58 protein-coding genes and 1 pseudogene (2 of these 59 running past the window's edge) are annotated in these 55,908 nt (G+C 69.0%); 29 read left to right on the top strand and 30 right to left on the bottom strand.

The window, feature by feature from the left end:
• Together EV192_RS36140 and EV192_RS55060 are read right to left on the bottom strand one after the other, a co-directional pair.
• Window positions 1-84, bottom strand: the beginning of a protein-coding gene (locus EV192_RS36140) for a response regulator transcription factor (protein WP_207926435.1). 519 nt of this gene lie to the left of the window's left edge; only the first 84 of its 603 coding nucleotides appear in the window; the start codon lies at window positions 82-84; the stop codon falls past the left edge of the window.
• Window positions 81-752: a sensor histidine kinase gene (locus EV192_RS55060; RefSeq protein WP_132123120.1), complete on the bottom strand. Its 672-nt coding sequence runs from the start codon at window positions 750-752 to the stop codon at window positions 81-83. Before EV192_RS55060 ends, EV192_RS36140 begins: the two co-directional genes overlap by 4 nt.
• A gap of 196 nt (window positions 753-948) precedes the next feature.
• Between EV192_RS55060 and EV192_RS36130 the strand changes: the two genes are divergently transcribed.
• A complete protein-coding gene (locus EV192_RS36130; protein ID WP_132123119.1) occupies window positions 949-2,154 on the top strand; it encodes a glycosyltransferase in 1,206 nt (401 codons plus the stop codon).
• A gap of 144 nt (window positions 2,155-2,298) precedes the next feature.
• Complete coding sequence (gene secY / locus EV192_RS36125) at window positions 2,299-3,603, top strand: preprotein translocase subunit SecY (RefSeq protein ID WP_132123380.1); 1,305 nt, start codon at window positions 2,299-2,301, stop codon at window positions 3,601-3,603.
• Window positions 3,604-3,649: 46 nt separating this feature from the next.
• On the opposite strand, the gene EV192_RS36120 is transcribed toward secY, so the two are convergent.
• Window positions 3,650-4,246 (bottom strand): TetR/AcrR family transcriptional regulator, encoded by a 597-nt coding sequence (locus EV192_RS36120; RefSeq protein ID WP_132123118.1) that lies wholly within the window; start codon window positions 4,244-4,246, stop codon window positions 3,650-3,652.
• A gap of 93 nt (window positions 4,247-4,339) precedes the next feature.
• Between EV192_RS36120 and EV192_RS36115 the strand changes: the two genes are divergently transcribed.
• Window positions 4,340-5,176, top strand: coding sequence for an alpha/beta fold hydrolase (locus EV192_RS36115; protein ID WP_165960812.1), 837 nt, complete (start codon window positions 4,340-4,342; stop codon window positions 5,174-5,176).
• Here EV192_RS36115 and EV192_RS36110 read toward each other — a convergent pair.
• Window positions 5,166-6,275 (bottom strand): mandelate racemase/muconate lactonizing enzyme family protein, encoded by a 1,110-nt coding sequence (locus tag EV192_RS36110; RefSeq protein WP_132123116.1) that lies wholly within the window; start codon window positions 6,273-6,275, stop codon window positions 5,166-5,168. The two genes, EV192_RS36115 and EV192_RS36110, sit on opposite strands and share 11 nt — an antisense overlap.
• Window positions 6,272-7,018, bottom strand: a complete 747-nt coding sequence (locus EV192_RS36105; RefSeq protein WP_207926433.1) for a creatininase family protein — start codon at window positions 7,016-7,018, stop codon at window positions 6,272-6,274. Before EV192_RS36105 ends, EV192_RS36110 begins: the two co-directional genes overlap by 4 nt.
• 118 nt (window positions 7,019-7,136) lie before the next feature.
• Here EV192_RS36105 and EV192_RS36100 point away from each other — a divergent pair, with 118 nt between their 5' ends.
• The gene (locus EV192_RS36100) at window positions 7,137-7,988 is read left to right on the top strand and encodes an ROK family protein (RefSeq protein ID WP_243727300.1); all 852 of its coding nucleotides are present in this window, start codon (window positions 7,137-7,139) and stop codon (window positions 7,986-7,988) included.
• 2 nt (window positions 7,989-7,990) lie between these two features.
• On the opposite strand, the gene EV192_RS36095 is transcribed toward EV192_RS36100, so the two are convergent.
• Genes EV192_RS36095 through EV192_RS36075 form a run of 5 tightly spaced genes read right to left on the bottom strand, consistent with a single transcriptional unit; the run spans window position 7,991 to window position 12,900 of the window.
• Complete coding sequence (locus tag EV192_RS36095; RefSeq protein WP_132123113.1) at window positions 7,991-8,791, bottom strand: ATP-binding cassette domain-containing protein; 801 nt, start codon at window positions 8,789-8,791, stop codon at window positions 7,991-7,993.
• Window positions 8,788-9,576, bottom strand: a complete 789-nt coding sequence (locus EV192_RS36090) for an ATP-binding cassette domain-containing protein (RefSeq protein ID WP_132123112.1) — start codon at window positions 9,574-9,576, stop codon at window positions 8,788-8,790. Before EV192_RS36090 ends, EV192_RS36095 begins: the two co-directional genes overlap by 4 nt.
• Window positions 9,573-10,415 carry an ABC transporter permease gene (locus EV192_RS36085; protein WP_132123111.1) on the bottom strand — a complete coding sequence of 281 codons (843 nt, stop codon included), beginning with the start codon at window positions 10,413-10,415 and terminating at the stop codon, window positions 9,573-9,575. The genes EV192_RS36090 and EV192_RS36085 overlap by 4 nt, the downstream gene beginning before the upstream one ends.
• Window positions 10,415-11,380 (bottom strand): ABC transporter permease, encoded by a 966-nt coding sequence (locus EV192_RS36080; protein WP_132123110.1) that lies wholly within the window; start codon window positions 11,378-11,380, stop codon window positions 10,415-10,417. Before EV192_RS36080 ends, EV192_RS36085 begins: the two co-directional genes overlap by 1 nt.
• Window positions 11,377-12,900 (bottom strand): ABC transporter substrate-binding protein, encoded by a 1,524-nt coding sequence (locus tag EV192_RS36075; protein ID WP_132123379.1) that lies wholly within the window; start codon window positions 12,898-12,900, stop codon window positions 11,377-11,379. Before EV192_RS36075 ends, EV192_RS36080 begins: the two co-directional genes overlap by 4 nt.
• An 89-nt stretch (window positions 12,901-12,989) precedes the next feature.
• Between EV192_RS36075 and EV192_RS36070 the strand changes: the two genes are divergently transcribed.
• From EV192_RS36070 to EV192_RS36055, 5 genes are all read left to right on the top strand, one after another.
• Entirely contained in the window at window positions 12,990-13,814 is an 825-nt protein-coding gene (locus tag EV192_RS36070; RefSeq protein WP_132123109.1) for an IclR family transcriptional regulator, read from the top strand.
• Complete coding sequence (locus EV192_RS36065; protein WP_132123108.1) at window positions 13,804-14,829, top strand: serine hydrolase domain-containing protein; 1,026 nt, start codon at window positions 13,804-13,806, stop codon at window positions 14,827-14,829. The genes EV192_RS36070 and EV192_RS36065 overlap by 11 nt, the downstream gene beginning before the upstream one ends.
• Window positions 14,830-14,911: 82 nt before the next feature.
• On the top strand, window positions 14,912-15,220 hold the full coding sequence (locus EV192_RS54295) for a hypothetical protein (RefSeq protein ID WP_165960811.1): 309 nt from the start codon (window positions 14,912-14,914) through the stop codon (window positions 15,218-15,220).
• Entirely contained in the window at window positions 15,213-16,418 is a 1,206-nt protein-coding gene (locus EV192_RS36060) for a putative T7SS-secreted protein (protein WP_165960810.1), read from the top strand. Before EV192_RS54295 ends, EV192_RS36060 begins: the two co-directional genes overlap by 8 nt.
• A 36-nt stretch (window positions 16,419-16,454) precedes the next feature.
• Complete coding sequence (locus EV192_RS36055; protein ID WP_132123106.1) at window positions 16,455-16,751, top strand: hypothetical protein; 297 nt, start codon at window positions 16,455-16,457, stop codon at window positions 16,749-16,751.
• A 5-nt stretch (window positions 16,752-16,756) separates the two neighbouring features.
• On the opposite strand, the gene EV192_RS36050 is transcribed toward EV192_RS36055, so the two are convergent.
• From EV192_RS36050 to EV192_RS36040, 3 genes are all read right to left on the bottom strand, one after another.
• On the bottom strand, window positions 16,757-17,674 hold the full coding sequence (locus tag EV192_RS36050) for a DMT family transporter (protein ID WP_132123105.1): 918 nt from the start codon (window positions 17,672-17,674) through the stop codon (window positions 16,757-16,759).
• Window positions 17,671-18,741 carry an aromatic ring-hydroxylating oxygenase subunit alpha gene (locus EV192_RS36045; RefSeq protein ID WP_165960809.1) on the bottom strand — a complete coding sequence of 357 codons (1,071 nt, stop codon included), beginning with the start codon at window positions 18,739-18,741 and terminating at the stop codon, window positions 17,671-17,673. Before EV192_RS36045 ends, EV192_RS36050 begins: the two co-directional genes overlap by 4 nt.
• 239 nt (window positions 18,742-18,980) lie before the next feature.
• A complete protein-coding gene (locus EV192_RS36040) occupies window positions 18,981-19,925 on the bottom strand; it encodes a GlxA family transcriptional regulator (protein ID WP_132123103.1) in 945 nt (314 codons plus the stop codon).
• Window positions 19,926-19,998: 73 nt separating this feature from the next.
• On the opposite strand from EV192_RS36040, the gene EV192_RS36035 reads away from it, so the two are divergent.
• Both EV192_RS36035 and EV192_RS36030 read left to right on the top strand, forming a co-directional pair.
• The gene (locus tag EV192_RS36035) at window positions 19,999-20,673 is read left to right on the top strand and encodes an HD domain-containing protein (protein ID WP_243727299.1); all 675 of its coding nucleotides are present in this window, start codon (window positions 19,999-20,001) and stop codon (window positions 20,671-20,673) included.
• A 72-nt stretch (window positions 20,674-20,745) separates the two neighbouring features.
• Window positions 20,746-21,975: a trans-sulfuration enzyme family protein gene (locus tag EV192_RS36030; protein WP_132123101.1), complete on the top strand. Its 1,230-nt coding sequence runs from the start codon at window positions 20,746-20,748 to the stop codon at window positions 21,973-21,975.
• On the opposite strand, the gene EV192_RS36025 is transcribed toward EV192_RS36030, so the two are convergent.
• From EV192_RS36025 to EV192_RS36010, 4 genes are all read right to left on the bottom strand, one after another.
• A complete protein-coding gene (locus EV192_RS36025) occupies window positions 21,945-22,973 on the bottom strand; it encodes a M35 family metallo-endopeptidase (protein WP_132123100.1) in 1,029 nt (342 codons plus the stop codon). The genes EV192_RS36030 and EV192_RS36025 overlap by 31 nt on opposite strands.
• Window positions 22,974-23,127: 154 nt before the next feature.
• Window positions 23,128-23,667: a GNAT family N-acetyltransferase gene (locus EV192_RS36020; RefSeq protein ID WP_132123099.1), complete on the bottom strand. Its 540-nt coding sequence runs from the start codon at window positions 23,665-23,667 to the stop codon at window positions 23,128-23,130.
• 96 nt (window positions 23,668-23,763) lie between these two features.
• The gene (locus tag EV192_RS36015; protein WP_132123098.1) at window positions 23,764-25,515 is read right to left on the bottom strand and encodes a M28 family peptidase; all 1,752 of its coding nucleotides are present in this window, start codon (window positions 25,513-25,515) and stop codon (window positions 23,764-23,766) included.
• A gap of 204 nt (window positions 25,516-25,719) precedes the next feature.
• Window positions 25,720-26,559, bottom strand: coding sequence for a helix-turn-helix domain-containing GNAT family N-acetyltransferase (locus EV192_RS36010; RefSeq protein ID WP_243727298.1), 840 nt, complete (start codon window positions 26,557-26,559; stop codon window positions 25,720-25,722).
• Window positions 26,560-26,642: 83 nt separating this feature from the next.
• Here EV192_RS36010 and EV192_RS36005 point away from each other — a divergent pair, with 83 nt between their 5' ends.
• Complete coding sequence (locus EV192_RS36005; RefSeq protein ID WP_132123096.1) at window positions 26,643-27,944, top strand: FAD-dependent oxidoreductase; 1,302 nt, start codon at window positions 26,643-26,645, stop codon at window positions 27,942-27,944.
• A gap of 257 nt (window positions 27,945-28,201) precedes the next feature.
• Here EV192_RS36005 and EV192_RS36000 read toward each other — a convergent pair.
• The 5 genes and pseudogenes from EV192_RS36000 to cmtR all read right to left on the bottom strand — a co-directional run.
• Window positions 28,202-28,684 (bottom strand): annotated as a pseudogene (locus tag EV192_RS36000) (aquaporin); the annotation flags it as partial.
• Window positions 28,685-28,694: 10 nt separating this feature from the next.
• Complete coding sequence (locus EV192_RS35995; protein WP_207926431.1) at window positions 28,695-29,141, bottom strand: arsenate reductase ArsC; 447 nt, start codon at window positions 29,139-29,141, stop codon at window positions 28,695-28,697.
• Window positions 29,134-29,823: an arsenate reductase/protein-tyrosine-phosphatase family protein gene (locus tag EV192_RS35990; protein ID WP_132123094.1), complete on the bottom strand. Its 690-nt coding sequence runs from the start codon at window positions 29,821-29,823 to the stop codon at window positions 29,134-29,136. Before EV192_RS35990 ends, EV192_RS35995 begins: the two co-directional genes overlap by 8 nt.
• A 51-nt stretch (window positions 29,824-29,874) precedes the next feature.
• A complete protein-coding gene (locus EV192_RS35985) occupies window positions 29,875-30,513 on the bottom strand; it encodes a cation efflux transmembrane domain-containing protein (protein WP_132123093.1) in 639 nt (212 codons plus the stop codon).
• Window positions 30,510-30,845 carry a Cd(II)/Pb(II)-sensing metalloregulatory transcriptional regulator CmtR gene (cmtR, locus tag EV192_RS35980; protein ID WP_132123092.1) on the bottom strand — a complete coding sequence of 112 codons (336 nt, stop codon included), beginning with the start codon at window positions 30,843-30,845 and terminating at the stop codon, window positions 30,510-30,512. The genes EV192_RS35985 and cmtR overlap by 4 nt, the downstream gene beginning before the upstream one ends.
• A 152-nt stretch (window positions 30,846-30,997) precedes the next feature.
• Here cmtR and EV192_RS55055 point away from each other — a divergent pair, with 152 nt between their 5' ends.
• Window positions 30,998-31,858, top strand: a complete 861-nt coding sequence (locus EV192_RS55055; RefSeq protein ID WP_132123091.1) for a carboxymuconolactone decarboxylase family protein — start codon at window positions 30,998-31,000, stop codon at window positions 31,856-31,858.
• An 11-nt stretch (window positions 31,859-31,869) separates the two neighbouring features.
• Here EV192_RS55055 and EV192_RS35970 read toward each other — a convergent pair whose 3' ends face one another.
• Complete coding sequence (locus EV192_RS35970; protein ID WP_132123090.1) at window positions 31,870-32,601, bottom strand: TioE family transcriptional regulator; 732 nt, start codon at window positions 32,599-32,601, stop codon at window positions 31,870-31,872.
• A gap of 196 nt (window positions 32,602-32,797) precedes the next feature.
• On the opposite strand from EV192_RS35970, the gene EV192_RS35965 reads away from it, so the two are divergent.
• The 14 genes from EV192_RS35965 to EV192_RS35900 all read left to right on the top strand — a co-directional run bounded on the left by EV192_RS35965 (window position 32,798) and on the right by EV192_RS35900 (window position 48,031).
• Window positions 32,798-33,694, top strand: a complete 897-nt coding sequence (locus EV192_RS35965) for a hypothetical protein (protein ID WP_132123089.1) — start codon at window positions 32,798-32,800, stop codon at window positions 33,692-33,694.
• 12 nt (window positions 33,695-33,706) lie between these two features.
• Window positions 33,707-34,069, top strand: coding sequence for a hypothetical protein (locus EV192_RS35960; protein ID WP_132123088.1), 363 nt, complete (start codon window positions 33,707-33,709; stop codon window positions 34,067-34,069).
• A gap of 181 nt (window positions 34,070-34,250) precedes the next feature.
• Complete coding sequence (locus EV192_RS35955) at window positions 34,251-35,795, top strand: AMP-binding protein (protein ID WP_132123087.1); 1,545 nt, start codon at window positions 34,251-34,253, stop codon at window positions 35,793-35,795.
• A 36-nt stretch (window positions 35,796-35,831) separates the two neighbouring features.
• Complete coding sequence (locus EV192_RS35950; RefSeq protein WP_243727296.1) at window positions 35,832-37,127, top strand: SidA/IucD/PvdA family monooxygenase; 1,296 nt, start codon at window positions 35,832-35,834, stop codon at window positions 37,125-37,127.
• Window positions 37,128-37,136: 9 nt separating this feature from the next.
• On the top strand, window positions 37,137-38,582 hold the full coding sequence (locus EV192_RS35945) for a PqqD family protein (protein WP_132123086.1): 1,446 nt from the start codon (window positions 37,137-37,139) through the stop codon (window positions 38,580-38,582).
• Window positions 38,583-38,584: 2 nt separating this feature from the next.
• A complete protein-coding gene (locus EV192_RS35940) occupies window positions 38,585-38,962 on the top strand; it encodes a cupin domain-containing protein (protein WP_132123085.1) in 378 nt (125 codons plus the stop codon).
• Window positions 38,959-40,548 (top strand): class I tRNA ligase family protein, encoded by a 1,590-nt coding sequence (locus EV192_RS35935; protein WP_132123084.1) that lies wholly within the window; start codon window positions 38,959-38,961, stop codon window positions 40,546-40,548. Before EV192_RS35940 ends, EV192_RS35935 begins: the two co-directional genes overlap by 4 nt.
• 7 nt (window positions 40,549-40,555) lie before the next feature.
• Window positions 40,556-41,620, top strand: coding sequence for an NAD(P)/FAD-dependent oxidoreductase (locus tag EV192_RS35930; protein WP_132123083.1), 1,065 nt, complete (start codon window positions 40,556-40,558; stop codon window positions 41,618-41,620).
• 2 nt (window positions 41,621-41,622) lie between these two features.
• Window positions 41,623-42,852 carry a cytochrome P450 family protein gene (locus EV192_RS35925; protein WP_132123082.1) on the top strand — a complete coding sequence of 410 codons (1,230 nt, stop codon included), beginning with the start codon at window positions 41,623-41,625 and terminating at the stop codon, window positions 42,850-42,852.
• 12 nt (window positions 42,853-42,864) lie between these two features.
• The gene (locus EV192_RS35920) at window positions 42,865-43,290 is read left to right on the top strand and encodes a cobalamin B12-binding domain-containing protein (protein ID WP_341770944.1); all 426 of its coding nucleotides are present in this window, start codon (window positions 42,865-42,867) and stop codon (window positions 43,288-43,290) included.
• The gene (locus EV192_RS35915; protein ID WP_243727295.1) at window positions 43,287-44,561 is read left to right on the top strand and encodes a methylaspartate mutase; all 1,275 of its coding nucleotides are present in this window, start codon (window positions 43,287-43,289) and stop codon (window positions 44,559-44,561) included. The genes EV192_RS35920 and EV192_RS35915 overlap by 4 nt, the downstream gene beginning before the upstream one ends.
• Window positions 44,558-45,547 carry an asparagine synthetase A gene (locus tag EV192_RS35910; protein ID WP_132123080.1) on the top strand — a complete coding sequence of 330 codons (990 nt, stop codon included), beginning with the start codon at window positions 44,558-44,560 and terminating at the stop codon, window positions 45,545-45,547. The genes EV192_RS35915 and EV192_RS35910 overlap by 4 nt, the downstream gene beginning before the upstream one ends.
• The gene (locus tag EV192_RS35905) at window positions 45,544-46,785 is read left to right on the top strand and encodes a glutamate synthase-related protein (RefSeq protein WP_132123079.1); all 1,242 of its coding nucleotides are present in this window, start codon (window positions 45,544-45,546) and stop codon (window positions 46,783-46,785) included. Before EV192_RS35910 ends, EV192_RS35905 begins: the two co-directional genes overlap by 4 nt.
• Window positions 46,772-48,031 carry a SidA/IucD/PvdA family monooxygenase gene (locus EV192_RS35900; RefSeq protein WP_132123078.1) on the top strand — a complete coding sequence of 420 codons (1,260 nt, stop codon included), beginning with the start codon at window positions 46,772-46,774 and terminating at the stop codon, window positions 48,029-48,031. The genes EV192_RS35905 and EV192_RS35900 overlap by 14 nt, the downstream gene beginning before the upstream one ends.
• Before the next feature lie 53 nt (window positions 48,032-48,084).
• Here EV192_RS35900 and EV192_RS35895 read toward each other — a convergent pair whose 3' ends face one another.
• Window positions 48,085-49,515 carry a M1 family metallopeptidase gene (locus EV192_RS35895; RefSeq protein WP_132123077.1) on the bottom strand — a complete coding sequence of 477 codons (1,431 nt, stop codon included), beginning with the start codon at window positions 49,513-49,515 and terminating at the stop codon, window positions 48,085-48,087.
• A gap of 332 nt (window positions 49,516-49,847) precedes the next feature.
• Between EV192_RS35895 and EV192_RS35890 the strand changes: the two genes are divergently transcribed.
• A complete protein-coding gene (locus EV192_RS35890) occupies window positions 49,848-50,102 on the top strand; it encodes a LysE family translocator (protein ID WP_132123076.1) in 255 nt (84 codons plus the stop codon).
• 12 nt (window positions 50,103-50,114) lie between these two features.
• Here EV192_RS35890 and yczE read toward each other — a convergent pair whose 3' ends face one another.
• The 6 genes from yczE to EV192_RS35860 form a co-directional block, all read right to left on the bottom strand.
• Window positions 50,115-50,714 carry a membrane protein YczE gene (gene yczE / locus EV192_RS35885; RefSeq protein WP_132123075.1) on the bottom strand — a complete coding sequence of 200 codons (600 nt, stop codon included), beginning with the start codon at window positions 50,712-50,714 and terminating at the stop codon, window positions 50,115-50,117.
• Window positions 50,711-51,436 carry a gamma-glutamyl-gamma-aminobutyrate hydrolase family protein gene (locus tag EV192_RS35880; RefSeq protein ID WP_132123074.1) on the bottom strand — a complete coding sequence of 242 codons (726 nt, stop codon included), beginning with the start codon at window positions 51,434-51,436 and terminating at the stop codon, window positions 50,711-50,713. The genes yczE and EV192_RS35880 overlap by 4 nt, the downstream gene beginning before the upstream one ends.
• Window positions 51,433-52,782: an O-acetylhomoserine aminocarboxypropyltransferase/cysteine synthase family protein gene (locus EV192_RS35875; protein ID WP_243727294.1), complete on the bottom strand. Its 1,350-nt coding sequence runs from the start codon at window positions 52,780-52,782 to the stop codon at window positions 51,433-51,435. The genes EV192_RS35880 and EV192_RS35875 overlap by 4 nt, the downstream gene beginning before the upstream one ends.
• A complete protein-coding gene (locus tag EV192_RS35870; RefSeq protein ID WP_132123073.1) occupies window positions 52,757-53,830 on the bottom strand; it encodes a fatty acid desaturase family protein in 1,074 nt (357 codons plus the stop codon). The genes EV192_RS35875 and EV192_RS35870 overlap by 26 nt, the downstream gene beginning before the upstream one ends.
• 141 nt (window positions 53,831-53,971) lie before the next feature.
• Window positions 53,972-54,889, bottom strand: coding sequence for a hypothetical protein (locus EV192_RS35865; protein ID WP_132123072.1), 918 nt, complete (start codon window positions 54,887-54,889; stop codon window positions 53,972-53,974).
• Between the two features lie 15 nt (window positions 54,890-54,904).
• A complete protein-coding gene (locus tag EV192_RS35860) occupies window positions 54,905-55,420 on the bottom strand; it encodes an RICIN domain-containing protein (protein ID WP_132123071.1) in 516 nt (171 codons plus the stop codon).
• A 157-nt stretch (window positions 55,421-55,577) separates the two neighbouring features.
• On the opposite strand from EV192_RS35860, the gene EV192_RS35855 reads away from it, so the two are divergent.
• Window positions 55,578-55,908: the 5' portion of a cupin domain-containing protein gene (locus EV192_RS35855; protein ID WP_132123070.1), read on the top strand. The gene runs 101 nt beyond the window's last position; 331 of the gene's 432 nt are visible here — the first part of the coding sequence; the start codon lies at window positions 55,578-55,580; its stop codon lies off the right edge, out of view.

The following is a 55,908-nucleotide window of genomic DNA, read 5'->3' as shown; positions in this document are numbered from 1 at the left end:
GGCCAGGTCGGGTTGCAGGTCGAGCAGCGCGGCGAGGGCGTCGCCGATCAGGCGCTCGTCGTCGGCCAGCACGATCCGGATCACGCCGGCCGCACGGTCCCGACCAGTTCGAACTGGTCGCCGGCCAGGACACCGGCCCGAACCTGACCGCCCAGGGCGCCGAACCGCTCGCGCAGTCCGGCGACTCCGGTGCCCTCGTCGCTTGCTGGGGGACGCACGCCGTCGTTGCGCATCCGTACCTCCACGGCCGGGCCGGCCATCGCCACGGTGATCGCGCATCGCGTGGCGTGGCTGTGCCGCAACACGTTCGTCGTCCCTTCCCGCACGAGTGCGCCGAACAACGGCTGCAACCGCTGCGGCACATCCAGATCGTCGCCGTCGATCTCGGTGTCGATGCCGGCCGCCCGCAGAACACCCACCGCGTTGGTCAACTCGATCCCCAGGCTCACCCGCCGGTACCCCTGCACCAACGCCCTGGTCTCGGCCAAGGCGTTGCGGGCCAGTTCGGCGATCTCCGCCGCGTGCGTGCGCGCGGCCTGGTCGTCACGGCCGATCAACTCCGCGACCAGCTCGCCCTTCAACGCGATCGCCTGCAGGCGGTGGCCCTGGATGTCATGCAGATCCGCGGCGAACCGGAGCCGTTCCTCGGCCACGGCCAGCGCCGCGTTGGTCGCCAACGCCCGTTCGGCCGTCAGCACGGCATGCCACAGCCGGACCAGAGCGAGCTCGACCAAACCTACGAACAGCACCATGCCCCGCTCCCACGGCTGCGTCCACACCTGAGACGTGTAACGCCGGTCCGGTGGCAACGGTTCCCCCGGGACGAAAAGGGCCCCACTCCTCTCCCCACTTCAACATATAGCGGACCCGGGGGCTTGCGGCAAGACCCCGGGCGTGCCGCAGAATGTCCCGGCCACAAGGCGTGACCTGGGGAAATGGAGATTCAGAGTGCGTGTGTTGTTGACGACATGGGGATCGCGCGGGGATGTCGAGCCGCTGGCCGCGTTGGCGGTGGCGGTGCGGGATCTGGGTGCGGAGGCGGTGGTGTGCGCGCCGCCGGACGAGGAATTCGTCAAGCTGCTGGCGCGGGCGGACGTGCCGCTGGTGCCGCTCGGCCCGTCGGTGCACTCGGTGGTCGCCGGGCCGAGGCCGCCGACCGGTCAGGACGCGTTCCAGCTCGCTCCCGCGCTGGTCGCCGCGCGGTTCGAGACGTTCGGCGAGGCGGCCAAGGGGTGTGACGTGCTGCTGGCGACCGGCCTGATGCCGGCCGGCGCCCGGGACGTGGCCGACAAACTGGGTATCCGTTACGTGCTCGCTTGCTTCCAACTGACCGGGCTGCCGTCACAGCATTTCCGTCCGGGCATGCGGCCGGGCACGCCGTCCTCGCCGGACGAGACCGACAAGCGGGTGTTGTGGCGGGAGGACGCCGAACGGGTGAACGCCCTGTACGGCCCGGCCCTCAACAAACACCGGGCGGCGATCGGCCTGCCGCCGGTGGACAACGTCCGCGACTACGTCTTCACCGACCAGCCGTGGCTGGCGGCGGACCCGACGCTGTGCCCGTCGGAAGGCATGACGGAGCTGGACCTGATCCAGACCGGGGCGTGGATCCTGCCCGACGACCGCCCGCTCCCGCCGGACCTGGCGGCGTTCCTGGACGCCGGTGAACCACCGGTGTACGTCGGATTCGGCAGCATCGCCTCGCACGTCTCGAAGGACATGGCCCAGGTGGCCGTCGGGGCGGTCCGCGCGCAGGGCCGCCGGGTCCTGCTCGCCAGCGGCTGGGCCGGCCTGACCCCGATCGACGACGCCGACGACTGCCTCGCCGTCGGCGAGGTCAACCAGCAGGCACTGTTCCGCAGGGTGGCCGCTGTCGTGCACCACGGCGGCGCGGGCACCACCACGACGACCGCCCGAGCCGGTGCGCCGCAGGTGATCGTGCCGCAGATCGCGGACCAGCCGTACTGGGCTTCCCGAGTGGCCGCGCTGGGGATCGGTGTGGCGCACGACGGCAAGACGCCGACGGCCGAGTCCCTGTCCGCCGCGCTCGCCAAGGCATTGGCCCCCGAGACCCGAGCGCGAGCCAGGGTCGTTGCCGGCACGATCCGGACCGACGGGGCCACAGTGGCCGCGAAGCTGCTCGTCGAGGCGTAACGGGGACGCCCGGGCTGGATCGCCACCACTGTGGACGATCCAGCCGGGCCCATGACATTGTCACCGACACCGTGTGACAACGCGCGGCCGACTGGTGACATCCATGACTACCGGCCGGCCGGCACGGTGATCAAGCTGTGGGACGTGCTCAGCGCCTTCCGTTCGGCCCTTGCGACACCGGATCTGCGCAAGAAGATCCTGTTCACCTTCGGAATCATTGTCGTGTACCGGATCGGCGCGTTGACGCCGTCGCCCGGAGTGTCCTATCGGACCGTGCAGAAGTGCGTCGACCAAGTCGAGACGCAGGGCATCTACTCCTTGCTGAACCTGCTCAGCGGGGGCGCGATCCTGCACCTTTCGGTGTTCGCGCTCGGCATCATGCCGTACATCACCGCGAGCATCATCGTCCAGCTGCTCACCGTGGTCATCCCGCGCTTCGAGCAGTTGAAGAAGGAGGGGCAGGCCGGTCAGGGCAAGCTGACCCAGTACACCCGGTATCTCACCATCGGGCTGGCCATCCTCGAAGGCACCAGCATGGTCGCGCTGGCCGACCGCGGGCAGCTGTTCCAGGACTGCCAGGACAAGATCATCCCGCACGACGGCGTGTTCGACCTTGCCGTCATCGTCGTCACGATGACCGCCGGCACCGCGGTCATCATGTGGCTCGGCGAGCTGATCACCGAGCGCGGTATCGGCAACGGTATGTCAGTGCTGATGTTCGTGAACATCGCCGCGCGCATTCCCGCTGAGGGCGCGAACATCTTCAACCGCCCGGACGGCGTCCTGGTGGGCGTCGTGGTCTGTGTGTTCGGGCTGGTGATCATCGCCAGTGTGGTCTTCATCGAGCAGGGCCAGCGCCGCATCCCGGTGCAGTACGCGAAACGCGTGATCGGCCGCCGGATGTACGGCGGCACGGCCACGTACCTGCCGCTGAAGGTGAACCAGGCCGGCGTCATCCCGGTGATCTTCGCGACGTCCCTGTTGTACCTGCCCGACCTGGTCTCCCGCCTGATCGGCACCGGCGACTCGTGGTGGCAGCGGTTCGTGTCCGGCTACCTGGTGAACCAGTCCAGCTGGGTGCACATCACCGTCTACTTCGTACTCATCATCTTCTTCGCGTACTTCTACGTCGCGATCTCGTTCAACGTGCACGAGCGCGCGGACGAGATGAAACGGTTCGGCGGGTTCGTCCCCGGCATCCGGCCCGGCCGGCCCACCGCGGAGTACCTGCGGCACATCCTCAACAGGATCACCCTGCCCGGCTCGCTGTACCTCGGGGTCGTCGCGATCCTGCCGAACTTCTTCCTCGGCGTCACCGGCTCCGGCCAGAACCAGAACTTCCCGTTCGGCGGCACGGCCGTGCTGATCATGGTCGGCGTCGGCCTGGACACGGTACGGCAGATCGAGAGCCAGCTGATGCAACGCAACTACGAAGGATTCCTCCGGTGACACGTGTCATCGCTGTCGGGCCTCGTGTGAGACGGCGGACTCCCGCTTAACCTGTGCCGCCGAACAGCCGGGTGAGCAGGGTGTCGACGGCCGCCCGGCCGTCCACCAGCGCCGCCTCCTGGTTGTCGGCCTGTGCGATCACCAGCGCGGCCTCGCTGACGGCGGCGAGCACCATGTGGGCGAGCGTCGTCACCTCGGCCTCGGCGACCCGGCCGCGAGCGGCGAGCGCCGCGATGCCCGCGCGCAGCCCGCCCAGCATGTGTTCTTCGTCCAGTTCGCGCCAGCGTTTCCAACCCACCACGGCCGGTGCGTCGAGCAGCAGGATGCGCTGGATCGCCGGATCGAGCGCGATCTGTAGCCAGGTCGCGCTGCCCGCGCGGAGCCCGCCGAGAGGATCGCGGGCGGTGCGTGCGGCACGGGCGGCGGCGTCGGCTATCTGGGCCACCTCACGGTCGAGTACGGCGTCGAACAGCTCTTCCTTGGTCGCGAAGTGGTGGTAGAGCGCGCCGCGCGCGACCCCGGCGGCGTCCAGCACCGCGCCCACGGAGGTGCCTTCGTACCCGCGCTCGCCGAACAGTTCGCGGGCGACGCGCACGAGGGTGTCGCGGGTCGCCTTGCCCTTCTCGACGCGGTTGTCCGGCATGCGGACAGTTTAGGGCGCGATGTTCACCGACCGACAGTCGGTCTGCTAGCGTGACCGACCGACAGTCGGTTTGTTTCTGGGGAGATGATCTACATGAGCGACAAGAGGACACCCGCCGTCCAGACGATCGAGGTCGACGGCCGCACGCTCGGCTACCGCGAACTCGGCTCGGGCCACCCCGTGCTGCTGCTGCACGGCTGGCCGACCTCGTCCTTCCTGTGGCGACGCGTGATGCCGCCGATCGCCCGCACCCACCGGGTGCTCGCGCTCGACCTGCCGGGGTTCGGCGCGTCCGACAAACCCGTCGACGGCCGCTACGACTTCGCGGACTTCGAGCGCGCGATCGACGCGTTTCTTGACCACCTGGGAATCGACCAGGTGGCGGTCGCCGGGCACGACCTCGGCGGCCCGATCGCCACGCACTGGGCGCTCACCCGGCCCGGCCGGGCAAGGGGCATCGCGCTGCTGAACACGTTGCTGTATCCCGAGTTCTCGCCGGCGGTCGTCGAGTTCGTGACCATGCTCCGCCGGCCCGACTCCCGGGAGAAGGCCACCAGCCCGGAGGGCCTGAGCGAGATCATGCGTCAGGGTGTCGCCGACCAGGCCAACCTGCCGGACGGTGTCCTCGCCGAAGTGGTGGCTCCCTTCGAGTCCCAGGACGCACGGCTCGCGCTGGCCCGTGCGGGCATCGGCCTGGCGCCGGCGGGCTTCGTCGAGATCGCTGCCCAGCTGCCGTCGCTGGACGTGCCGGTTCGCGTCGTCTACGGCGAACGGGACCGGGTGCTGCCCGACGTGGCCGAAACGTTCGCCCGGCTCCAGCGCGACCTGCCCGCCGCCCAGATCACCGGTTTGCCCGACTGCGGCCACTTCCTCCAAGAGGAGGACCCTGACACAGTCGGCACGCTGCTCGCCGAGTTCTTCAGCCGGTGAGGTCGCCGTCGCGGGCGTTGACCGCCGCGTAGTGGGCGAGTTTGTCCTCGTTCACGGTGACACCCAGGCCCGGCCCAGTGGGGACGCGGAGCCGGCCGCCAACGAGGGGCAGTGGATCGGTGATGTCGTCGCCGTGCAGGTAGTACATGCTGTCGATGGCGCGGGACAACACCGGGGTGCTCGCGACCACGGCCAGGTGCGCGGCGGTGGCGATGCCGAGTTCGCCGCCGCTGTGCAGGTTCATCCCGAGCCCGAACGTCTCGCAGTGCGCCGCGAGGGCCTTGGTCGCCGCGATACCGCCCCACTTGTAGACGTCCCCGTGCACGACGTCGACCGCGCCGAGCCGGACGGCGGGCGCGAAGTCCTCGAACCGGACCACACACATGTTGGTGCACAACGGTATCCGTACCTTTGCCCGCACCTGGCTCATCCCCTCGATGCCCGCGCACGGGTCCTCCAGGTACTCCAGGTCCAACTCTTCCAGCGCCAGCCCGGCCCGGATCGAGTCGGGTACGGACCAGGCCGCGTTCGGATCGACACGCAGCTCGACGTCCGGCAGCGCGGTTCGGATCTCCCGCAGGATCTCGACGTCGCCGCGGACGTCCGTGGTGCCCTTGAGCTTGACCGCGGTGAAACCGCCGTCCGCGACCACTTTCGCCGCGTACTCGGCCAGCCCCCGGGCGTCGGGCGCGTCGGCGCGGGTGATCAGGGCGGTGATCGGCACCTCGTCCCGGATTCGGCCGCCGAGCAGGTTGGTCACCGGCTGCCCGGTGATCCTGCCCATCAGGTCCCAGCACGCCACGTCCAGTCCGGCGAGGGCGGCGTACCCGAGGTAGCCGTGGAAGAACGGGACCATGTGATGCTTGCGGTGGAACGTCTCCAGCGCGAACGGGCTGGTCCCGACCAGCTCCATGGCCAGGCGCCGGGCGAGTTCGGCGACCGGACGGCCCCACATGGTCTCGCCCCAGCCCTCGGCGCCGTCGTCGGTACGCAGCCGGACGACTGTGCGGGTTTCCCCGGTCTTCGTCTCGAACGAGCTGGTGAACGGGTTGGTCAACGGCACGTTCACCACCCACACCTGGACGTCGGCGATCTTCATCGTTCTCCCTTGCCGTGGCTCTCGCGGGTCGCCTCGTCGAACGCGCGGATCGCGGCGACCAGGCCGTCGATCCGCGCCTCCAGCAGCCGTTGCCCGGTTTCGGCCGACGCGTCCGTCGGGTCGTCGGTGCCGCCGCCGGCTCTGGCCCACTCGCCGTGCCGTTCGACGGTCAGCCCGAGGTGTGGCGGCCGGTCGAACAGCGGGATCACCGGCGGGCGTGGCGTCGGTGAGCCGACCAACTCGGGATGGGCGGCGAGCATCAGCGACGTCTCGAACCAGCCCGCGTGCCCCGGTACGCCGGGCTCCGGGGGAGTGAGCGACCAGTACGAGCACGCCGCCAGCGCGACGTCGGCGCGCAGGGCGAACCGCTTGACGGCCAGCCGCATGACCTCGTCGTTGCCACCATGCCCGTTGACGATCAGAACTCGCCGGAAACCGCTCTGTGTCAACGAGTCGAGCACGTCCGTGAGCACCGCGAGCAACGTTTCGGCCGACAACGACACCGCGGCGGCGAACAGGTGGTGCGGGCTGTGGCCGAACGGCAGGCACGGCAGCCGGACGACCGACGGGTTCCCGTCCAGCCGCCGCAGCGCCGCGTCGGTGACGGTCTCGGCGAGCAGGGTGTCGGTGCCCATCGGCAGGTGCCCGGCGTGTTGTTCCTGCGAGCCGATCGGCAGCAGGGCGATTTCCGTCGCGCCGGCCGCACGCACCGCACGCCAGGTCATCGTGGCAAGATCGCGCACGGGCTCTCCCTTGTGGCATCGTGTTTCCATGAATGGCCGACGAAGACCTGCTTGCAGGGTCGAGCATCAGCACCGACCGGCGCTGCGGCTGGTTCCTGAGCCGGTCACCCTCGCGCCGGTGCTCGCTGCGGTCGAGCTGCTGCCAGGCAGGGTGCGGGCCGCGCTGCTGGATCTGTCCGGCACGGTCCTGCGCCGGGCCGAATCGGTCTTCGACCCGACCGCCCAGGACCGTACCGGGATCGACGCGGCGCTCACGGAGGTCACCCAAGGATGGCGCGACGCCGGTCCGGTCGGGGTCGGGGTCGCTGCCGTGGGCATCGTCGACGCGGACGTGGGTGTCGTGGTCGAAGTCAACGAAGTGCCGGCGCTGCGCGGCTATCCGCTCGCCGACACACTCGCCGGGCTCGTCCATGCCCCAGTGCACGTGGAGCATCGCGCCCGCCTGCAGGTCCTGGGCGACCGTTGGTTCGGTCCGGGACAGGGCCGCAGCACGTTCGCCTCGGTGTCGACCGGCGAGGTGCTGGGCGTCGGCATCCTGCACGACGGACGCGTGCTTGCCCCGCCCGGTGGCCGGAGCGGCGCGCACATGAAGGTCAGCGCCGGCGGCGAGGTGTGCACGTGCGGGGCCCTTGGCTGCTGGAAGACGATCGCGACCACGGCGTGGCTGCGGGCCGAGGCGCGGCGGCGCGGACTGACCGAAATGGACGGTGACATCATGGACGGCGAACTGCTGGACGACTATGCCGGCAACATCGCGCTCGGCTTGGTCAACATCCAACAGTTGTTCGCCCCCGGGCTGTTCGTGTTGCACGGCGAGGCGGCGGGGGAACGGTTCCGGACCCGGATCGAGGAGCGGCTGCGGGCGGATTCCCCGTCGGGCGCCGAACCACCGCGGGTACTGGTGAACGACAACCCGGTCGACGACATCGCGTTGCTCGGTGGAGCGGGCCTGGTGCTGTCCCGGCAATGACATCAGGCGCTCGCCCTTCGAAGCCGCGCTCGTCGCGGGTCAGGGTCGGGTACGGCGTCCAGCAGCGCCCGCGTGTACTCGTGAGCCGGTGTGGCGAACAGTTCCGCCGCGGGCGCGAGTTCCAGCAGCTTGCCCGAGCGCATCACGGCGACCCGGTCGGCGACCTGCTGCACCACCGCGAGGTTGTGCGACACGAACACATACGTCAGCCCGAGCCGGCTCTGGAGGTCGGCGAGCAGATCCAGCACCTGTGCCTGCACGGACACGTCGAGCGCGCTCGTCGGCTCGTCGAGGACGACCAGGCGCGGGTGGAGGGCCAGCGCGCGGGCGATCGAGATCCGTTGCCGTTGTCCGCCGGAGAACTCGTGCGGGTAACGGTCCTGCACATCCGGCCGCAGCCCGACGGCGTCCAGCAGTTCGCCGACCCGCTTGCGGATCGCCACACGGCCGCGTCGCCCGCGCAGCGCACGATCGTGGGTGACGAGGGGTTCGGCCACGATGTCGGTGACGCGCATCCGAGGGTTCATACTGGAGTACGGATCCTGCAGCACCACCTGCATCTCCCGGCGTACCCCGCGTAACTCGGCAGGCGGCAACGCGAACAGGTCCCGTCCGTCGAACAGGACCTGGCCCGAGGTGGGCTGCAGCAACCGCAGCAGCAGCCGGGTCAGCGTGGTCTTGCCGCTGCCCGATTCGCCGACCACGGCCAGGGTTTCGCCTTCCTCGACAGCGAGGCTGACGTCGTCCACCGCGACGAGGGACCCGTACTCCTTGCGTAGTCGGTGTAGCTCGACCAAGCTCATGCGCGCTCCAATCGGGGCGTCGCCCGCAGGAGTTCCCGGGTGTAGTCCTTTGCCGGCTGCTCGAACACGGACAGCACGTCGCCGCTCTCCACGACCTGGCCGTGCCGCACTACGACCACCCGGTCGGCCACTTCGGCGACGACGCCCAGGTCGTGCGTGATGAGCACGACTGCCATGCCGTGCCGTTGCCGAAGCTCCGCCAACAGGTTGAGGATCTGCGCCTGCACGGTCACGTCGAGCGCGGTCGTCGGCTCGTCCGCGATGAGCACCTGCGGCCGGCCGACGAGCGCCATCGCGATCATCACCCGCTGGCGCAGGCCGCCGGAGAGTTGGTGCGGGTAGTACCCGGCCCGCCGCTCGGCATCGTTGATCCCGGCCTCCCGTAGGGCGGGTATGACCGCGGCCCGTGCCTCCGCGCGCGAGGCGCCCCGGACGACCTCGGCGATCTGCGCGCCCACGCGTTTGAGCGGGTTCAGGCTCGTCATCGGGTCCTGGAAGATCATCGCGATGTCGTCGCCGCGCACCCGCCTAAGGTCCTTTTCGGACATTCGCAGCAGGTCCCGTCCGTCGAGCAGGATCCGTCCGCCGGGATACACGCACGGCGGGACCGGGTTGAGCCGCAGCACGGACAACGCGGTCGCGGTCTTCCCGCTGCCTGATTCACCCACCACGGCAAGGGTTTCGCCCGCCTCGACGTGCAGGCTCACGCCGTCCACAGCGGTGACCGTCCCGGTGTTCAACCGGAACTCGACGCGCAGGTCCTCGATTTCCAGCAGTGCGCTCATGACCGGTACGCCTTCGGGTCCGCGACGTCCCGCAGGACGTCGCCGGTGATGTTGACGGCCAGCGCGGTGATCGTCAACGCCAGCCCGGGAAAGACCGCGATCCACCACGACGTGCCGAGGTAGAGTTGGCCGTCGCTGAGCATCGCGCCCCACGTCACGGTCTGCTTCGGCACGCCGATGCCCAGGTAGCTCAGCGACGCCTCGGCCACGATCGCGGCGGCCACGTGCAGTGTGCCGATCGTGGCCAGCGGCGCCATCACGTTGGGCAGCAGGTGCCTGCGCATGATCGTCATGTCCCGTACCCCGATGGCCCGAGCCTCGGTGACGAACTCCCTGGTACGCAACGACAACACCTCGGACCGCACGACCCGGGCGTACGACACCCAGCCGGTGAAGCCCAACACCAGGATCACCAGCCACAGTCCCGAACCGAGGAACCCGACGATCGCCAGGGCCAGCAGGAAGGACGGGAACGCCAGCTGGATGTCGGCCAGCCGCATCAGGATCCGGTCGTACCAGCCGCCGAGGAACCCGGCCACCAGCCCGATCACCGCGCCCACCACACCCGCCAGCACCGCCGCGCTGGCGCCGACGAGCAGCGAGATCCGGGAGCCGTAGATCAACCGGGACAGGGTGTCCCGGCCGAGCTGGTCGGTGCCGAGCAAGTGGCCGCTGTCGCCACCGGACTCCCACGCAGGCGGCCGCAAGCGCGTCAGCAGGTCCTGGGCGTTCGGGTTGTACGGCGCGAGCAGTGGCGCGAACACGGCGACCAGCACCATCAGCGCCAGAACCGCGATGGCCACGACCGCGAGTTTGTTGCGCAGCACGGATTTGGTCATCACTTCACCCGCACTCTCGGGTCGAGCACCGTGTACGACAGGTCCACCAGCAGGTTCACCACGACGAACGTGGCGGCGAAAAGCAGCACCGCACCCTGCACGAGCGGGAAGTCACGGTTCTCGATCGCGTCGACGGTCAGCCGCCCGATGCCGGGCCAGGAGAACACCCGCTCGGTCAGGATCGCCCCGCCGAGCAGGCTGCCGACTTCGAGGCCGATCACCGTCACCACCGGCAGGGCGGCGTTGCGCAGCGCGTGCGAGACCACGATCCGGCCGGTGCCCAGCCCTTTCGCCCTGGCTGTGCGGATGTAGTCCGAGCCCAGCACGTCGATCAGCGACGAACGCAGCAGTCGAGCGATCACGGCAACCGAGTACACCGCCAGTGTGACGGCGGGCAGGATCAGGTGCGCGAAGCCGCCGTACCCGGACGCCGGCAGCCATTGCAGGCCGACGGCGAACACGAGGATGAGCAGAATCCCGACCCAGAAGGCCGGTGTGGACTGTCCGATTAGGACGCCTGTCATCACGCCGGTGTCCCCGGCCCGGCCCCGGCGCAACGCCGCGATCGTGCCCGCCGGGATGGCGATCACCAGCGCGACCACCATGGCCGCGACGGCGAGTTCGACCGTCGCCGGCACCCTGGCCAGCAGTACGTCGGTGACCGGCTGGTCGTAGACGAGCGAATTGCCGAAGTGCAGGCGCGGCAGTCCACCGAGGTAGTCGAGATACTGCGTGATCAATGGCCGGTCCAGGCCGAGGCTCGCGCGCAGGGTCGCCTCCTGCTGCGCGGTCGCGTCCGGCGGCAGGATCAGCTTCACCGGGTCGCCGGACAGGCGGACCAGGAAGAACGCCGCGGTCGCCACGAAGAACAACACCACGACCGCGGTGAGCACCTTGCTGACGACGGCTCGAAGCACGCCGGTGCCGGCGGGTGTCCGGGACAGGACGACGGTCGGGGCGGTCATGTCGGCACCGTCGCCGAGGCCATCGCCAGCGTGCCGACCACGCCGGGCCGCCACTGGGCCCGGGTGTTGACGGCGTAGATGTTGTCGATCTGGTAGAGGAACACGAACGGCGCTTCCTGTTTGAGCAGCTGCTGGAGCCGGGTGAACGCGCGTTGTCGTCCGTCGGGCGGGATGGTCAGCTCCTCGGCGTCGATGAGCTGGTCGGCCTCGGGACTCGTCCACCGGCTCTGCCGCCGGTCATGCCGGACGTTCGACTGCACGAGGCTCTGCCCGTCCAACGTCCAGCCGGTGCTCGCGGCGAGATAAATGGGCCCGAGCGCCTGCCGGTTGGTCGAGGTGAGCCGGCTGGTGAACGTGCCGGCGTCGAGCAGGTTCACCTTGGCCCGCACCCCCGCCTTGGCCAGCAGCCCGGAGATCGCCTCGGCCAGGTTGGCGTCGCCGCTCTGCGCGGTGAGGGTGGTGTCGAACCCGTCCGGGTGGCCGGCCTCGGCGAGCAGCCGCTTGGCGAGCCCGACATCGCGGGTGTACGGCGTGATGGCCGGGTCGAACCCGAACGACTCGCGCGGGATCATGGTCGCCAGCTCGCGGGCCTTGCCGTCGAGCACCGCCTTGATCAGCAGCGGCACGTCCACCGCGTGGTTGAGCGCCTGGCGGACGCGGACGTCCCGGAGCGGCCCGTCGGTGGTGTCCAACGACAGGTACGACGTGCGGATGCCGGGGTAGTTGCGGATGGCGACGCCGCGGTAGCCCTTGATCTGCAGTGCCGCGTCCGGTGTCAGGTTCGCGACGATGTCCACCTCGTCGCTCTGCAGGGACGCCAGCGCCGACGACGGGTCGGCCATCGGCAGGAACACCAGTTCCTGGTAGGCCGGGGCGCCGCGCCAGTAGCCGGGGTTGGCCCGCAGGCGCAGCCGGTGGTCGCGCTGGAAGTCGACGAACGTGAACGGCCCGGTGCCGACCGGCCTGCGGGCGAACTCGGCGTCGCCGACCTGCGTCAGGTAGCCCGGCGGCACGACGACGCCGCCGAACAGCGACACCTTCGCGGGGATGATCGGATCGGGCTGGCTGGTGTGCAGGTCGACGGTCAGCTCGTCGACCACGGTGGCGTTCGTGACGTACCGCAGCTCCACGATCGGCGACTTGGTCGCCGGGTTGAGCAGCCGGTTGACGCTGAAGGCGACGGCCCGCGCGTCGCACGGTTCGCCGTTGTGGAAGCGGACTCCGGGCCGCAGGTGGAAGCGCCACGTCAGCGGGTCCGGCGTGGCCCAGGACGTCGCCAGGCCGGGCGCGAGCTGGTTGTCCGGGCCGCGGGTGGTGAGCGTGTCGAACACGTTGATCAGGACGTTCATCGACGTGATGTCGCCCTGCTTCTGCGGATCCAACGTCTTCGGATCGGTGGACTGAGCAACCCGCAGCACGCTGCCGGTGCCGTCCGCCGACGCTCCAGCGCAGCCGGCCAGCGCCGCGGTCAGGGCGGGTAGGGCGAGCCCGGCCAGCCGCAGCACGTCGCGCCGGGGCATGTGGGTCACGGACGTCGGCCTCCCTCCGCGTTTCATCCAATGACAGAGCGTTCCGTCATATGGAATGGAGTGAGGCTAAGCTAGGCGCCATGGAACGGGCTGTCAACGACCCGGCCGGGTCGAAACAAGGGCACAGCAGCGACGCGCGGGGCGCCGTCGGCAAGGCGCTGGAGCTGCTCGCCGCCCTCGCGCTGCCGGGTGGCCCGCATCGGCTCGCCGACCTCGCCAAGCGGTGTGACCTGCCGAAACCCACGGCCCACCGGATGCTGCAGACGATGGCGGCGGCCGGATTCGCGGTCGGCACCGGCGGCCAGTACCACGTGGGGCCGCGGCTGCTGGGCCTGTCCGCCGCGGTGCTCGCCAGCAGTGAGGCCACCCAGTTCACCCGGCCGGTGCTGCGCGAGCTGCGCCGCCGGACCGGGCACACGGTGCACTACGCGGTGCGGCACGGAGACCAGGCCGTCTACGTCGAGAAGGTCGAGCCTGAGCAGTCGTACCGGATGAACTCGCGCGTGGGCGGCGAGGTGCCGCTCTACTGCACGGCGGTCGGCCGGGCGATCCTGTCCCGGCTGTCGGAGGCCGAGATCGACGTGGTCCTCGCCGGGCCGCTCCCCGCGCGGACTCAGCGGACTCTCACTGATCCGGCCAGGATCCGCCGTGAACTGTCCAAAATGGACAAGGTGGGGTACGTCGTCGACGACGAGCAGAACGAGCCGCACGTCCGGTGTGTGGCCGCCCCGGTGGTGGACCGGCTCGGCCAGGTGGCTGGCGCGATCTCGGTGTCCGGCTTGACGTTCACGCTGACTCTGGACAGTGTGGCCGTGCTCGGACCACTGGTGGCCGAGGCGGCGGCGCGGGTGTCCGGCGCGCTGAGCAGCGGTCCGGCGATGCTCTTGGTGTCCGATGTGGACTGAGCTGGAGCGAGGCCGGGCGGACCGGGTCTACTCCGCCGCGGCGTGGTCCGTCGGCACCGAGGCGGGACCGATCGCGCGGGGACTGCTCGGTACCCGCTCCTGGGACGGCCCGCCGCTGGCCGAGGACGCGTTGTTCGACCTCGCGTCGGTGACGAAACCGATCGTCGGGCTCGCGGTGCTGGCATTGTCGGAACGCGGCCTGCTCGATCTCGACGACCCGATCGCACGGCTCCTCCCGGAGTACGCGGGCGGCGACAAGGCCGACATCACCGTCCGGCAGCTGCTGACCCACACGTCCGGCCTGCCCGGTGGGACCCCGCTGTTCCGCCGTCACCCGAACCGGGCCGGGTTGCTCGACGCGATCCGCACCGGCCCGTTGCGCGCGGCGCCGGGAACGCGGGTGGAGTACTCGTCGCAAGGGTTCATCGCGCTCGGCCTGATCGCCGAAGCCGCCGGAGCCGCGTCACTGGACGGCGTCGTCACCGACCTGGTCACCCGTCCCGCCGGAATGTCAAGCACGGTCTACGGTCCGGTGGACCCGGACCGAGCGGTCGCGACCGAGGACTGCCCGTGGCGGGGCCGGGTCGTACGCGGCCAGGTGCACGACGAGAACGCTGCGGTGCTCGGCGGAATCTGCGGGCACGCGGGCCTGTTCGGCACGCTCGCCGATCTCGAAGCCCTCGGCCGGGTCCTCGTGGGCGGCGGCGCGGAACTGTTGAAACCGAAGACCTTCGCGGACATGATCACCTGCCACACCGACGGACTCGACCTGCGCCGAACACTGGCGTGGCAAGGTCTGGACCGCCCTGGATCGCCGGTCGGCGAAAGCCTGTCCCCGGTCTCCTACGGCCACACCGGCTTCACGGGCACGAGCCTGTGGATCGAACCCGACCGGGCTCGCTACTACGTACTGCTGACCAACCGGGTGCATCCAAGCCGGGCCGGCGCCGGGATCCTCCGTGTACGCCAGGAGTTCCACACCCACGCCGCCAGCTCCGTCTCCGCTGCGATGTGACGCCGGTCACGCTCGCTGGCGGGGAGCGGATCGGGCCAGGTGCGCGTCAGAAGAGCAGGTTTTCAACCTGGGGAGCGTGCGTATGTACGGATTCACGGTGGATCTGGCGGCATTGCATGCGGCGGGACAGCAGGCGCATGAGTTGTCCGACGCGTTGCGGGCGCATGACCCGGATGCGGTGTCGGTTGCGGCCACGGACGTCGGGCATACCGGGCTCGCGCAGGCGATCGCCGGGTTCACCGCGCGCTGCCGGGACAGCATGGCGGACTTCGTGGCCAGGGGCGAGCAAACGGGCCGGAACTTCATCGAATCCGCCGTGCGCTACGGGGAAACGGAACAGGCCGGCGCCGAGCGGTTCGCGGCGATCATGCGAGGCGATCAGCATGGCTGATCTCGTCGACACACTCGACCCCCGGGAGCTGATCCCCGGCAACCCGGACGCGTTACGGGCCGCGGCGGCGCACTGGCAGCGGATGGGCGACGCCGTGGAGAGCACCGGGCAGGGGTTGGCGAGCCTGGACACCGGTCCGTGGGACGGGCCGGCCGCGCAGGCCGCCACCACCGCGCGGCAGAACGAACTTCCGCGCTGGACCGGCGCCGGTGACGCGCTGCGCTCGTCCGGCGTGGCACTGGCCCGGCATGCCGACGTCGTCGAGTGGGGCCAGGGCCAGGCCGCCGAGGCGGCCGGCATGTGGCAGCAGGCGAACGGTTCACCCCAACTACAGGCGCAGGCCACCGATCTGCTCGACCGCGCCCGCGACCAGGTCCGGCAGTCCGGCGACGACACCACGCTCGCGGTTCAGGACGCGCCCATCGAGCGCGGGCCGACGAAGGCCGGACCGGACCCCATCGACCACCTGGTCGACCTGCCGCTGCCGACCACCGGCGCGTGGGACAACGTGGAGAGCGACCACCCGTCGCAGGTCGAGGTGGACCGCGGCTACGCCGACCACATCCTGCGCACCCACGGCAACGAGTCCAAGGTGCCGGACAAGTCGGTGTTCCCGGCCAACTGGGACGACCGGCGGACCATCGAGAACACCCTGGACGTGGCGCGGAACCCCACCAGCGTGGAGGAACGCACCGACCCGGACGGCAACGTGTACTACGTGTGCCGGGGCGAGCGCGACGGGGTGCGGATGGAAGTCGTCACCGACCAGGACGGCAACATCAAGACCTCGTATCCGGTGGGCGGCCAGGGGGTTCAGCACAACGACGAGGACGGCAACCGGATACCGCCCAGCACCGAACAGGAGCGCCGCGACCAGGAGGCCGCGGAGCAGGAGCGGCACGCCGAGGAGGAGAAGCAGGCCGCCGAGGACGAGCGCCGGCAGGCCGAGGAACAGGGCCGCGAAGCCGACGAGCGCGAGCAACAGGCGGAACAGGAACGACAACAGGCCGAGCAGGCCGGCGATCAGGAGGCCGAACAGGTCGCCGACGCGGAGCAGGAGGAAGCCGACCGCGAACAGGCGGAGGCCCAGGAACGCGAGGCCGAGGCCCACGAGCGGGAGCAGCAGGCGGACGCCGAGTACGACAACACGGCGGTGCAGAACGGCGCGGACTACTCTGCCGGACCGGACGGGAACTAGTGCTGTGACCCGGTCACAGCACTAACGGAGGCGATGATGACGAGCGACATGCGCAGGACGGCGGAAGCGCTGGCGGACAGCTTCGCCACGCACCTGCCGGCCGACGAGGTCGAGCAGTACCGCAGGTTCGTGTTCGCCGGCGAGTGGGAGGAACTCGCCTACGCGATCCTCGGTTATCTGCGCGCCAAACAGGTCCCGGTGACCGGCGGCGAGCGCGATCTGTTGCGGGATCTGCTGTACGGCTTCGAACTGCCCAGGCCGGGCTATCCGCTGCTGTCCAAACGAGACCAGTACATGACCGAACTGACCATTATGGACCCCGCGACTGAGTAGGCCGTTCACCGCTCCTCGGCGAGAGCCTCGGCCGCGATGTCCACTTCGGACGGTGGATTCGCTTTCGGTCTCGCCCGTTCCGTCCACACCATGGCCGCAACGATCAGGGCGCCGCCGGCCGCCGGCAACGCCGAGAACCGTTCACCCCCGGCGGTCCACGCGAACAGCGCGGCGAAGACGGGTTCCAGCATGAAGATCATGGTCGTGGTCATGGCCGACACGTGCCGCTGCGCGAAGATCTGGATGACGAACGCGGACAGCGTGGGCAGCAGGGTCAGCAGCAGGATCGCCCACAGCGCCTGGTTGGTGCCGACGTCCAGTGGCCGCCCCAGCAGCAGGCTCAGCGCGAGTGACCCCACGCCGATGATCCAGAACTGGTGGAACGCGAGGACCAGGGGAGAGGCGCCGTCGGTGCGGGCGAAGCGGTCGGCGGCGAGGACCTGGGCCGCGTACGCCATCGCGGTGAGCACTGTGAGGGCGTCGCCGATGTTGACGCCGACGCCGCCGCTGGTCAGCAGCCACAGCCCGGCCACCGCCACGCCACACGCGGCCCACTGCGCCGCGGCCAGCGGTCGGCGCAGGAAGATCATCAGAAACAGCGGCACGAAAATGACGAACAACCCGGTGATGAATCCGGAGTTCGCCGCGGACGTGTATTTCAGACCTAATGTCTGGGTGAGATATGACGTCCCCAGGAATGCGCCCAGAATGGCGCCGCTGCGAAATGCGCGCGCGTCCCACAGCGACGACCTGATACGCGGCAACAACACTACGGGCAGTAACAGAAGCGCGGCCAGTAGGAACCGGTAGGCCACCATCGTGACCGGGTCGACGTCGGCGATGGCCGCCTTGACGATGTAGAACGTCGCGCCCCAGACCAGGGCACAGTAGCCGAGGCTGATGTGCCACATTGGTCGGATCATCTGAGCTCCTCCCACAGCACCTTGTGGAAGGCGTGCACCGCCGTCTCGAACACGGGGGAGTACCGGCCCCGGTCGTATCCGATGGACCCCATCCCGCGCTGCACGGACTCACACACCCGGACGTCCTGTTGCTGCACGTCGTCGCTCTCGGCGATGGCGGCGTCGATGTCGGCGCCGGCGACCAGTGGATCGTGGAACCAGTCGAAGACGACCACACACGTGTCGTGCGTCAGCGGCAGCACGATGTTGGTGTCGACCATCGCGCCGTACCGGTTGACGAACAGGTTCGGGTACAGCCAGCCGTACGCGACCTCTTTGCCCAGTCGGACGTCGTCGCCGTTGGTCGCGCAGATCTGCACCGCCGTCCGGGGCAGCACGTGCGTGGTGTACTCCGCGATGGCCAGCCCGTCGGACAGGCGTGGATGGACGTACGGGACGTGGTAGCCGCCGTCGAGCGAGTTCTCGACGAAGACCTTCCAGTTGCACCTGATCACGTACTCCCGCCGAGTTACCCAGGTAAGCCCCGCGAGGTAGGACGGTTCCAGGTAGTCGCCCAACGGGTGGGTGTCGTCGGACAGGTCGCGCGCGCCCGACGGGCCGGCCAGCCGAAGGAACACCAACGGCCCCCAGCTCGCCACCGGGATCGCTTTCAGGCCGAGCCGAACGGGGTCGAACCCGGCCAGCCGCCCCGCCCCGGGGACCCGGCTCAGCACGCCGTCGAGCCGGTAGGTCCACCCGTGATAGCCGCACCGCAGTTGCTCGCACCGCCCCGCGCCGACGGCGACCTCGGCCGCATGGTGGCTGCACACGTTGTGGAAGGCACGCAGTTGCCCGTCCGTGCCGCGGACGACGACGTAAGGGTTACCGACCAGGGTGCCGGCGACGTAGTCGCCCGGTTCGGCCACTTGCGCGGCGCGGCACACCGGCAGCCAGTTCTGGGTGAAGACCCGGCTGACCTCGTGGTCGTGCGCGGCGGGGTCGACGTACCAGCGCTTGGGTGGTGTGCCGGCGGCGTCGATGGGCACGGCCGGATCGAAGTCGCCGGCCAGGCGGTAGGGGTCGGACAAGATCCACCTCCAGGGCACACGTATTCCCCGTGATGTGAGCAAGAAAGTCGAAAACATTCCCGTACTCGACTGGTGGGAAATGGTCGGGCGGCCAATGTGGTCGCGCTCGACGGTCGGGACGCCGGAGTCTAGCAACCACTGTCAAAGCCAATCAACTCCTGCCGAAAGGACGAGTTGTTAGCCCGAAGGGCCTATACCACACTCGTCGCACCCACTGAATCAGCCGATTTCGAAATTGATCAGCCGGGGTTGCCGAAAGTGCGTCGATAGGTCGCCGGGGTGGTTCCGACCAGGCGACGGAAATGGGTCCGCAGATTGTCGGCGGTGCCCAGACCGGTACAGTGGGCGAGTTCCTCCACGCCGCAGTCGGTGTTCTCCAGGATCTGACAGGCCAGGTCGATGCGGGCGGCGATCAGCCAGCGCAACGGCGTGGTGCCGAGCTCGGCGGTGAATCGGCGGGCCAGGGTGCGTTCGGACATGCCGGCGTGCCGGGCCAGCTGGCCGACGGTCAGCCGCTCGTGCAGGTTGCCGCGGGCCCAGGTGAGGGTGTCGGCGAATCTGGTGCCGCGGCCGGGCAGGACGGGGCGTTCGATGTACTGGGCTTGGCCGCCGTCACGGTGGGGCGCGGCGACGACTATCCGCGCGAGCTGGTTCGCCGCCCCGACGCCGTGGTCGCGGCGGACCACGTGCAGACAAAGGTCGATGCCGGAGGCGATCCCGGCGGAGGTGAGGACGTCCTTCTCGTCGACGTAGAGCACGTCCCGGTCGACCTGGACGGCGGGGTAGGCGGCGGCCAGGTCGTCGGCGTACCGCCAGTGGGTGGTCGCCCGGCGGCCGTCGAGCACGCCGGCGGCGGCGAGAGCGAACGCGCCGGTGCAGATGGACAGCATGCGGGTACCACGATCGTGCGCGTGCGCCAGCGCGTCGGTGACGTCACGGGGGAGGGCGCGGTCGTGCGGGGCGAAGCCTGGCACGACCACCGTGTCGGCCGTGTCGAGCGCGTCCAGGCCGTGCCGTACCTTGACCTCGAATCCGGCGGTGGTGGCGACCAGGCCTGGCCGCCACGCGCACAGGTCGACCTGGTACGGCAGGCCCGTGCGAGGGTCGAACAGCTGGCTGGGCAGACCGAGTTCCAGCGGCTGCACGGCGGTCAGGACCAGCACGACGACCCGGTGAACCCGCATGTGGCGGAATCCTAAGGGAAGGTGTCAATCCAGCCATTGTCGCGTCCTGGCCGCGTCCACCAGGCTTGGCCCGGTGAACCCGACTGAACTCCCGAACGGCACGTCAGGCGATGTGCTGGTGTTTCCCGACTCGCCATTGGTCCAGGCCACCATCGACCTCGTCACGAGCACGGAAAGTGCCGCCATCGCCAACCACAGCGTCCGCAGCTGGCTGTTCGCGCGGCTGCTGGCCCGGCACCGCGGTGTCGACCTGGGCCGTGACCTGGCGCCAGACCTGTTGTTCCACGCCTGTGTGCTGCACGACGTCGGGTTGACCGAGCGAGGGGACCGCCATCAACGCTTCGAGGTCGACGGCGCCGACGTCGCGGCGGAATTCCTCACCGAGGCCGGCATGGCGGCCGCGGACGTCGACGCGGTGTGGGAGGCCATCGCACTGCATTCCTCCGGCGGCATCGCCCACCGCCGCGCCCTGCTTACCGAACTCACTCACCTCGGGATCGGCGTCGACTTCGGCTTCGGCGACCACCGCGAGTTCGTCACCAACGCCGAGGGAGCGGAGATCCACCGCGCCTACCCACGGCTGGCGATGGCGACCGCCCTGAGCGACGAGATCGTCGCGCAAGCCCGTCGCCGCCCGGAGAAGGCGCCGGCCTACTCGCTCGCCGCCGGCCTGGTCCGGGAACGCTCGACCCCGCCGTACACCACAGGTGTGGAGGCCGCCGCCGCCGCGTCCCGCTGGGGCGCCTAGTATCCAATCCCGCACGAAGTGGATATCGAATACCAGTCCCATGGTGGCCATGCTGAACGTGTGGATATCTCCATGGACCTTGCGACGCTCCTGGCGCACGCGGACGCCGATCCGGCCGAGGCGGCGTTGGCGCCGCCGATCTACCAGGTGGCGAACTTCGCGGCCGAGTCGGCCGACGAGTTCACCTCGATGAACAGCGGCCGGCACGACCGGTTCTACCGCCGTTTCGGCAACCCGTCGCAGGCGCGGCTGGAACAGGTGATGGCGGCCGCCGAGGGCGCGGAGGCCGGTCTGGCCACCGCGTCCGGTATGGGCGCGGTCACCACCACCCTGCTGGCTCTGGTCGGTGCCGGTGACCATGTCGTCGCCCAGCAGAGCATGTACGGCGGCACGTTGAGCCTGTTGCAGGATCTGGCGCCGCGGCTCGGCATCGAGGTCACCCTGGTCGACCAGACCGATGTGGCCGCGTTCGAGCGCGCCATCGGGCCGCGCACGAAGCTGGTCATGCTGGAGACGCCGAGCAATCCGCTGCTGCGGCTGACCGACATCCAGGCGGTCACCGCCATCGCCCAGGACCGCGGCATCCTGACGTTCGCGGACAACACAGTGGCCACACCGGTCAACCACCGGCTGGTCGAGTTGGGCGTGGACCTGGTCATGCACAGTGTGACCAAAGCCGTGTCCGGGCACGCGGACGTGTTGGCCGGGATCGTGCTGGGCCGTCGGGAACTGATCGACCGGATCTGGCGGACCCACACCATGGCGGGTTCGGTGATCGGACCGTTCGACGCGTGGCTCGCGTTGCGCGGCCTGCGGACCCTGGCGATGCGGGTACAACGGCAGAACGCCACCGCACAGGCCGTGGCCCGGTTCCTTGCTGAGCATCCCGCGGTGCGGCAGGTCAACTACCCGGGCCTGGCCAGCCATCCGCAGCATGACCTGGCGGTACGGCAGATGACCGGTTTCGGTGGCCTGATGAGTCTGGAACTGCGGGGCGGAGCGCCGGCCGCCGAGCGGTTCATCGACGGTCTCGGTCTGCCGGTGCGCTCGTCGAGCCTCGGCGGGTTCCGGTCCACTGTGGTCCGTCCCGCCGCGATGTGGGAACAGGAACTCACCGAGCAGCAGTTGGCCGCGGCCGGGGTGCCGGCCGGGCTGGTCCGCTACGCGGTCGGTCTGGAGTCCGAAGTGGACCTGATCGCGGACCTCGACCGGGCGCTGGCCGCGGTGCGGACGGACGAGATGAGCTCGTCCGTCCGCCACGGTCCGCGGGATCAGTCGAACGTCTCGACGAAGAACGCGTAGCTGTCGGCGTTCGCGACGGCCTTGTTCGGGTCGTCCTTGGCCAGGTCCTTGCAGTCTTCTGTGCCGTAGGCGTAGTCCTTCGTGCCGCCGTTGACGTCGAAGTGGCTCTCCTCGTGCACGAGCGTGCCGGCCTGGGAGCCGACACCGGTGAGCGGGATGTCCCAGTAGTCCGGGCAGAGCCAGATGTGGTCCGGATCGTCGGCGCGGACGTAGGCCAGGGCGTCTTCGCGGCAGTCGCCGTCGTAGGTGATGTCGTCCGAGTCGTGGTCGATCCGCCGGAAGACGGACGTGACCTTGTCGTACCTCTTCTCGGTCCACTTGCCGAACCACTTCTGGTAGCGGTTCGACTTGGGATCGTCGTGCAGCACGTCGAGGGCCCTGTCGACGTAGTCGTCCGCCTTCGGGATCGCCTTGCGGACCGCCCGTTCCTGGCTGTCGGACATGTGCTTGAACTTCGCCTTCAGGGCCGCTTTCGTGTCGTCCTGGCGGACCTGGGCGCCGGTCGTCAGACGTGGCTGGCCGCCCGGCAGCACCTCGAACGTCGCCGCGGCGGCGTCCAGGCCCTGGGAGTCGAGAGTGACGGTGTAGGTGCCGGGCTCGGTGAACGCGAACGCGGTGGACAGGTCGACCGTCTCGCGCACGGTCTCACCGGCGTGGACCGTTCGGTACGACCGGGCGTCCGGTGTTGCGGCCCGCCGGACCACGCGGCCCTGGTAGGCCAGTTCGCGGTTGCCCTGCGCGACCTTCACGTAGCGTCCGACCTCACCGTTCCAGCGCTCCATCGGAGTGTCCCAGACCAGCAGGGAGTGGTCCTGCCCAGTCGGGTTGTGCAACTCGAAGGTGACGCCGATCGGCTCGCCGAGCCGGTACTGCGTCTGCGTTGTCACGGTGACCGGAACGGTGTTCATGGTCGTTGTCGCCAGTGCCGGTGTGGCACCGAGCACGAGCACGCCGGCCGCCAGCGTGACGCCGGCAGCCTGCCAGGATTTGGTGAACACGCACAACCTCCTCGGTGGGGAACGGGGACGTAGCGTGTTCAGCGTCACCCTGACACGACCTAATTCGTGCAAAATTCACCGCACGGTCGGGTGTCCTGTCACCCAGCCGGGCAACGGCTTCTGTGATCGGTGCGGTCCGTGACCGAGGAATTCGTCACGGTTGCACCCGGGTGCGGCCCGCTCGGTGCAACCTGGTCTTCGCCGGGTCGCTGGTCGCTGTCGCGGTGCGCACGGCCCGGCCGGTATGCGGGTCTGGTGCGTGCCGGATGAACAGGGTCACTGTCACGCTGTCGGTGAACCCGTTGCGCCGCATGAGCCCTGCCGAGGCGGAGTTGCTCTGCTCCACGTCGGTCACGATCCTGGTGGCGCCCGCGGCGAACAGGTCCCCGCACGACCGTTCCAGCAGGACCTTCGCCAGGCCCTGGCCCTGGTGATCGGGGTGTACGGCGATCCACTCGACGTAGCCCCAGTCCTCCCGCTCGTCATAGGACAGCGAACCCAGGACGAACGCGACCACCCGGCCGTCGTGCTCGACGACCCAGCACGCGCCGGGCTGCGCGTCCAGATGCAGGGCCACGCTGGACAGCGACCAGGACGTGTAGGGCATGGCGGACACGTCGAACACGCGCCTGCCCAGGTCCAGCACGTCCGCCAGGTGATCCAGCCGCATCGGGGTCGGTTGTCGGTCCGTCATACCCGGCAGCCTGCCCGACCGCTTCGCCGCCCGCTCGGTGGGAAAACGCGGGCGGCTGCCGGTCGGGTTCACCGGCAGCCGCCCTGGCACATCGGATCAGCAGACGCCCTGGTCCTGCCAGACCGCCCACGAACTCGGCGCGCCCGGCTCCGCACCGGTCGAGTACCAGGTGGACTTCCACTTGTGACCGTTGTGCGAGACCACGTCGTTCGGCACGTAGGCCGTCGTGGCGATCCACTCCGCAGTGCCGTTGCAGCCGGTGTTACCGCCGGTCACGGTCAACGTGTACGTCGCCGACCGGGTCACCGAGCCGGTGCCCGTGACGGTGAGCGTGTAGGTGCCCGCCGCCACCGTCGCGCCGACCGCGACCGTCGCCGTGGCCGACGAACCAGACTGCACGGTCGCCGGGTTGAACGAGACGCTGACACCGTTGGGTGCGCCGGACGCCGACAGTGCGACGTTCTGCGGCGAGCCGGACGTGGTCGCCGTGTTCACCGTGAAGGTGCCCGAATTGCCGGCCTGGACCGAACCCGAGGACGGGTTCAGCGACAGCGAGAAGTCGGGGCCGGGCGTGTCGGTGGTGACGGTCAGGGCGAAGTTCGCCGAGTGCACGACGGAGCCCGTGCCCGTCACCGTGAACACTGACGTGCCGGCCGGCGCCGACGGGCTGACCGTGACCGTCGCCGTGGACGAACTGTCGGTCGGGATGGTCGGCGGATTGAACGTGACGTTGACGCCGTTGGGCAGGCCCGACGCGGACAGCGTGATGTTCTGTCGGGAACCGGACGTGGTCGCCGTGTTCACGGTGAACGTGCCGGTGGTGCCGGCCTTGACCGTGCCGGACGTCGGGTTCAGCGACACCGAGAAGTCGTTCTGCGGGGTGTCGCTGACCGCGAGTTTCCAGATGGTGATCGCGACGCCGTCCGCCGAGCGGTCCAACGCGGTGACGTTGATGTTGCTCGTCGTGTCGCAACTTCTGTGGTAGCACGAGTCGTAGGAGGCATTGGCCGTGCCGCCCCACTTGCGCTGCTGGGCGCTGGACTTGATGGCCGACGCACCCGTGGCGTACCCGGAGGACGGGATGCCCGCCGCCGAGAAGGAGGCGTCGTCGGAGCGGCCCACACCCTCGACGTCCTCCTCAGGCTGAAGGTTCAGCGACTGCCAGTAGTCACGCAGCGGCGCCGACTGCGTGGAGTTGATGTTGTTGATGAAGTAGCCGCCGTTGGGGGAGGCCACCATGTCGAAGTTGTAGTACGCCTTGATCGCCGTCCGCTGGGCGCCGGACAGTTGGCCGACGTAGAACTCGGAGCCGTTGAGGCCCTGTTCCTCGTCGGTCCACCAGCCGAACCGGACGTGCTTGGTCATCGTCGGGTGGTTCGCGGCGAGCTGCAGGGCGTTCTCCAGCAGGGTCGCGGAGCCCGAGCCGTTGTCGTTGATGCCGGGACCGGCCGACACGCTGTCCAGGTGCGCGCCGAACATGATGGTCTGGTTGACGTCGCCGCCGGGCCAGTCCGCGATCAGGTTGTTCGACACGAAGGTGCAGGTCGTGCACCGCTGCTCGGCGACCTGGTAGCCGGCCGCCTGGAGCTTGCCCTTGATGTACGCGACCGACTGGGTGAAGCCGGCGCTGCCGGCGCGGCGGGTGCCGCCGTTGCTGTTGGCGATGGTGTTGAGCTGGGTCAGGTGGCTCTGGATCGCGGCCGGGTCGATGTTCGGGGGTGCGAGCGTCACCACGGCCGTCGAGCCGCTGGGTTGCTGGCCTTGGGTTGCCAGCACGGGCCCCGCGGACGCGGTCACCCAGGCGAGGGCCGCGACCGCGACCGCCGCACCCAGGATCTTGTGCTTCATCCGATGCTCCTTGTAAGGCAGGGAAAGCCGGACCACCCCTGCGCCGGGACGCGTGTGGTTCCGCGTCCGGGGTGTGGCCGATCGTGCGAAGCGTGGCATTACTTGGGTAGCGAAGATTAGAGCTTTCGGGAGGTACCGGACATGGCGTCGACCGGTCACACTTCAAGGTTGGCTACGTGGTCCATACCAATTGAGCGTTGCCCGCTAGTTCACCGGTGTGCGGCGCTCGATCAGGATGGTGTCGTGCCAGGTGCCGTTGAGTTGGGCGATGCGTTCGCGGATGCCGACGGTGCGGTAGCCGGCCGCGTGGTGCAGGGCGACGCTGGCCCGGTTCTCGGTGAAGATGGCCGTCTGCAGGGTCCAGAGCCCGGCGGTGTCGGCGGCGGTGACCTGCTTGTGCAGCAGGGCTTTGCCGACTCCTCGGCCGCGGTGGCCGTCGGCGACGTAGACGGAGGTCTCGGCGACCCCGTCGTAGCAGTCGCGTGTGGACACCGGGCTGGCGGCGGTCCAGCCGACCACCTCGCCGCCGATCTCGGCGACCCAGCGGTGCCCGGGGAGCCACCTGGCGTCCAGGCTGGCCCGACTGGGCACGGTGGTTTCGAAGGTGGCGAGCCCGGTGGCGATGCCTTCGCCGTAGATCCGGCGGACCGCGGGCCAGTCGTGGGGTTCGAGGGCGCGGACGGTGACGTCGGCGGGCAGGTTGTCCGGGCAGCAGGGGCGCGGTGCGAGCAGTCCCATGACGGCGTCGGCGGCGTGCGGCAGGCCGGAGCAACAGGCTTCGTTGACCGTGACGATGGTGGCGGTGCCCTCCTTGCGCAGCCGCACGAAGCCGACGTCGGCCAGCTTGCGGATGTGGTGTGAGGTGGTGGACTGGCTGGTGCCGAGGATCTCGGTGAGCGCGCCGACGGTGATGCCCTTGGGGCTGGTGGCGACCGCGTGCAGGAGCCGGACGCGGACGGGTTCGGCCAGGCAGGCGAACCATTCGGCGTAGGTGGTGGCCTCGCTGGTTGGCAGGACCTGGGCTCGGGGCAGCGCGATCGGCATACCGCCAGTGTATCGATCGGAATCGATGGTTGCCTTCATCGAGCGCGGTCGATACTCTTGGCTCCATTGATCGATCTGTATCGATGGAATCGAGGTGCGAAATGTCCGAGTCGCCAGTGGTCGTGGTGGGTGCCGGGCCGGTCGGTCTGGCCGCGGCGGCGGAAGTCGCGGAGCGCGGGTTGCCGGTGGTGGTGCTGGAACGCGGCGAGCACGCAGGCGCGGCCGTGACTCGCTGGCACCACGTCCGGTTGTTCTCCCCGTGGTCCAAACTGGTTGCTCCGGCCGCGCGCAGGCTGTTGGAACCACTTGGCTGGCGGCCTCCGAACGGAGAGGACTACCCGACTGGCGACGAGTGGGCGCGGCTGTACTTGCGTCCGCTCGCCGAGGCGTTGGGGGATCGGGTGCGGTTCGGCGCGGAGGTGGTCGGGGTGGCCCGCCGAGGCCGGGACCGGGTCGTGGACGCCGGTCGGGACGCCGAGCCGCTGACCGTGCACGTTCGCACCGCGGCCGGCGAGGAGCGGGTCACCGCGCGGGCGGTGATCGACGCGTCCGGGACGTGGGGCTCGCCGAACCCGTTGGGCGGCGACGGTCTGCCCGCGATCGGCGAACAGGCCGCGGGGGATCGGATCACCTATCGCATCCCGAACGCGGCCGATCGGTACGTGGGAAAGCATGTGGTGGTCGCGGGTGCCGGTCATTCGGCGTTGACCGCGCTGGTCGCGTTCGCCGGGTTGGTGGAGCGGCATCCGTCGACGCGTGTCACGTGGCTGCTGCGTCGTGGCGCGGCGGTGTTCGGTGGTGGCGACGCCGATCAGCTTCCGGCGCGTGGTGCGCTGGGATCGCGGGCGAAAGCCGCGGTCGAGGCTGGACACATCGCGGTGGTGCCCGGATTCCGCACGTTCGCCGTGGAACGCGACGAGCGGTTGACGTTGGTGTCGTCCGACGGCGAACGGGTTGAGGCGGTGGACGAGGTGGTGGTGCTGACCGGGTTCCGGCCGGACCTCACGTGGCTGTCGGAGATCCGGCTGGCGCTGGACGCGACGTTGCAGGCGCCGGTGGGGCTGGCGCCGTTGATCGACCCGAATGTCCACTCGTGCGGCACGGTCCCTCCGCATGGGGTCCGCGAGTTGGCGCATCCGGAGCCGAACGTGTTCCTGGCCGGGATGAAGAGCTACGGGCGGGCACCGACGTTCCTGGCGTTGACCGGGTACGAGCAGGTCCGGTCGATCGCCGCCGCGTTGGCCGGCGACCGGGAGGCCGCCGAGCGGGTGGAGTTGGTGCTGCCCGAGACCGGGGTATGCGGTGGCACCGGCCTGTTCGACGCCTCGCCTGCGTCCTCCGGTGGATGCTGTGGCGTGCAGGACGTGTCGTTGTCCGCGCCCTGATGCGGATGTCGCGGACACCGCTGGCGTGTTCACGCTGCTCCAGGCCACCGCGGTCACCGACCGATGGGGCGCGGCGCACTATGGGGGTAGAGCACGCGGACGAGCAACACCGCCAGCCCGCCACCGACCACCTGGGCCACGAGGAACAACGGCGCTGAGGACGGGGCGATACCGGCGAACGTGTCGCTGAACATGCGCCCGACGGTGATCGCCGGATTGGCGAAGCTGGTCGAGCTGGTGAACCAGTAGGCCGCACCGATGTAGGCGCCCACCGCGGCCGGCGCCCGATCCGCCCGCCCGGAGCGGACCAGTGCGAAGATCACCAGGATCAACCCCGCCGTCGCGACCACCTCGGACAGCCCGTGCGCCGCCGTGGCCCGCTGTGTGGTGCTGATACTGACCGTGGCGGTGGCGAACATCAGGTTCGCCAGCACCGCACCACTGACACACCCGGCGACCTGTACCGGTATGTACGCGAACGCGTGCCGCCACGGCAGACCACCGAACGCGGCATCCACAAAGGACACAACCGGGTTGAAATGCGCGCCACTGACCGGGCCGAATATCAAGATGATCGCGAACAACCCCACCGCGGTGGCCGCCGCGTTTTCCAGCAACTGCACGCCCGTGTCACCGGGCGAGAGCCGTTGCGCGGCGATGCCCGACCCGATCACCAGCGCGGCCAGCAGCAGGCTGCCGAGATACTCGGCCACCAGCTTGCGTGGCAACGGCTGCTCCATCAACGGCTCCTCACGTCAGGACCGGGACGCCCAGTTCGTCGAGCAGCGCCCGGACCCGACGTTCGATCTCATCCCGCACCGGACGGACGTCGTCGACGCTCTTGCCGGCCGGGTCGTCCAGTTCCCAGTCGAGGTAACGCTTGCCGGGGAACACCGGGCAGGCGTCGCCGCAACCCATCGTGATCACCACGTCGGCCGCGCGGACGATCTCGTCGGTCCACGGCTTGGGGAACTCGCCGGTGATGTCGATACCGCGTTCGGCCATCGCGGCGACCGCGGCCGGGTTGATCTCGTCAGCGGGCTCAGATCCGCCGGACCAGGCCACCGCTCGGTCGCCGGCCAGGTGCTGGACGAACCCCATCGCCATCTGGCTGCGTCCGGCGTTGTGCACGCACAGGAACAACACCGTCGGCCTGCCGTGCGGAAACCTGGTCGTCGGGTCCGGGCGGTCAGGCATGGCTCTCGCCAGGAGGGTGGACGGCGGGGACCAGCCGGTCGATCCGGTCGGCGATGTCGCTGAATGCCTGGTCGAACGCGTCGTCCGTGTCCACTCGGGCCGGGTCCGGGATCGACCAGTGCAACCGGTCACTGGCCTTCGTCCCGAGTTCTTCGTGCGCGTTGTCGCACACCGCGACCACCAGGTCCCCGTCGTGGAGGACCTCGTCGACTCTGCAAGTACGAGTCAGCGACAGGCCACGACTCCGCGCCACCGCTACAGCGCGTGGATGCACACGGGCAGCCGGTTGAGTTCCCGCCGACGCGGTGGGCACCGGGCTCTGGCGTGCCCACAACGCCGCAGCCAGTTGGGACCGCGCCGAGTTGTGCGTGCACACAAACACCACGCGCAGGGCCGACCGCGGATTCGTCGGTACAAGACCCGTCAGGGATTGTGGTCGTAGGCACAGGTATGTGCGCCGGTGATCGCCCTCCGAGCGGGAGCGCTCGATCATGCCGACTTGTTCGAGCAGCTTGAGGTGGTGCGCCAGCAGGTTGCTGGGCACGCCCAGGTCGCGTCCGATCTCGCTGGGGGAGACGTCGCCGAGCATCAGGCGATCCACTATCGCCAGCCGGGCGGGCTCACCCAAGGCCGCGTGCAGTCGGGCCCGCTCCCGCACTGACGAAGACCACTCAGTATTCATTGAGTCAATAGTGAGTGAGTCAATGTGCTGTGTCAACCACGGCCGGCCGAGTCAGCAGCAGTGCTCGCCGCGCCAGGCTTCGCGGCCTTCTTTGACCGCGACGACGGCGATGACCAGGGCGACGATCGGGTCGGCCCAGGACCAGCCGAACAAGCTGTTGAGCAGCAGGCCGACCAGCAGGACGCCGGACAGGTAGGTGCAGAGCAGGGTCTGCTTGGAGTCCGCGACCGCGCTGGCCGAGCCCAGTTCGCGACCGGCGCGCCGCTGGGCGTAGGACAGGAACGGCATCACCAGGAGGGACACCGCGGCCAGCACGATCCCGACCGTGGAGTGCTCAGCCGATTCCGTGCCCAGCAGCGAGCGCACCGATTCGACGGTGACGTAGAGCGCGAGGGCGAAGAACGACACCGCGATCACCTTCAACGCCACGCGCTCGCGAGCTTCCGGGTCCTTGCCGGAGAACTGCCAGGCCACCGCCGTGGCACTCGCCACCTCGATGACCGAGTCCAGCCCGAACCCGATCAGCGCGGTCGACGAGGCCACGGTGCCGGCCGTGATCGCGACGATCGCCTCGATGACGTTGTAGGTGATCGTCGCGGCGACCAGCAGCCGCACCCGCCGCGACAACGCCGCGCGACGCTGCGGATCGACCGTGGCCTTGGGCGCGCAGCAACCATCAGACGTCGTCAACGAGACCCCGCGGTGACGGGTTCGATGCACGGCTCCTCGGTGTCGACCGCGAGTACGACCTGGACCAGTTCACTCAACGCGCGCGCCAAGTGCGCGTCCGCGAGGGCGTAGCGGACCTGGCGGCCTTCGTAGGTGGCGACGACCAGGCCGCAACCCCGCAGGCAGGACAGGTGGTTGGACACGTTCGACCGACTCAACCCGAGTTGGGTGGCCAGCCGGCCGGGGTAGCTCACCCCGTCGAGCAGGGCGACCAGGATCCGACACCGCGTCGGGTCGGCCAGCGCCCGGCCGAGGCGGGCCAGCGCGGACTCCCGCGCCTCACATGTCAGCACAGCGTGAACAATACACTGAGAGCTGACCTGTCAGCGGAACTCCGGCCGGTCTGGTCAGATAGGAAATCCGTGTGGGTGTCGAGATCCGGCCGGCCCGTTCGTCATCTTCTCGACTGCGACCCGCTGCTCCTCGGCCCGACCTCGGAGTTCACATGCGACTTTCCGTCCTTGACCATGGTCACCGCCTGCGTGCCAGGCTCTTTCTCGGCGCCACGTCCCGCATGGCCGGCGTGGACAGCCCGGACATCGTCAAGATGCTGCTGTACCGTCCAGGTTTCTTCGCGCGCCCGTTGCTCGATCTCACCGCCCACGCCATGCGCGGCCCGTCGTTCTGGACCGCGGGCGAACGCGAGTACCTGGCCATGTGCACCGCGCAGTTGCACCAGTGCTCGTTCTGCCACGTCACGCACACCGAGCTCACCAGACTGGCCGCCCACGGCGAAGTCGACCCGGACGACCCGTCTTCGGCCCGGCCGGAACTACGGGCCATCCGCGAGTTCCTCGACACTGTCAGCAGCACGCCCGACCAAGCGCGGGCCGTGGATCTACCCCGGCGGGCAGTCCTGGAGGCGTTGCACGTCAACCTGGTGTGGAACGTTGTCAACCGACTGGCCAACGCGTTCGGCTTCGAACTGCGCGACGGTCAACTGGAAACGGGAACCCGCTCGCTGCACCGATTCGGCTACCGCTTCCCCGCGTTCCTGATCGCCGACGGCGACCGCGCCGATCACGGTGGTCTCGTGGACAACCTGCGGCACGCGGTGTTCAACGCCCCAGCGACCACCGATACCGCACTACGCCAGGCCGTCGCGACCGGCGACTCAGCCCCAGAGCCCTGGCAAAGGTACGCAGCGACCGTGCGCGACCACAGCTACCGCGTGACCGACGCCGACATCGACCAACTCAAGTCCGCCGGACACGCCGAGGACGCGATCTTCGAAATCACCGTCGCCGCGACCGTGGGCGCCGCGCTCCGGAGTTTCGACGCCGGCCGCGAAGTCGGGCAGGAGTAGATGAACGCGCATCAGCTGGTCGCGGACTGTCGATCGTGGGCGATGTCGAGGACCGCTACGTAACCAGCGAGTTGGTTGGCGGCGTTGAGCATCGCGACGCCACGCGCGGTCAGCCGTTGCTGCCAGTCCGTCAACGCCGCCGACAGCGCCAACGTCCCGCCGGCCGTACGGATCTGTTGGACCACAGTCGAGATCTGCTCAAGCCGGTAGCCGCCGCGGCGCAGGAGGTGCGCGAGCTCGGCGTCGCGGACGTCGTCGGCGCCGTAGGTGCGGTGTCCGGACGCCATCCGTTGGGGGACCACAATTCCGGCGTCCTCCCAGTTGCGCAGGGTCGCGGCGGTCACGCCGAGGCGGTCCGCCAGCCTCCCGATGCTGAAGGTGACGCGGCGCCCTTGGGCAGGGGTGTCCGGCGCCGCGGTCAGATGCGTGACGGCTTCGCTGACCGCTTCCAATGTCTCGCGGTCGCGAAGGAGTTGGGCGTGGCTGCGGTCGATCGCTGTCAACGCGACGTCCAAATGGCCTGTGTTGAGCCCGCGCATGATCTCCCGGGCGACGGCGTAGCCGTGTGCGGGGACAATGGCCAGATGGGCGCGCAGGGCAGCGGCGTGCACCTCGGTGTAGACGCGATAGCCGGTCGCGGTGCGCTGTGCGGGCGGGATGAGTCCTTGTTGTTCGTAGTTGCGGACCGCCTGGGGCGTGATGCCGTGCTCGCGGGCGAGATCGACCGGACGTAGCTTCTGCACGTTTTAAACTTTACCGCCATCTTCCCAGGGAGAAACGGGCCAAGTTTAAAATGACGGCGGGCTGCGCGTTCGGGCAGACCGCGGCGCCTTTCGGACAGATTTGGGTGACGTCGTCGCGCCGGATGGGGGCGACCGGCTTACAGTCGGGTTCAGCGGGTTGAACCGTTGGTCGAGGGCGGTGGTCCATGTGAGACACGTGCACAGCACCTCTGACCAGCAGGCGGAGGCAGCGCCTGGCGCGCGGGTGCGGGAGCAAGGCGCGTCCATCGAGCTTCTGCAGAACAGCGCCGGCAATCAGGCGGTGTCCAGGTTGCTGTCATCGGCGGGACGGAACGTGGCGACCGCGGTTCTTCCTGGCGGTGTCGCTCGTGCGGTGGAGGATCAGGGGAGTGCGGGGACCGACCTGTTCGTCCCCACGCCGATCTCCATCGCGCCGGCCGGGCCGGACCCGTCGCCGATGCCGTTGAACGACGAAGGCCTCATCGATGGTGAGTGGCAGTCCGAAGTGGCCGCGACCGTCTTCGTCAACGCCGGGAAGGCAGGCACCGGGGTGGTCAACTGGGCCGGCGGTAACGGCGGTACGACTCCCAACATCGGCAGTTTCACCGCGGTCGCTCCGGTGATCGAGACGCGGCCCGCGGGCGACGCCGGGACAGCGCGTGCGTGGGTGCGCGCCGGGACGGGGACTGTGACGGTCAGCCGGAAGTACTTCGGGGTGCCGGTCGGCGCCAACGCGACGTATTTCATCACCGCCGCGGCCGCGGCCCGGATCGACACGCACGAGCAGAACCACATCGCGCACAGCAAGACCGCGCACGACGCCCACGTCAAGCCGCTGGAGGACAGGGTCAAGGCGCGCACGGGCGAGGCCAAGGCGTTGAGCGCGGGCGCGGACGAGGCCGCGGCCAAGACGGCGTTGGAGACCGAGTTGAAGTGGAACGACAGCCTGACCGCGTTCCGCAACCAGGACAACACCGACAACCTGCCGGGCGGGACCGTGGACACCGCCGACGCCGCCTCCGCCGGCTGGTACCACGACCTCGGGCCGAAGACCGTCGCCGGCGTCAACTACGACCACTTCGTCGACGTGTAGGTGGGTGAGCGCGTGAAGCTGACGCTGGAACAGGTTCCCACCGACGACGGTGACAAGGTCGTCGTACGGCTGGTCCTGCTCAATGACACCTATGACACCGTGATGCTGGACCGTAGCCTGCTGATCGGGCCGAACCCGGTGGCCGCGCACCCGACCGGCCTGCCGTTGCCGATCTCGCTTGAGCCGCCGTTGTCCGACAACACTGTTGTGCTCAACCCGTGGTGCCTGTATGGACGGCAACGGACCTTCGACGCCGCAGGTGAAATGACGTTCCACGCGTATCTGTTGCGAGAACATACAGATCAATTGCGTCCCGACGGGCCGGTTGACGCCGCGTTGGTGGACATCGTGACCGTGCCGTTGACCATTCGTTGACCCAGGGCTTCGTCTGATCAGGCGCAACAGCGTCGATACAACTCGAGTACACCGGGGGAACACCCGGGTTGGTGAAGGTGTCCGTGGACGCCGATTCGACTCGGGGGGAGACCCCAGTGAACCCGAAAATGTTTCGCCTGAACAGATGGCCGCTCTTGACCATCCATAATGGACGGCAGCGGTGACGGCCCGCCGGCTCTACGACTGGTTCGGCGACTCGGTCGGTCGCCACGCGGCAGCGACGGCCATCGAGGTCAGCGGGTTCACTCTGAGCTATGCCGAGCTGCGTGCCGCGGTCGATCGGATGGCTGTGCGCGTCGTCGCTGACTCCGGCCGGCTCCCGCGACGAGTCGGCCTGCTGACTTCGCGAAGTCTGGCCAGTTACGTGAGCTACCTGGCGATCCTGCGGCTCGGCGCGGCCGTGGTGCCGCTCGACCCGGGCGCGCCGGTCGCCCGGAACCTGATGACCACCAGCGATGCCGGTCTGGACGCGGCGATTGTCGACGACACGTCGGCCAAGCAGTTGCCGGCGTACCCACTGCGGTCGGGAATCCCGATCGTCGACCTGACCGGCGACCGTTGGCGGGCGGCGCTGCACGGCGAAACCGGGCCGTTGCCCGCGACAGGCGCTGGCGACATCGCTTACATCATCTACACGTCCGGCTCGACTGGGACGCCGAAAGGCGTGCCGATCACGAACGCGAACATCTCGACCTTGCTGGCGCACAACATCGCCCAGTTCGGCTTCACCGCCGACACCCGCGCGTCGCAGACCTTCGAGCTGTTCTTCGACGGGTCGGTCTGCGAGTTGTTCCAAACCTGGGGCGCTGGTGGCACGCTGTGCGTCCCGCAGCCCAAGGACGTGTTCACCCCAGTGCGGTTCGTCAACGAGAACCGGCTGACGCACTGGCTGTCGGTGCCGTCGATCATCTCCTTCGCCCGCCGGCTGCGTGCGCTGCCTCCAGGGAGCATGCCGGGGCTGCGCCGGGCGTTGTTCGGCGGCGAAGCGCTCACGGTTGAACAGGTCGCAGCCTGGCAGGCGGCCGCGCCGAACGGGCGGATCAACAACTGCTACGGGCCGACCGAGACGACCTGTATCTGCACCGGCTACGAAGTACCCGCCGACTGGCCCGTCACGTCCAACCGGTCCATGCCGATCGGCGACATCTACCCGCACATGGACCACGTCCTGCTCGATGGCGAGGGCCGGCCGTGCAACGACGGCGAACTGTGCCTGCGCGGTCCGCAGCGCTTCGGCGGCTACCTGGATCCGCGTCAGAACGCGGGTCGGTTCCTGACCTTCGACGGCCACGTCGGCACGGTGTACGACGGGACCGGGCCGCTGACCCCGGAGCACTGGTACCGCACCGGCGACCGGATCCGGCGGGAGAACGGCGAACTGGTCCACCTCGGCCGGGTGGACGACCAGATCAAGATCCGCGGCAACCGGGTCGAGCTCGGCGGGATCGAGTCGGTGCTGCGCCGCCACCCGGCGATCGCCGAGGTGGTCGTGATCACCCTGACCGCGGCCGACGGCGAGGTCGACCTGCACGCCGCGTACACCGGCGACTCGGTCGACGAGACCGACTTCGCCCGCCTGGCCGCCGAGCTCCCGGTGTACATGCGTCCCCGGGGCTACCACCACCGCGACAGCATCCCGTTGGCCGCCAACGGAAAGATCGACCGCAAGGGCCTGGCCGCCGAGCTCGCGCCGGTCGTGCGCTGAAGCCGCGAGGAAGGAACCCGCCATGGAGCCGAACCTGTGGAGGATCGCGTGATCCGGGAAGTGGAGCTGCTCGCGATCGGTGCCGGGCCGTCGAGCCTGGGCCTCGCGGTGGCCGTCGAGGAGCTGGCGCCGGACCTCGCGGACAGCACCCTCGTCGTCGACCGGGCCGAAGAGATCCAATGGCAGCAAGGGATGTTGTTGCCCTGGGCGAAGAGTCAGGTGTCGTTCCTGAAGGACCTGGTGACCCCGCGTGACCCGTGCAGCAGGTTCTCGTTCCTCAATTTTCTGCGAGCCACCGGCCGGCTCGACGAGTTCGTCACCATGGGCACGTCCTTGCCGTACCGCCTGGAGATCTCGGAGTATCTGCGCTGGGTGGCCAACGGTCTGACCAGGGTACGGACACTGCTCGGCAACGCATGCGTATCCGTTGAGCCGCAACGGGACCGACAGCAGGCGGTGACGGGATGGCTGACCAGGCTGGCTGACGGATCGGCCATCGCCAGCAGGTATCTCGTCTTTGGGGTCGGCCGGGATCCGCACATCCCTGGGGTTTTCCGTGACCTGCCGGCGGATCGGGTCGTGCACAGCACCGCTTACCGGCAGCGGATCGCCCAGCTGCCCAAGGGCCGGCGGGTGCGGGTGGCGCTCGTCGGCGGCTCGCAGAGCGCGGCCGAGATGTTCCGGGCGTTGCGCGAAGACCTGCCGGACAGCGAGATCGACTGGCTCATCCGGTCGGTCGCGCTCAACTCGGACGAGTCGAGCAAGTTCACCAACGAGCTGTACTATCCGTCCTTTGTGGACGAGTTTCACGCGGCAGAACCAGGGGCGCGTGAGCAGATCCTGCGGGAGATGCGCGGGACGAACTATTCCTGCGTCACCCCGCCAATGCTGGAGAGCATCTACGCGGACCTCTACCTGGACCGGTTGCATGGGCGCGACGGGCGTCGGCTGATCACGATGGTCGACGTCACCGCCGCGCGCGAGACCGGTGGCGAAGTGGTACTCGACCTCACCGACCGCCGGACCGGGGTCGACACCCGACTGCGCTGTGATCTCGTTGTCCTGGGCACCGGATTCGACTCCCGGATGCCGAAACTGGTTCGCGGGCTCGCCGGTTCCCTGGGGCTGGACCGGATTTCCGTGACCCGTCAGTACCGGCTGGATCTCGACGAGCCGGCCGCCTGCTACCTGCAGGGCGTCAACGAAGACACGCACGGCATCGCCGACTCGCTGCTCAGCGTCCTCGCTCGACGGGCCGAGGAGATCACCCTCGACATCATCGAGCACCGCGCGTTGATGCGTCGACCCGCCACCTACACCGCGGCCAGTTGAAGGAGAGTCATGCTCGACGTGATCCGCGAACAGGCGTTCCGGGAGTTGCGGGCGGCCCTGCCGGCGGCCAACCTGGCGGCCGCGACGCGCTGTGCCACCCGGCTGCACGCCGACCTCCCGCACCGTGAGCAGTTGGACCGGAACCTGGTCCTGGTGGCCTACGGCGGTGGCAAGGACAGCGGGTACATGCTGGCCTTCGTCCGCGCGGTGCAACTCATCTTGTTCCGTGTGCACGGCAGTACGTTCCGGCTGCGGGTGGTCACCAACCGGCACGCCGGGATGCCGCGCGCGGTGATGGAGAACATCGACCGGGCGTACCGGGCGCTGCGGTTGCCCGACGAACCGGGCTGCGAGCTGCTCCTGGTCGACGGCGACGAGGTGACGCCGTTCGATGTGGACTCGCCGCAGCGCGAGCGGGTGGTCCGCGGCAACCGGCTGGACATCCTGATGGCCGGCCACCGCACCGCCGGCGACGGCCGCCCGACGTTCTGCAACGCGTGCAACTTCAGTGTTGCCAACTCGTTCGCCCTCGCGGCGTCGTACGGCGAGGGGGCCGACCTCATCGTCACCGGCGACTCACAGCAGGAACAACGCCAGTACTCCCTCTGGATCGGCCGGCTGGCCCGCCAGCTCACCCGGACCGGCCAGGTCAAGGGAACCAACGGAATCGGCCGGGTGCTGTCCCAGGTGGACAACATCGCCTCGGCGTACTTCTCCGACATCAACGGTTCGGACGTGGCCGAGCGGCGCGTCCACTCCGAGGTGCCGGAGCGGCTGCGGTTCTTCACCATCTACTCCGACACCGACTACGCCGCCGGCGACCACATGGAGTTCCTGACCGGCTTCCTGGGCTTCCAGTTCGACGATCTCGCGTTCAGCTTCACCGAGTCGGACTGCGGTAACCCAGCCCTGATGGCCCACCTGCGTGGCCTCAAATGCGAACGGGTGTACCAGCGCCGTTACGAGGAGGGCATGGCGGAGTACGTCACGTTCGCGCTCGACCTGATGCGCCGCAAGGACTTCCCGCCCGAGCTTGTCCAGCACATCCGGAAGCGTTACGAAGGACCGGACGCGATGCAGCGGATGCGGCAAGCTGCCGACGAGTACGCGCTGGAGACGTTCGGGCTGACGGAGGAGCAACTCGTCTGCATGGTCTCCGCGCCGTTCGGCGGCAAGGGCGCCGGGCTCGACGAGTTCCTCCGGCGGGAGCATCCCACGCTGGCGGCGAACGACATCCACCGGCTGCTGGCCGACGACAGCACGGACACCGACGGCCTGGTCCGAGACCTGGAGCGGATCAGCGGACTCGAACTGGACCGGTTGCGGGTGCTCTACCGCAGCACGGACCGGGACGTCATCGATCTCGTCCTGTACGGCGACCCGCACAAGGCGGACATCCCCACCCGGCACACGCCGGACGGACCGGTCGTCATCGAACAGATTTCGGGAAGGTAGCCATGGCAGCGGAAATCACCCGGTTGCAGCGGGAGACGTTGCAGCACGAGTACGGATGCGAGACCCAGCGGCTGCAGCCATGGGCCGTGCTGAACGCGCCGTTCGAAGGTTCGTACGCCGTCGTCCGGGCCGGCACCAGCTCCACCCTGCACTCCCACCACGAGCACGAGATCTTCATCGCCATCCGGGGGGCCGCGATGATCGAGTGCGATGGTGAGCGGACTCCGTTGCGCTGCGGGGACGTCGCGTTCTTCCGGCCGGGCCGGGAGCACTGTGTGCACAACGCCGGCGACGAGGACTTCGAGTTCTACAGCGTGTGGTGGGACGCGGAGTTGGCCCAGGGGTTCCTCACCCGCGACAACGCGGGAGCACAGGCATGAACCCGTCGCAGGACGAGCGCCGGGTCCTGATCCTCGGCCCGAACCCGACGCCCAACGGGGGCATGCATCTCGGCCACATCGCCGGTCCGTACCTGGCCGGCGACATCTACGCCCGCTACCAACGGGCCCGGGGCCGGGACGTGATCTTCACGACCGGCACCGACGACAGCCAGACCTACGTGCAGGCCACCGCGGCCCGGGAGGGCATCACACCGGAGGAACTGTGCGTCAGGTCCACCGGCCTGATCCGGGACGCGCTGGCCGCGATCGGCATCTCGGTGGACGGCTTCGGCCCGTTCGACGACACGTATCAGGCGACCGTGCTGAAGTTCTTCAGCGAGCTGCACGCGGCCGGTGTCTTCCGGCTGAAGAAGGTCCGACTGCCCTTCCTGGAGCGTACCGGCGAGTTCGTCGTCGAGGGCCTGATCGAGGGGGAGTGCCCGGTGTGCCTGGCCACCAGCCGCGGTGGCCTCTGTGAGACCTGCTGCCATCCGAACAACTACGACGAGCTGGTCGACGCACACTCCACAATAGACCAGACCGAGAAGCCCACCGTGCGGGAAGCCGAGATCCTGGTGTTCCCGCTGGAGGAGTACCGCGAGCGGCTCACCGCCTTCCACGAGGCGCGGATCCCGTCCTGGCGGCCGCACCTGGGCCAGATGATCCGCGAGGTGCTGGCCCGCCCGTTGCCGGACATCCCGATCACGTACCCGCTCGGTTGGGGGATGGCCGCTCCTTTCCCGGAGACGCCGGGGCAGGTGCTCAACGCGTGGCTCGAACTGATGCCGGCCGGCATGTACACCACGTCCTACGCAGCGGCACAGCTGGGCACGCGGACCGAGCCCGGCCAGCTGTGGCAACGCGAGGAAGACCTGCGCGTGGTGCACTTCCTCGGGTTCGACAACGCGTTCTTCTTCTGCCTGCCGCACATCGCACTGCTGATGGCCCACGGCGAGAAGTACGTGCTGCCGGAGTGGATCATCAACAACGAGTTCTACGAGCTGGAGAGCGCGAAGTTCTCGACCAGCAAGGGGCACGTGGTGTCGGTGCAGGACCTGCTGCGTGAGGTCCCGCGCGATGTCGCCCGGCTGTACCTGGCGCTCACCGCTCCCGAGCACGGGCGGACGACGTTCAGCCGGGTGGGACTGGACAAGATCGCCGAGGAAAGGCTGGCTGGCCCCTGGAACCGGTTGGCGGCCACGCTCGGCAAGGCGGTCGCCAACGCGCGTGACGCGCAGGCGCCGCTGCCGGTCTCGGCGACGGCCCGCGGTCGGGTCACCGCCATGCTCGCCCGGTTCGACACCACCTACGAGATGCCTGGCTACAGCCTCAGCCGGTCCGCGGAGACCGTTCTGGTCCATATCGGACGGTTGGCGGGCCGGGCCGACGCCCTCGCCGGGCAGCGCGTCGAGGCGGCGCCGGAAGCGTGGGGCGATCTGTTCTTCGAGGTGCGGGCGTTGCTCGCGGCCGCGTCGCCGATCCTGATCGACCTCGCCGAGGCCGCTGGGCTGACCACCGCACCGCTGGCCGCGGGTGGGTTCGACCTGACCGAGATCACCCCGTTCGCGCCGCCTGAGGTCAGGTGACGTGAGCATGCGTGTCGTTGTGGTCGGCAGCGGGGTCATCGGCCTGCTCACGGCGATGGAGTGCGTGCTGGCCGGGGCCGAGGTCAGCCTCGTCGACGCCGATGACATCCCGTCTCCGTCAGCCATGTCGCACGACCGGCTGCGGTCGATCCGCGCCCTGCATCCCGGCGACGCCGAGCTGACCCGGACGGCGGTCCGTGCCCACCGAGCCTGGCTGGAGGTCGAGCGGCGGCTCGGCATGCAGGTGCACCACCATGTCGGGGCGCTCACCACGCTGCCGGTGCAACACGCACAGGAAAGTGTTGCACTGCTCGCCTCGGTCGGGGTGACCGCCGACCTCCTACGACCCGAAGTTCTGGCCGAGCGGTACCCGACGATCCGGTTCCCGGCCGGACTGGCGGGCGTGTTCGACCCGACTGCCACTGTCGTCGCGGCCGACCAGACCATGACGGCGCTGGCCGAGTGGCTGCGCGGCCGGCCTGGCGTCGACATGTACCCACGGAGCCGGGTGGTGGCCGCGACGGCAGGCGGTGTGCGTTTGGTGGAAGGGGTCGTGACCGGCGACCGGGTGGTGCTGGCGGCCGGGCCGTGGTCACGCGACCTGCTTCCGGCCGCCCTCAGCGCGCGGCTGACCCTGCATCGCCAGACCGTGCTCTCGTACAGCGCGCAGTGGGAAGGGATGCCGGTCATCCCGCGGTTCGGCACGGCCGACGGCGCCTGGCTGATCCCACCGGTGAACGGCGCGCCAGCCTGCCTGAGCGCGGCCGTCACCAGCCGTGAAGTTTCAGTCCTGACCGACCGGACCGCGCCGGCCCGCTGGCGGGAGCACCTCGTCGACCGGTTCGGTGCCCTGCTCGCCGACTTCGACCCGGCCGCCGTCACCGGCGCGGCGGACGGCTACTACCTCAGCGCCTCGCCAGGTTCCGGACCGCTGCTCGCCGACCTCGGCGACGGAGTTCAGGCGTACGCGGCGTGCGGCGGGATGTCGTTCAAGTTCGCCCCGCTCGTCGCGCGCGCACTGGCCGCGCGGGCGGTCGATCACCCCCTCCACCCCCTCCAAGCGAGGTGTTGACGATGGACGTCACTACCACAGCGGACATCGAGCGGATTCCCGCCGACTTCATGCAGGAACCGTTCGGACTCTTCGCCCGGCTGCGTCGCGACGGACCGGCGCACGAGCTCGTGATGCCGCACGGCGCCAAGGTGTGGATGGTCACCAGGTACGACGACGTCCGCGCGCTGCTGAACGATCCGCGGCTGAGCAAGGACGGGCGGCGGGCGAATGAGATGTTCGCGAAGCACGCCGCCTGCCCCGTCAGCGACGGGGGCTCCAGGTTCGACGATGAGCTGACCGCGCACATGTTGAACAGCGATCCGCCACGGCACACCCGGCTGCGCAGCCTGGTGAGCAACGCCTTCACAGTGCGTCGGGCGGAGGCTATGCGCCCGCGCATCGAGCAGATCGTCGACGACCTGCTGGACGCGGTGGCCGGGCCGGGCGAGGTGGACCTGATCAAGATGTTCGCCGAGCCGTTGTCGTTCACCATCATGCTGGACGTCGTGGGCGTGCCGCAGCGGGAGCGGGAAGCGTTCCGCAAGTGGTCGTACCCGCTGGTTGGCGGTGGGGACTACGCGCCGGACGTGGTGGCGGAGGCGTCCCGCCAGCTCGCCGAGTACTCGCACGGGCTGATCGAGGCCAAACGCGCGAACCCGGACGACACCTTGGTCGGCTCGCTGGTGCGGGCCTGCGACGAAGCGGGCCGGATCAGCCCGGACGAGATCGTGGCCATGATCTTCCTGCTGGTGGCCGCGGGTTCGGACACGCCGGGAAGCCAGCTCGGGAACGGGGTGTACGACCTGCTCACCCATCCCGGGGAGCTCGCGAAGCTGCGGGCGGACCTGTCGGCGATGCCGGCGGCGGTGGACGAGTTGCTGCGGTTCAACAGCGGGATCGCGACCGCGAGCTTCCGGTTCACCGTTACTGATGTCGCCGTCGGCGACGTCGTCATCCCGTCCGGGGAGATCGTGCTGCTGTCGGTCAGCGCGGCCAACCACGACAGCACCCGATTCCCGGACGGCGACCGGCTGGACCTGTCCCGTCGACCGGTCGGCGGGCTGGCCTTCGGGTACGGGACCCACTACTGCACCGGCGCGCCGCTGGCGAAGGTGTCCATGTCGATCGCCCTGACCCGGCTGCTCACCCGCTTCCCCGACATCAGGCTGGCCACCGAGCCCGAACGGTTGCGCTGGCGCAACAGCACCTTGGTGCGCGGGCTTGACGCGTTGCCGGTCTTCGTCTCGTGAGGTGGAGGAAACGTGCCGGTCCCCGGAGGGATGTCCGTCGTCGTGACCAGTGTGGCGTCCGACTCGCACACCTGGAATCTCGTGTACCTGCAACTGGTTCTGACCGAGCTCGGGCACTGCGTGCGTAACCTCGGTCCGTGCGTGCCGGGCCGGTTGTTGCTTGACGAGTGCCGGCGGGACCGGCCGGACCTCATCGTGGTCAGCACCGTGAACGGGCACGGCCTGCTCGACGGCACCCGGCTGATCGCGGACATCCGCCGGTGCCCGGAACTCGCCGCCACCCCGGTGGTCATCGGCGGGAAGCTGGGCGTGCGCGGGTCGGACCGGCAACGCCGCGAATGGCTGCTGGCCGCGGGATTCACCGAGGTCTTCGAGGAGACCGGAGCCGCCGCTGTCCTGCCGTTTCTCGCGCGGCTGACCGAAAGCGTGCTCCGGTGACCGCGTCCTTCGGCGGGTTCGTCAAGCAGGCACAGCGGGCCGGTGCGCTCGTCGTGCAGCCACGGATGGGCATGTCCAGCCCGCCCCTGATGCGTGCCGGCCTGCTGGCGACCAAGCGGGCGGCCGCGACCACCGTCGGAACGATCACGCTGGACAGCTACACCCGCTTGGGCGACAACGAAAGCGCACGGGCGGCGGTGGCGGCCGGGGCGGAACTGAACGGCTACCCGATCGTCGCGCACGACATCGCCACCACCCGAACCGTGCTGGACGGCATCGCGGGCCCGGACTTCCCGGTCCAGGTCCGGCACGGCTCGCCGAACCCGCGGCGCATCGTGGCGGCGCTGATCGAAGCCGGCCTGCACGCCACCGAGGGCGGACCCGTCTCCTACTGCCTGCCCTACGGCCGCGAACCGCTGCACAACTCGGTGGCGAACTGGGCCCGGTGCTGCGAACTGCTGGCGGGGGTGCGGGACACCGGGGTCGAGCCGCACCTGGAGACGTTCGGCGGCTGCCTGATGGGACAACTCTGCCCGCCGAGCGTGCTGGTCGCGATGAGCGTCCTGGAGGGGATGTTCTTCCGTCAGCACGGGATACGCAGCGTCTCACTGAGCTACGCCCAGCAGACCAATGTGGATCAGGACCGTGAGGCCGTGCTGGCCCTGCGGCGCCTGGCCGCGGAACGGCTGCCGGACATCGACTGGCACGTCGTCATCTACGCCTACATGGGCGTTCACCCGCGTACGCCGGCCGGCGCGGCTTGGCTGCTGGCGCAGGCCGCGAGACTGGCTGTGCACACCGGCGCGGCCCGGCTGGTGGTGAAGACCGCCGCAGAGGCATACAGGATTCCGTCTATCGCCGACAATGTACGAGCGTTGGAGTCCGCGGCTGCCGCCAGCCGGGCTCCGGTCGAAGAACCCGATGCCTGCGTCGACACCGGTGTCTACGCCGAGGCACGTGCGCTGGTGGATGCCGTGGCACGGCTCTCCGACGACGTCGGCCGAGCGCTGGTGCATGCATTCCGACAAGGATATCTGGATATTCCATACTGTCTACACCCGGACAATCTCGGCCGGACCCGCAGCTACGTGGACACGACCGGGCGCCTGCGTTGGTCACACGTCGGGTCGATGCCCATCCACGACGTCGCGGAGCCGGACAGCTCCGGCGAGCTCACCTCGGCCGGGCTGCTCGCCGCACTGTCCTATGTAGAGCTGCAAGCCGACGCGGCCGGTCTCCTGACCGGTGTGTCCAAAGGGGGAGCGCGATGACACAGGTCCACTTAGGACTAGCCGGACCGCGGGAGCACCTGGCCTCACCGATCACCCGCGCGGTGCTGACGATCCAGCACCGGATGACGATCGCCGCCCGAGAGTTCCTGTGCGATCAGGGATTCGTCGAGATGCTGCTGCCGATCGTCGGTCCGGTGACCGATCCGGGGGCCCGTGGCGCCAAGCAGGTCGACGTGGACTACTACGGCCACCGCTACCGGCTGATGACCAGCGCGATCCTGTACAAGCAGGTGTCGCTGACCGCGTTCGACAAGATCTTCTGCATCGCGCCCAACGTGCGGCTCGAACCACCGCACACCGCGTCCACCGGCCGGCACCTGGCCGAATTCCACCAGATCGACGTGGAGATGGCCGGCGCGTCCCGGGACGAGGTCATGCTGCTGGCCGAGGGGCTGGTCGGGCACGTCGTGCGCGAGGTGGTCACCCGGCTGCCCGGCGAACTGGACCGGCTGGGTCAGGACCCGAGCCGGTTCGCCGACCTGCTGGCCAGGCCGTTCGGCCGCCGGACCCATACCGACGCGGTCGCGGACCTGCACGCGGTGGGGCACGCCCAGAATCCCGACGCCGAGATCGACTGGGCGGGCGAGGCGACGCTGTCCGGCATGGTCGGCGAACCGTTCTTCATCGTCGACTATCCGAAGGGATCCCGGGGGTTCTACGACCGGGAAAGCCATGAGCGGCCCGGTGTGCTGCGCAACTTCGACCTGATCGCGCCGGAGGGGTACGGCGAGCTGTGCAGCGGTAGCGAACGCGAGCACGACTACGCCACGATCGTCGCGCGGATGCGGGAGACCGGGGAGAACCCGGCCAAGTACGGCTGGTACCTGGAGGCGGTCCGGGCGGGGATCCCGGCCAGCGCCGGCTTCGGCCTCGGGCTGGAGCGGTTCACCCGGTACGTCGCCGGTCTGGACGCGGTGTGGCAGGCCAGCGCCTACCCGAAGATTCCGGGAGTGCCCTCGCCATGACCGACGGGTTGCGGGCCGAGGGTTTCCCCGAGTCGGACGTCCGGGCGCGGGCGCGGTTCGGCGCGATGTGCGCGTTTCCCGATCCGGGCTGCTACGGGCAGGCACTGTTCGGCGCCGATCCCGGCCGGGCACCGGGCGACCTGCTGGACGAGCTACGGCTGGTGCCGCCCGCGTTCGTCCCGCACCGGCTGGCGAAACTCGTCGAACTGGGTCGGGAGCCGGGGTACTGGGACGTGGACCTGGACACCGACGTCGGCGGCTTGCGGTCCACCCTGCCGGTCTACCTGTCGGGTTTCGGCTCGACCCGGGTGGCGAGCGTCGACCTGGGGCTCGCCGCCAGCCGGCAGGCCGCGCGGCTCGGCATCCCGATGGTGGTCGGCGAGAACGTGATGCCGGTCGACGGTTACGGGCGTATCGAGGACGACACCGAGCGGTCGCTGCTCGGCCGGATCAGCGCTTACATCGCGCACGCGTTGGACGGGTACGGCGGCGTTGTCGTCCAGCAGAGCACCGAAGACGCGGACGCCGAGGTGTGGAACCTGGTCTACAGCGACCCGAACGTGCGGCCACTGCTGGAGACGGGCCGGCTGGCGTTCGAGCTCAAAGTGGGCCAGGGCGCCAAACCCGGACTGGGCGGGATGACCTTGCTCGACGCCGCGGCCGGCGCCCGGCTGGCCGGCGCGTACACCATCGACCCGATCTTCGCCGGCGGCCGGACGGTACTGCGGTCCGGCACGCCCGGCACGTTCACCGAGGAGATTCTTCGTCAACAGATCCGGTTGATGCGCAACAACTATCCGCGCGCCCGGACCTGGGTGAAGCTCCCGCCGACGCGGGATGTCCGGGCGGCCGCGATGGTGGCGTGGGAGGCCGGCGCGGACGCGGTCACGGTCGACGGTGCCGAGGGCGGCACGGGCTGGGCGCCGGTGGCCTTCCTGCGGCATGTCGGGCTGCCGTTGGGCGAATGCCTGCGCCGGATCGGCGAGCACCCGTCCTGCCTGCTGGTGTCCGGCCGGATGTGGGAGGGCACGCGGGTGGCGAAATCCCTCGCGCTTGGCGCGAACGCCGCCGGTCTCGGCCGCGCGGCGCTGCTCGCGGCGAGCGCCGACCCGGAGAACGGACTGGTCAATCTCGTCGAGTGCCTGGCATTGGAACTGCGGATGCTCACCAGCGCGGTCGGCAAGTACCACGTCGGCGAACTGTCTACTGAGGACGTGTGGTCGCATGAGAAACCGTGATGTCGAGCTGCTGGCGATCGGCGCGGGACCCGCCAACCTGGCCCTCGCGGTGGCACTGGAGGAACTCGCGCCGGATCTCGCGGCGGACTCGCTCGTCATCGAGCGCAACCAGACCGTCGACTGGCAACCGGGCGTGCTCGTGCCGTGGGCGCGCAGCCAGGTCTCGTTTCTGAAGGACCTTGTGTCGTTGCGCAATCCGTCCAGCCGGTTCTCCTTCCTGAAGTACCTGCATTCGGTCGGCCGGCTGGACGAGTTCATCAACTTGGGCAACCTCATGCCGTACCGCCACGAGATCGCCGAATACCTGCGGTGGGTGGCGGACTCCCTGCCGCGGGTGGGTGTCGAGCTCGACCGGCACTGCGTTTCGGTCGAGCCGCGCCGGGACAGTGCGGGCGCGCTGACCGGGTGGCTGACCCGGCTCGGTGACGGAACCTCGATCGCCAGCCGCTACCTGGTGATCGAGACGGCAGACCAGCCGCACGTGCCACGGGTGTTCGCCGGCCTGGACCGCCGGGTGATCCACAGTGGCGAGTACCGGCCTCGGATCGCCGCGCTGTCCAGGGACCTGCCGTACCGCGTCGCGGTGGTCGGCGGTGGGCAGAGCGCGGCCGAGATGTTCCAGGCGCTCCAGCATGACCTGCCCGGCAGCGACATCGCCTGGATCATCCGATCGGTCGCCCTGAAACCCCGCGACACCAACAAGTTCCGCACCGAACTGGACTCCCAGGCCGGCACCGACTCGTTCTTCCACGCCGCTGCGCCGGCCCGCGAGCAGATCCTGCGGGAGACGCGCCGGACCGCCTACTCCGGCGTGACCCAGCCCGTCCTGGAAAGCCTTTACGAGGACAGATACCTCGACCGGCTCAACGGCCGGACCGACCGGCGCATCATCACCATGACCGACATCACCGCCACCGAGGACACCGGCGACGAACTGGTACTCGACCTGACCGACCGGAAGACCGGGAAGACCACGCGGCTGCACCGCGATCTGGTGTTTCTCGGCACCGGATTCACCCGCGACCCGCCCGCGCTGGTCCGCCGGCTGGCCGCCACACTCGACATCGACCAGGTCAAGGTGACCCGCCAGTACCGGCTTGCCCTGCCCGAGCCGTCAGCCGCGGCCTGCTACCTCCAAGGCGGCAACGAACCCACGCACGGCACCGCCGACGCACTGCCCGGAAACCTCGCCCACCGCGCCGCCGAAATCACCCAGGACCTGCTCGCCCACCGAACTCGGCGATAGCCACCGCTGTCCGGTGGGCTCGTCAAGTCCATCCGTCGGTCATCGTGGTGGAGTCAGAGCTTCGGCTGGCCCGGCTGGTAGAGCCAGGTGTCGAAGAACGCGCCGAGGTCGCGGTTGGTCAGTCGCTCGACGAAGCCGATGAAGTCCCGGGTCGAGACGTTGCCGTACCGGTGGGTCGTCGGCCACAGCGTGAGGACCCGGAAGAAGGCGCGGTCACCGATCTTCATGCGCAGCGCGTGCAGCGTCATCGCGCCGCGGTTGTAGACCAGGTCGTCGAAGATGTGATCACGGCCCGGGTCGGCGACCTTGCCGGTCCAGTCCTTCTCGGCGGCGTACTCCTTCTCGAAGGACTGCTGCACCGGGACGCCCTGGAACTTCTCCTTGTAGAGCCACTCCGAGTACGTGGCGAATCCTTCGTTGAGCCAGATGTCCGACCAGCGCGTCGGGGTGAGGCTGTCGCCGAACCACTGGTGGCCGAGTTCGTGGGCGAGCAGCTGGCCGGAGACGTTGCTGGTGCGCTGGTCGTAGACCGGTCGGCCCTGCGTCTCCAGGGCGTAGTGGACGGCGACGTCGGCGATGATGCCGCCGGTCGACTGGAACGGGTACGACCCGTACATCGACGACTCCCACTGCACGACCTGCGCCGTGGTCTGGTTGAGCACCGTGCCCTGGCCGGGCTTGGTGTCGATCGACTTGCCGATCGCGGTGATGTTCGGCAGCCCGTCACTCGTCACGCTACGGGTGACGTTCAGGTCGCCGATCATGATCATGGCCAGCTCGCTGGCCATCGGCCGGTTCATCGACCAGCGGAAGGTGCTCTGGCCGTTGTGTGTCGTGGTCGGGCCGGGCTCCCCGTTGGCCAGCACGGTGAGCCCGCTCGGCACGGTGATGGTCTGGCTATACGTCGCCTTGTCGTTGGGCGTGTCGTTGACCGGGTAGTAGGTCGCCGCGCCGATCGGCTGGTTGAGCGCCACCGCGCCGTCCTTGGTGGCGACCCAGCCGGAGATGCCGAGCGCCGGGTCGTCGATCCGCTGCGGGACACCGGCGTAGCTCACCGAGACGAGGAACGGCAAGCCCTTCCGCAGGCCGTAGGGCGGGGTGATCACCAGCTCCTGCGCGCCGCTGCGGGTGAAGGCGGCGTTCAGCCCGTTGACGGAGAGTTTGCTGATCGTCAGCGGTCCCTGGAAGTCCAGGTCGAAACGGGACAGATCCTGGGTGGCCCAGGCGAGGATGGTGGTGGTCGCGTCGATCGCCTTGGTCTTGGGGTCGAACGCGAGCCGGATGTCGTAATGGCTGACGTCGTAGCCACCGTTGCCCATGTCGGGGAAGTACGGGTCGCCAGCACCCGGCGAACCGGGGGAGAACACCGGGGGTCGTCCTGGCGCGGCGTACGCCGTCGTGCCCGCCGTGGCGACGGCCAGAGCGCAGCAGGTGATCAAGAGCCAGGCCCGGCGCGCGAGACCTGCCTTCCGGTAAGCAGCCATGCCGTCAGACCCTAGGTCCACTTCTCGTCCACCACCAGCACCAAAGTGCTTGCGGCACGGCCGGACACCGACCGTTACGGCACGGGCCGTCGCGTCGCTCATCGTGATTTGGCACAGTACCGTCCCCTGTTCGAAGTCCAGGATGCCAAAACCGCACTGTGGACGGAATGTCCTAATCACGCTCGGCCCGGTGCTCGCCGCGATCAAATAACGTACGGTAAGTTCTCATGGGCGGCAGCCGACATTCGTGCCGATGTGTTCGCTGTTATCGGCTGATTCGCCCAGACTGCACGGAGAGGATGAACAGCACATCCAGGCGTTGACCGCGACGGATGCCAGATCTGGGGGTGCGCACCTGGCTGTCCAGTCGCACCGAGCAGCAATTCGGCCAGGCGGACAAGGTGCCGGTGAAGCGAGTGCTGTGGCGGGCGATCGTCACGAACCTGCTCAATCCGAAGATCATCCTGTTCGACATCGCGTTTCTGCCGCAGTTCGTGCTGTTGAACCGTCGGTCGAGCCAGGTGGTGATCCACCGAATAGCGGCAACGGTGTTTGTCGGCCTTGCCCTGCGGCTGGACGTCGCCTGACCCTTTTGTTCACTATGGACTCTGTGGGCCGGCCTGCCCTGCGGGTGCCCGCTTGCGCGGCATGAACAGTTGAACGAGTGGGCCGATCGCGCAGGCGTAGAGGACCGTGCCGACGCCGATGGTCGCCCCGAGCAGGAACCCCGCCAGCAGAACCGTCAGCTCGATACCCCAGCGGACGACCCAGATCGGGTGTCCGCGCGCGGCCAGCCCGGTCATCAGGCCGTCGCGCGGGCCAGGACCGGCATCAGCGCCGAGATAGCACGCGGTGGCGACGCCATTGAGGACTATGCCGGCCAGCAACACGATCCATCGCAGCCACACCTGGTGCGGCGGCCCCACCAGCGACAGCGTCACGTCCATCGAGGTGCCGACGAGCAGGACGTTGCACACCGTGCCGACGCCTGGCCGCTGCCGCAACGGGATCCACAGCAGCAGCACCGCGGCACCGATCAGGTTCGTCCACAACCCGATGCTCAGCCCGACGGTCCTGGACAGGCCCTGGGCCAACGCGTCCCACGGTTCCACCCCCAGACCGGCCATCACGATCATGGCGTCACTGGCCCCGTAGAGCACGAGTCCGGCGAACAAGCGCACCAGGCGTCGCACGGTCACCGGGCCGCTCCAGCGCGCTGCCGGGCCGCCGCACCGAACTCGTCGAAGATCGCCACCGAGACCGGGTCGGTCGCCGCGTACCACTCCGGATGCCACTGCACGCCAAGACACCACGGCGAATCGTCCACTAAGGACACCGCTTCGACCACCCCGTCGGCGCACGTCGCTTCCACCCGCACACCAGGCGCGAGCCGGTCGACTGCCTGGTGATGCAGGGTGTTGACGGCCACCGCCGGCCGGCCGAGCAGCCGCCGCAGCAGCCCGCCCTCGGCGAGCTGGACCGGGTGGGCGGGCAGGTACTGCTGGTCCCGCGGCCGGGTGAGGTCCTCGCGGTGGTCGTCGTTGGGCAGATCGCGCAACGTCCCGCCCAACGCGACGTTGAGCTCCTGCAGGCCGCGGCAGATCCCTAGGACAGGCACCCCGGCGCGGAGCGCGGCCGGCAGCATGGTCAACGCGACCTGGTCACGGGCTGGATCCCCGGGTTCGGGTCGCGGCTCGCCCCCGTACCAGTGCGGCAGCACGTCGGTCTGGTGACCGCCGAAAACCAGGCCGTCGAAGCGGTCCAGCGTGTCCACCAGGTAGGGGCCGGGACCGGGGAACACCACCACCCCGCAGCCGGACACCTCTTCCAGCGCACGCACGTACACCTCGCGCACGGCCACATGCGCCACGTCGTCGATGTGCTCCACCGATCCCGCGAGGGCCACCAACGGACGCGTCACGCGGCCGCCGCCAGCGCGCCGGTCAGGTCGTCGATGAGGTCGTCGATGTGCTCCAGCCCGATGGACAGCCGGATCGAACCCGGCGTGACCCCGGCGGCGAGCTGGTCGGCCTCGGGCAGCTGGGCGTGCGTGGTGGATGCCGGGTGCGTCGCCATGGACCGCACGTCCCCGATGTTGGTCACGTGCGAGATCAGGCCGAGCGACTCGATGAACCGGCGACCGGCCGCCTCGCCCCCGGCCAGCTCACAGTGCACCAGCGGGCCGCCGTTGCCGCCGAGATACCGCCGCACCAGCCCGGCCTGCACACCCTCGCTCAGGCTGGGATAACGCACCGAGGCGACCGACGGCTGCTCGGCCAGGAAACACGCCACCGCCTGGGCGTTCTCGCCATGCGCCCGCATCCGCAGCGGCAGCGTCTCGATACCCTGCAGGAGCAGGAACGCGTTGAACGGGCTCAGACACGGCCCCAGGTCGCGCAGCAGTGTCTCCCGTGCTTTGAGCAGATACGGGCTGCGGCCGAGCGAGCTGGCCAGCTTGCCCTCGGTCTCGGTCCACACCACGCCGCCGTGCGCGGGGTCAGGCTGCGTCACCAACGGATGCCGGGCCGCGTGCCGTGACCAGTCGAACCTGTTCGAGTCCACGATCAGCCCGCCGAGCGCGTTGCCGTGGCCGTCGATGTACTTGGTGGCCGAGTAGACCAGGATGTGCGCGCCGAACGACAGTGGCCGGCAGACCATCGGTAGCAACGTGTTGTCCAACACGAGCGGGACACCGGTGAGCTCGGCCAGCTCGGCGACCTCCTCGATCGGGAACACCTGCAGCTTGGGGTTGGGCAGCGTCTCGGCGAAGTAGCAGCGGGTGCGCTCGTCGGTGGCCTCGGCGAAGTTCTTCGGGTCGTCGGGGCTGACGAACCTGGTCTCGATGCCGAACCGGGCGAAGGTGTTGGTCAGCAGGTTCCACGTCCCGCCGTACAGCTCGTTCGAGCTGACCAGGTTGTCGCCGACCTGGCACAGGTTGAGCAGGGCCAGCGCGACCGCCGCCTGGCCGGACGACACGGCCAGCGCCGCGGTCCCGCCGTCCACCGCGGCGATCCTGGCCTCAAGCACGTCACACGTCGGGTTGTTCAGCCGCGTGTACGCGTGGCCGTCGACCCGCAGGTCGAAGATGTCCGCCGCCGCGGCCGCGCTGGGCAGCTCGTAGGCCGCGGTCTGGAAGATGGGTGTGACGACCGGACCGGTCAGTCCCAGCCGCAGCTCGGCGCCCGCGTGCATGACCCCGGACTCCGCGCGCCGGAACGTCTTGCCGGCCGCGACCGGGCCGTCATGCGGCGACATTCGGCTGGACATTCGGCTGTTCCCCCACTTCGGTCATGGCGGTGACGATCGCGCTGATCGCGCTGGGCTGGCCCTGCGGCCCCTGGGTGAACAGCCCGCCGAACTGGGCGTCGACGAGCGCGTACCCCGGGTCGGCCAGCCGGGCCCTGCGCGCCTTGGCCAGGTTCCAGAACGGGGTGCGCGGGTCGAGATGGTGCTCCAGGTGGTAGTTGTCGTTGTGGATGCCGGTGAGGAACTTCTCCCAGCCGCGGCTCTTGCGGTTGCGGGTCATGTAAAGGTCCACATTGGAGTCGCGGACCAGCGGGGTGTGCTCGGAGAGCTCGATGTACCAGCCGAGAATCTGGAAGCTGGTCAGGTACGGCACCACCCAGAACAGCAGGAGGTGCGGAAGTACGCCCTGCCACGCGCACACCCCGATGACAGCGGCCCAGAACAGCCAGAACCCGACCCGGTCGGCGATCCGCTTGCGCCGCTGCACCACCGGCATCTCCGGGGCCGCCGCCTTGCCCCGCCGGAGCATCCGGTACCTGTTGCGCACCAGATACTTCAAGTAGGCCCAGGTTTGCGTACCGAGCAGCGGCATCAGCACCACCCGGCGGACATACGTGCGCGGCGCCGCGGCCTGGTACGCCCGCTGTTCGATGAAGAACCGCAGGTCCGGATCGTTGTCCGGGCTGCCGAGCTTCGGGTGGTGGGTGAACACGTGCGAAATCTTGTACGCGTAGTGCTGTTGGAAGATCGGATAAGCGGTGAGAACGGTGCCGACGAACATCTGCATTCCGCGGTTCGCCGCCCCCACGTTGTGCGCGCAGTCGTGCAGAATGGTCGACAGTCCCCGCTGACGAGCGCCAATGACCAGGACGGCCAACGGATACAGCCACCACGTCACCGTCACGCAAAGCCAGACACAAAGTGCCATCCAGACGACATCCTCGACCCACGCGGCGGTGGCGTGCCAGTTGTCGCTGCGGTTGAGCTTCTTCATCTCGGATTTGACGTCTTCGCCGAAGCGGTACATCCGGTACCGCCTGCCGTCGAATGCCCAATTGGTCTCCGACATGTTCACCCCCGTGCAATCAAGCCCGCCCCGATGGCGGCAGGCACTTGACGTTGCGCGCGAACAAACCGAAGACTGCCACAGGAGCACACACAGTGTCGACCCGTTCACCGGGTGATGTCAGAGAGTGGTCGCCGAATCGCTTCAAGGACCGCTGTTCACCGCCGCCCTGGCGGTGGCCAGCCATCGGGTGAGACACGTTTTCGCCCGGGTGAGCTGCTCCTGGTGTTGGTGGATCAGCTGATTCTGATAGTCCGACTGGACGGCGATCCAGGTACCGAGGATATTGGTGCGCGCTCGGCAGTCGACGTCCACTGTCGCCGTGCGTATCTCCGCGGGTGTCGGGTCGTTGTGGTACCAGCCGTCGCGGTTTCGCTGCCAGGCGCCGTTTCCTTCCTCAGCGGACCAGGGCGCGTCGTAGTCCATGCCCGCCTTCCCCATGCACGAACTCCACGCCTGGAGGGCGGTGTGCAACCGTGGGTCCCGTAGGGTCTGTTCTTGCGCGTCGCCGCTGAGGGAACGGACGTCGATCGGCGGATCACCCGCTCCCTCCTTGAGGTTACGCAGGGCTTCCTCGCCGCAGCCGCCCTGCGGCACTGGTATTCCGTTCACCGTTTGCACGCTGCCCGACATCGCGGAGCGCTCGCCGGGTTGTTCCGGAGCGCCCTTCGGTCCGGTCGCGGCCGGGGCGCGGTCTCCCGGCTTGTGATAGCCGCGCTCGCGTGCCGCGGTGGGGTCGAGAAAGGTGAGCATCTGACTTTTCGTCGTCTCGTCATAGTCGACGGCGATCAGCCCGGCGAACTCGTCGCCGGTGAACCCGAGCCGACGCATGCACCGGATCTCGAACACCCGCCGCGCCGCCAGGACCGTCCCCATGTCCGCGTCCGATATCTGATACGAGTCCAGCGGGTAGTGAACGTCGGCCGCGGCGCGGACGACCGGGCCGGCCGTGGTGACGGGCTGGTCCTGCCCGCCACCACAACCGGCCACGACCACCGCGGAGATCACCGCGGTCAGTCCCAACCCCAGGCGCGTGTGACGGTGAATCCACGGTGTGGTCATTTACTGGGTCCTGTCCTAGTCCCAGGCCTGGCTGAGGCAATGGCCACAGTCAGTGCGGACCGCGACCTGGGAACGGGCGCCGGTGGACGTCAGGAACTGTTTGTGCGCCTGGTTCTCCAGCCACCAGTGCCCGTCCTGCTTGCCCTGCTTCCACCGCTGGTTGACGCCGTTGTTGCACGGCCACTGGATCACCTTCGCGTTGACCGCGCCCCCGGCCGCGTCCATACACATGAAGGGATCTCCATTGGTGTTGACCGTGTTCATCGGCCGCTCTTCGAAGTTCCCGTCGTCGGTGCGCTTGTCGTAGAACTTCTCGTTGCTTTCGTTGGTCCACTTCCACGTGATGATCGCCGCGCCGGCGGCGTGGCTGTTACCCGAGACGTTCAGATGCTGGCCATCGTCGACATTGGTCCAGGTGACAATGTGTTTGGACGGCGGAGTGGCATTCGCCGTCCCGGTGGCGACCAGCGTCGCACAACAGGCCGCGAGCAGCGCTGTGGCAGCCCCCGCGACAGATAGTTTGGTGCGCACTTCTTTTCCTTTCCTCTGGGTTGTTCACTGCGGCCCGCTTTCAGTCCGCAGGGGGCAGACAGTGTCCGTCCGGTCGTGTGCAAGTCTGGGAAGGTTCTTGTATTCGCTGGTCGGACCCGCTATCCGGCCAGCCGGGTGCCGTTGGGACAATCGCGGTATGACGGATCCCTGGCACCGGCCACTGCGACACATCCGCGGCGCGGAGCTGACCGGCGACACCAACCAGACCACCGGGATGACCCGGCTGGAGGCGGTGTCCGGCAGGACGGTCGGTTCGTCGAAGATCTGGATGGGGGAGACCCACGTCGCGCCGAACACGAACTCCGGCGACCACCACCACGGTGAGACGGAGACGGCGATCTACGTCCAGTCCGGTCATCCGGTGTTCGTGTTCGCGGACGGGGACAAGGAGGTCCGGCTGGAGACGCAGCCGGGTGACTACGTCTTCGTACCGCCGTACGTGCCGCACCGCGAAGAGAACCCCACCG

The organism is Actinocrispum wychmicini (assembly GCF_004345645.1).
Taxonomy (GTDB): Bacteria; Actinomycetota; Actinomycetes; order Mycobacteriales; family Pseudonocardiaceae; genus Kibdelosporangium; species Kibdelosporangium wychmicini.
The sequence above is the reverse complement of the archived record's forward strand: the minus strand, read 5'-3'. Positions and strand labels throughout refer to the sequence as shown.

Excerpts from the sequence above, each read along its gene's own strand:
- EV192_RS36075 (WP_132123379.1), bottom strand. The coding sequence starts at position 12,900 with ATGCCCCGGCGCGACGTGCTGCGGCTGGCCGGGCTCGCCCTACCCGCC.
- EV192_RS36060 (WP_165960810.1), top strand. The coding sequence starts at position 15,213 with ATGGCTGATCTCGTCGACACACTCGACCCCCGGGAGCTGATCCCCGGC.
- EV192_RS35905 (WP_132123079.1), top strand. The coding sequence starts at position 45,544 with ATGACCGACGGGTTGCGGGCCGAGGGTTTCCCCGAGTCGGACGTCCGG.
- EV192_RS36110 (WP_132123116.1), bottom strand. The coding sequence starts at position 6,275 with ATGAAGATCGCCGACGTCCAGGTGTGGGTGGTGAACGTGCCGTTGACC.
- EV192_RS36115 (WP_165960812.1), top strand. The coding sequence starts at position 4,340 with ATGAGCGACAAGAGGACACCCGCCGTCCAGACGATCGAGGTCGACGGC.
- EV192_RS35865 (WP_132123072.1), bottom strand. The coding sequence starts at position 54,889 with ATGACCACACCGTGGATTCACCGTCACACGCGCCTGGGGTTGGGACTG.
- EV192_RS55060 (WP_132123120.1), bottom strand. The coding sequence starts at position 752 with ATGGTGCTGTTCGTAGGTTTGGTCGAGCTCGCTCTGGTCCGGCTGTGG.
- EV192_RS35875 (WP_243727294.1), bottom strand. The coding sequence starts at position 52,782 with ATGTCCAGCCGAATGTCGCCGCATGACGGCCCGGTCGCGGCCGGCAAG.
- EV192_RS36020 (WP_132123099.1), bottom strand. The coding sequence starts at position 23,667 with ATGACGGACCGACAACCGACCCCGATGCGGCTGGATCACCTGGCGGAC.
- EV192_RS36015 (WP_132123098.1), bottom strand. The coding sequence starts at position 25,515 with ATGAAGCACAAGATCCTGGGTGCGGCGGTCGCGGTCGCGGCCCTCGCC.
- EV192_RS36050 (WP_132123105.1), bottom strand. The coding sequence starts at position 17,674 with ATGATCCGACCAATGTGGCACATCAGCCTCGGCTACTGTGCCCTGGTC.
- EV192_RS35895 (WP_132123077.1), bottom strand. The coding sequence starts at position 49,515 with ATGGCTGCTTACCGGAAGGCAGGTCTCGCGCGCCGGGCCTGGCTCTTG.
- EV192_RS35925 (WP_132123082.1), top strand. The coding sequence starts at position 41,623 with ATGGACGTCACTACCACAGCGGACATCGAGCGGATTCCCGCCGACTTC.
- EV192_RS35870 (WP_132123073.1), bottom strand. The coding sequence starts at position 53,830 with ATGTCGGAGACCAATTGGGCATTCGACGGCAGGCGGTACCGGATGTAC.
- EV192_RS35945 (WP_132123086.1), top strand. The coding sequence starts at position 37,137 with ATGCTCGACGTGATCCGCGAACAGGCGTTCCGGGAGTTGCGGGCGGCC.
- EV192_RS35910 (WP_132123080.1), top strand. The coding sequence starts at position 44,558 with ATGACACAGGTCCACTTAGGACTAGCCGGACCGCGGGAGCACCTGGCC.
- EV192_RS36005 (WP_132123096.1), top strand. The coding sequence starts at position 26,643 with ATGGAATCGAGGTGCGAAATGTCCGAGTCGCCAGTGGTCGTGGTGGGT.
- EV192_RS35995 (WP_207926431.1), bottom strand. The coding sequence starts at position 29,141 with ATGCCTGACCGCCCGGACCCGACGACCAGGTTTCCGCACGGCAGGCCG.
- EV192_RS35935 (WP_132123084.1), top strand. The coding sequence starts at position 38,959 with ATGAACCCGTCGCAGGACGAGCGCCGGGTCCTGATCCTCGGCCCGAAC.
- EV192_RS35900 (WP_132123078.1), top strand. The coding sequence starts at position 46,772 with ATGAGAAACCGTGATGTCGAGCTGCTGGCGATCGGCGCGGGACCCGCC.
- EV192_RS36090 (WP_132123112.1), bottom strand. The coding sequence starts at position 9,576 with ATGAGCGCACTGCTGGAAATCGAGGACCTGCGCGTCGAGTTCCGGTTG.
- EV192_RS36010 (WP_243727298.1), bottom strand. The coding sequence starts at position 26,559 with ATGCCGATCGCGCTGCCCCGAGCCCAGGTCCTGCCAACCAGCGAGGCC.
- EV192_RS36040 (WP_132123103.1), bottom strand. The coding sequence starts at position 19,925 with ATGCGGGTTCACCGGGTCGTCGTGCTGGTCCTGACCGCCGTGCAGCCG.
- EV192_RS35940 (WP_132123085.1), top strand. The coding sequence starts at position 38,585 with ATGGCAGCGGAAATCACCCGGTTGCAGCGGGAGACGTTGCAGCACGAG.
- EV192_RS54295 (WP_165960811.1), top strand. The coding sequence starts at position 14,912 with ATGTACGGATTCACGGTGGATCTGGCGGCATTGCATGCGGCGGGACAG.
- EV192_RS36095 (WP_132123113.1), bottom strand. The coding sequence starts at position 8,791 with ATGAGCTTGGTCGAGCTACACCGACTACGCAAGGAGTACGGGTCCCTC.
- EV192_RS36070 (WP_132123109.1), top strand. The coding sequence starts at position 12,990 with ATGGAACGGGCTGTCAACGACCCGGCCGGGTCGAAACAAGGGCACAGC.
- EV192_RS35930 (WP_132123083.1), top strand. The coding sequence starts at position 40,556 with ATGCGTGTCGTTGTGGTCGGCAGCGGGGTCATCGGCCTGCTCACGGCG.
- EV192_RS36030 (WP_132123101.1), top strand. The coding sequence starts at position 20,746 with ATGGACCTTGCGACGCTCCTGGCGCACGCGGACGCCGATCCGGCCGAG.
- EV192_RS35990 (WP_132123094.1), bottom strand. The coding sequence starts at position 29,823 with ATGAATACTGAGTGGTCTTCGTCAGTGCGGGAGCGGGCCCGACTGCAC.
- EV192_RS36065 (WP_132123108.1), top strand. The coding sequence starts at position 13,804 with ATGTGGACTGAGCTGGAGCGAGGCCGGGCGGACCGGGTCTACTCCGCC.
- EV192_RS36080 (WP_132123110.1), bottom strand. The coding sequence starts at position 11,380 with ATGACCGCCCCGACCGTCGTCCTGTCCCGGACACCCGCCGGCACCGGC.
- EV192_RS36055 (WP_132123106.1), top strand. The coding sequence starts at position 16,455 with ATGACGAGCGACATGCGCAGGACGGCGGAAGCGCTGGCGGACAGCTTC.
- EV192_RS36120 (WP_132123118.1), bottom strand. The coding sequence starts at position 4,246 with ATGCCGGACAACCGCGTCGAGAAGGGCAAGGCGACCCGCGACACCCTC.
- EV192_RS36085 (WP_132123111.1), bottom strand. The coding sequence starts at position 10,415 with ATGACCAAATCCGTGCTGCGCAACAAACTCGCGGTCGTGGCCATCGCG.
- EV192_RS55055 (WP_132123091.1), top strand. The coding sequence starts at position 30,998 with ATGCGACTTTCCGTCCTTGACCATGGTCACCGCCTGCGTGCCAGGCTC.
- EV192_RS35890 (WP_132123076.1), top strand. The coding sequence starts at position 49,848 with ATGCCAGATCTGGGGGTGCGCACCTGGCTGTCCAGTCGCACCGAGCAG.